Genomic DNA, 57,671 nt, shown 5'->3' with positions numbered 1-57,671 from the left:
ACGACGTCATAGGGGCGTTGCGCCCGGTTCTGCCTGTTCACGAGTGCCTCCACAGGGGCCGGTGGCGATGCCGCAGGCAGAGGGTAGCGGAGGGATTCGTGGCGGTGTGCGGCCGGGCGGCGCTCGTGGGGGAGGATCCCGGAGAAGGAACTAAGCGCTTGCTCGGCCAAAGGGGTTGTGCGGAGTGCGGTGCGTTCTTAGCATCATCGATGTTACATCAGTTGTGTCATACCGCTGGGGGCTTGATGGCAACGACGGAGCACGGCCCGCTGGCAGGCGTGCGCGTGGTCGAACTGGCAGGCATCGGACCCGGTCCCTTCGCGGCGATGCTCCTCGCGGACCTCGGCGCCGACGTCGTCAGGGTCGACCGGCCCGGAGGCTCGGGGCTCGGCATCGACCCCGCGTACGACCTCACCAATCGCAACAAACGCTCCGTGCTCATCGACCTCAAGGCCGCGGACGGGGCCGCCAAGGTGCTCGATCTGGCCGAGCGCGCCGACATCCTGATCGAGGGCTACCGGCCGGGAGTCGCCGAACGCCTCGGCGTCGGCCCCGAGGCCGCGCTGGCCCGCAATCCGCGGCTCGTCTACGGACGGATGACCGGCTGGGGCCAGGACGGACCGCTCGCCGAACGAGCCGGCCACGACATCGCCTACATCGCCCTCACCGGCACTCTCTCCATGATCGGCAGGCCGGGAGAGCCGCCCACCGTACCGGCCAATCTGGTCGGCGACTACGCGGGCGGCTCGCTCTACCTCGTTGTCGGTGTCCTCGCCGCCCTTCAGCACGCCCGCACCCCCGGCGGCCGGGGCCAGGTCGTGGACGCGGCGATCGTCGACGGCGCCGCCCATCTCGCCACGATGATCCACGGAATGCTGGCGGCAGGCGGCTGGCAGGACCGGCGCGGCTCCAACCTCCTGGACGGTGGCTGCCCGTTCTACGGCTCGTACGAGACCGCCGACGGCCAGTACATGGCGGTCGGCCCGCTGGAGCAGCGGTTCTACGACGAGTTCAGCACCCTCCTCGGCATCGAGGACCAAGCACCGGACCGGGGGGACATCGCCCGCTGGGAGGAGCTGCGCAGGGTCGTCGCCGACCGGTTCAGGACCCGTACGCGCGCGGAATGGACCGAGGTGTTCGAGGGCACGGACGCCTGCGTCGCCCCTGTCCTCTCGCTCCGTGAGGCGCCCCGCCATCCGCACATCGCCGCCCGCGCCACCTTCGTCGAGCACGGCGGACTCACCCAGCCGGCCCCCGCGCCCCGCTTCTCCGCCACTCCCGTCTCCGTACGCAGCGGGCCGGCGCGGCCCGGCGCGGACACCGAGGCCGTCGCCGCCGACTGGGGCGTTCCCGGCATCGCGGGGCCCGGGAAGGACCCCGCCGACTGAGGGGACCCTCCCCGCCGCCGGGCCGCGCGGGCGACCCGCGCGCGGCGTGCGACCGGGCCGCGACCGTGCGGCCGGCCCCGACGCGAACTCCCGCCCCCCGCCCTCGTCGCCCGGACCGGCGAGGGACCCGACGCCAAGAACCGGCTCCAGGAGGCCCCGCAGTGCAGCGGCAGATCTTCACAGCAGAGCACGACGCGTTCCGAGAGACCGTCCGCACCTTCCTCACCAAGGAGGTCGTCCCCACCTACGAGCAGTGGGAGAAGGACGGCATCGTCTCCCGCGAGGCGTGGCTCGCCGCGGGCCGACAGGGGCTGCTCGGCCTCGCCGTACCCGAGGAGTACGGGGGCGGCGGCACCACCGACTACCGCTACAGCGCCGTCCTCGCCGAGGAGTTCACCCGGGCCGGTGCCCCCGGACTGGCCATCGGGCTGCACAACGACGTCATCGGCCCCTACCTCACCGGCCTCGGCATCGAGGAGCAGAAGCGGCGCTGGCTGCCCGGCTTCTGCAGTGGCGAGACCATCACCGCCATCGCCATGACCGAACCCGGCGCCGGCTCCGACCTCCAGGGCATCCGCACCACCGCCGAGGACAGGGGCGACCACTGGCTGCTCAACGGCTCCAAGACGTTCATCTCCAACGGCATCCTCGCCGACCTGGTGGTCGTGGTCGCCAGGACCACCCCGGAGGGCGGCGCCAAGGGGCTCTCGCTGATCGTCGTCGAACGCGGCGCGGAGGGTTTCGAACGGGGCCGCAACCTCGACAAGATCGGGCAGAAGTCCCAGGACACCGCCGAGCTGTTCTTCGACGACGTCCGCGTCCCCAAGGAGAACCTGCTCGGCGAGCGGGACGGCGCCTTCGTCCATCTGATGACCAATCTCGCGCAGGAACGCCTGGGCATAGCGGTCGCGGGCATCGCCGCCGCCGAACATCTGCTGGAGATCACCACGAGTTACGTCAAGGAGCGCGAGGCGTTCGGGCGTCCGCTCTCCAAGCTCCAGCACATCCGGTTCGAGATCGCGGAGATGGCCACCGAGTGCACCGTCACCCGCACCTTCATCGACCGCTGCATCGCCGACCACTGCGACGGGAAGACCGACGCCGTACACGCCTCGATGGCCAAGTGGTGGGCCACCGAACTGCAGAAGCGCGTCGCCGACCGCTGCCTCCAACTCCACGGCGGATACGGCTACATGGCGGAATACCCGGTGGCCAAGGCATTCACCGACGGCCGTATTCAGACCATCTACGGCGGCACGACCGAGATCATGAAGGAGATCATCGGCCGCTCGCTGCTCGCCTGACCCCTGTCGCACAACCACCCTCGAAAGGCTGCTGACTTGAGTACCGAAGCGTTTGTCTACGACGCGATCCGCACCCCGCGCGGCCGCGGCAAGGCCAATGGCGCCCTGCACGGCACCAAGCCGATCGACCTCGTCGTCGGCCTCATCCACGAGATCCGCAGGCGCTTCCCCGGCCTGGACCCGGCGGCCGTCGACGACATCGTCCTCGGCGTGGTCAGCCCGCTCGGCGACCAGGGTTCCGACATCGCCCGGATCGCCGCCATCGCGGCCGGCCTCCCGGACTCCGTCGCGGGTGTCCAGGAGAACCGCTTCTGTGCCTCGGGCCTGGAAGCCGTCAACCTGGCCGCCGCCAAGGTCCGTTCGGGCTGGGAGGACCTCGTCCTCGCGGGCGGCGTCGAGTCGATGTCCCGCGTCCCGATGGGCTCCGACGGCGGCGCCTGGGCGATGGACCCGATGACCAACTTCGACACCGGCTTCGCCCCGCAGGGCATCGGCGCCGACCTGATCGCCACCATCGAGGGCTTCTCCCGCCGCGATGTCGACGAGTTCGCCGCGCTCTCCCAGGAGCGCGCGGCCGAAGCGTGGAAGGAAGGCCGCTTCGCGCGTTCCGTCGTCCCGGTCAAGGACCGCAACGGCCTCGTCGTCCTCGACCGCGACGAGCATCTGCGGCCCGGCACCACCGCCGACACGCTCGCCGCCCTCAAGCCGTCCTTCGCCGCGATCGGCGAGATGGGCGGCTTCGACGCGGTGGCGCTGCAGAAGTACCACTGGGTCGAGAAGATCGACCACGTCCACCACGCGGGCAACTCCTCCGGCATCGTCGACGGCGCCGCGCTCGTCGCGATCGGCAACCAGGAGATCGGCGAGAGGTACGGACTCACGCCGCGCGCCCGGATCGTCTCCGCCGCCGTCTCCGGCTCCGAACCCACCATCATGCTGACCGGCCCCGCGCCCGCCACCCGCAAGGCCCTCGCCAAGGCCGGGCTGACCATCGACGACATCGACCTCGTCGAGATCAACGAGGCGTTCGCCGGAGTCGTGCTGCGCTTCGCCAGGGACATGGAGCTCTCCCTCGACAAGATCAATGTCAACGGCGGCGCCATCGCGCTCGGCCACCCGCTCGGCGCCACCGGAGCGATGATCCTCGGCACGCTCATCGACGAACTGGAACGCCGGGACAAGCGGTACGGCCTCGCCACCCTCTGCGTCGGCGGCGGCATGGGCATCGCCACCGTCATCGAGCGCCTCTGACCGTCCCCCGGCCCCCGGGAGGGGCCGGCGGCGGGTGGCGTGGCGTCGCAGGACCGGGGCGCGCCTCGCGGCGTTGTCGTCCCTCACCACGGCTCCGCCACGGATCGGTCCTCCGCCTTGCGATCCACGCACCCCGGCCCCGCTCCTTCACCCACGCCACCCACCGCCGGCCCCTCACTTACAGAGAAGAAGAGCAATGACCGAGAGCACGACCATCCGCTGGGAACAGGACGAGACCGGCGTCGTCACCCTCGTACTCGACGACCCCGGCCAGTCCGCCAACACGATGAACCAGGCATTCAAGGACTCCATCGCGGCCGTCGCCGACCGGGCCGAGGCCGAGAAGGACTCCATCCGCGGCATCATCTACACCTCCGCGAAGAAGACCTTCTTCGCGGGCGGCGACCTCAAGGACATGATCAAGGTCGGTCCCGAGAACGCCCAGCAGGCCTTCGACACCGGCACCGCCATCAAGAACTCGCTGCGCCGCATCGAGACCCTCGGCATCCCCGTGGTCGCCGCCATCAACGGCGCGGCGCTCGGCGGCGGCTACGAGATCGCCCTCGCCTCCCACCACCGCGTCGCCCTCGACGCGCCCCGCTCCCGGATCGGCCTGCCTGAGGTCACCCTCGGCCTGCTGCCCGCGGGCGGCGGCGTCACCCGCACCGTACGCCTCATGGGCATCGCCGACGCGCTGCTGAAGGTCCTCCTCCAGGGCACCCAGTACACCCCCGTGCGCGCCCTGGAGAACGGCCTCGTCCACGAGGTCGCCGCCACCCGGGAGGAGATGCTCGAAAAGGCCCGCGCCTTCATCGACGCGAACCCCGAGTCCCGGCAGCCCTGGGACGTCAAGGGATACAAGATCCCCGGCGGCACCCCGGCCCATCCGAAGTTCGCCGCCAACCTGCCCGCCTTCCCGGCCAATCTGAAGAAGCAGATCGCGGGCGCCCCGATGCCCGCGCCGCGCAACATCCTGGCCGCCGCCGTCGAGGGCTCGCAGGTCGACTTCGAGACCGCGCTGACCATCGAGGCCCGCTACTTCACCGAACTGGTCACCGGCCAGGTCGCGAAGAACATGATCCAGGCGTTCTTCTTCGACCTCCAGGCGGTCAACTCCGGTGCGAGCCGCCCCAAGGGCATCGAGGAGCGCCAGGTCCGCAGGGTCGCCGTCCTCGGCGCCGGGATGATGGGCGCGGGCATCGCGTACTCCTGCGCCCGCGCGGGCATCGACGTGGTCCTCAAGGACATCTCCGCGGAGGCCGCCGCCAAGGGCAAGGCGTACAGCGAGAACCTCCTCGACAAGGCGCTCTCCCGGGGCCGCACCACCGAGGCGGCGCGCGACGAACTGCTGGCCCGCATCACCCCGACCGGCGACCCGGCCGATCTGGCGGGCTGCGATGCCGTCATCGAGGCGGTCTTCGAGGACACCGCGCTCAAGCACAAGGTGTTCCAGGAGATCCAGGACATCATCGAGCCGGACGCCCTGCTCTGCTCCAACACCTCGACCCTGCCCATCACCGTCCTCGCCGAGGGCGTCTCGCGCCCCGCCGACTTCATCGGGCTGCACTTCTTCTCGCCCGTGGACAAGATGCCGCTGGTCGAGATCATCAAGGGCGAGCAGACCGGCGACGAGGCCCTGGCCCGCGCCTTCGACCTGGTCCGCCGGATCAGGAAGACCCCGATCGTCGTCAACGACTCCCGCGGCTTCTTCACCTCGCGCGTCATCGGCCGGTTCATCAACGAGGGCGTCGCCATGGTGGGAGAGGGCGCCGAGCCCGCCTCGGTCGAACAGGCCGCGGCGCAGTCCGGCTACCCGGCCAAGGTGCTCTCGCTGATGGACGAGTTGACCCTCACCCTCCCCCGCAAGATCCGCAACGAGACCAGGCGGGCCGTCGAGGAGGCCGGCGGCACCTGGGCCGGACACCCGGCGGACACGGTCATCGACCGGATGGTCGACGAGTTCGGCCGCCCGGGACGCAGCGGCGGCGCGGGCTTCTACGAGTACGACGAAGCCGGCAGGCGCACCCGTCTCTGGCCGGGCCTGCGCGAGCACTTCGCGAAGCCCGGCACCGGCATCCCCTTCGTCGACATGAAGGAGCGGATGCTGTTCTCCGAGGCGCTGGACAGTGTCCGCTGCCTGGAGGAGAACGTCCTGGTCTCCGTCGCCGACGCCAACATCGGCTCCGTCATGGGCATCGGCTTCCCGCCGTGGACCGGCGGCGTGCTCCAGTACATCAACGGCTACGAGGGCGGCCTGCCCGGCTTCGTAGCCCGCGCCCGGGAGCTCGCCGAGCGCTACGGCGACCGCTTCCTGCCACCCGCGCTGCTCGTGGAGAAGGCCGAGAAGGGCGAGACCTTCCACGACTGACGCCCACCCCGCGGGCCGCGCTCACTCCGCCGTGAACGCGGCCCGCAGCTCCTCCTTCAACGACCGCTGGAAGGCGGTCACCAGTGCCTGCAGCACCATCGGCTGCATATGGGCCGACAGCGACTTCATGGCCGCCACGTGCTCCGGATCCGACTCCCGCTCCCGGTAAGGACTCCACACCTCGTCCCGGAACAGCCGGGTCAGCTCCTGCGCCGCGGACCGGGAGTGCTCCAGCAGAACCGTGCGCGCGGCCAGAATCGTCTCGTGCGCGATGGGTACGCCGAGCAGCTCGACCCCGAGCCGCAGCAGCCCCGGATCCACCCGGTACCAGCCGTCGACCGGCTCCGCGCGCTCCAGCACGCCCATCGCGGCCAGCCGCGCCATGTCCTGCTCGGTCAGCGCCCGGCCCGCACGCCGCTCCAGCTCCGCCCGTGTCGCGTCCTCCGCCGTGTCCGGTGCCCAGGACGCCACCAGCGCCCGGTGGATCGCCAGGTCGTGCGCGCTCAGATCCGGCGGCAGCTGCTCCAGATAGCGTTCGATCGCGGCCAGCGTCATGCCCTGATGCTGAAGTTCCTCGATGAGCGCGAGCCGGGAGAGATGCTCGTGCCCGTAGTGCCCGACGCGACGCGCCCCGATCACCGGCGGTGGCAGCAGGCCCCGGGTGCTGTAGAAACGCACGGTGCGCACGGTCACCCCGGCGCGTGCCGCCAGCTCGTCGACGGTGAGCGTCGGGTCCTCGGTCCCGGTCGCCATGCCTGCTCCTCGCGTTCCGGCCCGGCGGCGAACCGCCGCGCCTGCACCGATCAGGTGCAACAGTATTGCTGTCTCACCACTGTTGTGAAAGTGTCCGGCGGAATCCCGGCGCAGGCCCGCCGCGATACGGACCCGCACGGTCCGGCCGATCGCGGCAGGAGGCGGTCGTGACCACGCTCCCGACTCCCCGCGGGTCCCGGGCAACTCACCCTGGCCGTCCCGTTGTACGGGGAGGACGGCGGACGGGACCGACGGCGTCCGGCCGCCGTTGTCAGTGGTGGCTCCTACGCTGGCGCCATGACAGGGATCACGTACGTACGGGGAGACGCGACCGCCCCCCAGGGCAAGGGCGTCAAGCTGATCGCGCATGTCTGCAACGACCTGGGCGGCTGGGGCAAGGGCTTCGTCCTGGCCGTCTCGCGCCGCTGGCCCGAGCCGGAGGCGGCCTACCGCCACTGGCACCGGAAGCGCGCGAGCAACGACTTCGCCCTGGGCGCCGCGCAGTTCGTCCAGGTGAGCCCGTACCTCTGGGTGGCGAACATGGTGGGTCAGCGGGGGATACGCACGGGCAGCAAAGGGGTACCGGTGCGCTACGAGGCGATCGACACCGCCCTGGGAGCCGTGGCCGACCGGGCCGCAGAGCTGGGGGCTTCGGTCCATATGCCGCGGATCGGTTGCGGGCTGGCGGGAGGCACATGGTCGAGGATCGAGCCGCTCATAGAGAAGCGGCTGCTGAGCCGGGGGACGGCGGTGACGGTGTACGACTACGAGTAGGGGGCTGCCCGCCGATCGCTTCACCGCCGATCGCTCGCTCACGGGGCAGGCGCCGTCCATGGGGGAGACGGTGTGCCGTCACCCCCCGGGGCCGGTCAGACGCGTCAGGCCGCGGAAGCTCTCCAGCTTCTCCAGCAACCGCCGCATACCCTCCCGGTCGGCGGGCAGCCGCACGGCGTCCGCGGGCCCGTCCGTTCCCGCCGGCCGGAAGCCCGCCAGCAGATCGGCCACGGCGACCGGTTTCCCGGACAGGAGCGGATCCAGCAGCCGGAGCAGGTCACGGGGGCCCGCGGCGGTCGCCACGTCGTGACCGTTGGCGGCACAGATCGTGCCCGCGGCGTCCGCGGTCCCGAGCGGGGCCCACCGGACGGGGTATCTCGGATCGGCCTCGACCACCGCGTCGTCCGCCAGCCGTCGCGGGCCTGCCGGACCGGGCACCGGTTCGAAGCCGCCGGCCGTCCAGCGGCGCAGCGAGACGGTGGTGACACGGTCCCCGACCAGGCGCGGGTCACCGAACCGCCGGAAGGCGTCCGCCGAACGCCGCAGCCCCTCGGGCAGCACGGGGGACAGCAGCCCGTCCGGGCCGAGGGGCGGGGCGAGCACCGGTGCGTCGACGGGCACCAGGCGGCTGCCGCGGCTCGGGCGGCCGGTCAGCCCCGCCGGGTCGAGATCGACCAGCAAATCTTCCAGCTCGTATCCGGCCCGGTGCTCCTCGCGCGGCACTCCGACGTTCACGCTGGTGGCGGGCGCGGAGCCGGCGCTCTCCCCGACGTGGTAGTAGCCCGACGGCCAGTACAGCAGGTCACCGGGGCCGACCTCGGCCTCGAAGGAACTGCCCCGGTAGCGGGCGTAGTCCAGCACCGTGGACACCGGCTCCTGCCAGGGGCGGTGCCGCCAGAAACGCATCCGCTTGCGGCCCTTGAGCCCGAACATGAAGGTGGCGAAGCGGTCTTTGTGGACGCCGACCGGGCTGTGCTCGTACGTGCCGTGGAAGAGCGTGGTGATCGCCCCGGTGAGCGGCAGTCCGACTCTCTCCCACAGCCCTGCGTAGAACTCCCGCTCCCGGGCCCACAGCGGGAAGTCGAAGGCGTGGAAGCCGCTGATGACGAGGGCGTGGCGGCGTCCGGCCAACTCCGCGGACAGCCGTTCCCGGTAGCCGTCGAAGGAGCCGTCGGCCAACCGCGGCAGCAGCGGTCCCGGGCGGGTCCGCTGCACCCTTTCGACGGTGAAGCCCGCGTTCGGCGGCGGCGCGGCCGCCGGATCGCCGCCGGTCCGGCAGGCGGCGGCCGCCGCCGCGAACACGTCGGGTTCGGTGAAGGGGGACGGGGCCACCGACCGGTACAGGACAGGGTTCCGGTCCCAGTGCCGCTCGGTGAAGGCCTGCCAGTCGAAGCCGCCGTTCACCACGGTCAACGGCTCGGTCATGGTGTCCGCTCCTTTCCCGGCCGCGGCGATCCGCCGACCGCCGATGCCGGCTCGCGCACGGCGGACGGCCGCTCCACCGCGTCCTCCCGCTCCTTCGGCGGACCGTCCGCCGGCGCGTCCGTCAGCTCGACGGCGCGCAGAGCGTGCAGCTTCCGCACCAGCGCCAGCGCCCCGGCGTGCGCGGACACCGGCAGCCGCCGGCACAGCTCGTCGACGGTCGGTGCGCCGGCGGCGTCCTCCCGCAGCCGCTCCAGCAGGAGTTCTCCCAACTGCCCGCGCACGGCGAAGGCATGGCCGTTGGCGGCCCACACCCAGCCGTCGCCGTCCGGCATCCGCAGCACCGGGGCGGTGACCCGTACCCGCAGGCCCGCCTCGGGAGGCGGACCCTGCCGCGGCGGCGGTACGGGTTCGAGCGCGCCGGCGCTGACCCGCCGAGCCCAGAGGATGCGCAGCACCCGCTCCAGCCGCGGGCCCGCGCACTCCGCACCCAGCGCGACCGCGGTGGCCGCCAGCGGTCGCAGGTCCGACGCGGCGTCCCGCCGGCCCCGGGGAGGCGGACACGGCAGATACGGCACGGCGTCGTCCGCTCCGTACCGGTGCTCCTGCAGCAGGCCCGACACCACGTCCTCCACGGCCCGGTGCAGCAACCGGGGGTCGACCGGGATCCGCAGCCGCAGGACCAGGGTGCGCGGCCGATAGCCGACGTCGTCGCGGCAGCCGGCCGGGCGGTAGACCACGTCGCCGGCTGTCGCGCGGAAGGTGCGCACGTCGCCGTCGCCCGCGCCGGCCGCTCGCAGACGTGCGGTGAGGCCACCGTCCAGCACGAAGGAGAGCGTCGCGTGGGTGGCCTCGACAGCCGGGTCGGCGGGTACGGTGATCCCGCCCCCCGCCAGCAGTTCGGTGACCACCGGCAGAACCGGACAGCCGATCCGCTGCCACAACGGGGCGATCAGATCGCGGGTCCGGGACCAGAGGCCGAAGTCCAGCAGCAATGGCTGCTCCACGGAGAGCAGCCGGCCCCGGTCCGGCAGCCGGGCGTCCAGCCGCCGGTCGTACTCCTGGGCACTCGAATCCTCCGGGCCGGGCAGCAGGTCACCGGGCGCCCCGATCCAGCCGTCCTCGACCAGGAAGCGGACATCGGGCAGGGCCCGGAAGCGCGTGCCGGCCCGGAACGGCGCCGCGGCGGCGGCCATCGTCCGGTACACGAGCCGGTTGTCGAAGGGGGGTTCGCCCGTCTTCGCGTCCCACACCCGCAGTCGCGCGGGGGAACCCTCCCGGTGGTGCGCGGCGAGGCGGTCCCAGACGGTCGTGTTCATACATCCTCCGGGACGGGTACCGGGAAGCGGCGGCGCAGCCGGACGGCGTAGCGGGCCAGCGGCTCCATCCCCAGCCGGCGCCGGCGCTCGTCCACCGCCCCGGGGTCTTCGATCGGGCAGGGTTCGAGTCCTCCCGCCCCTCGCCGGAATTTGGTTCCGTACAGTTGCGGGCTTCCTTCGCCCAGCCGGATCGCGTCGGTGGTGTAGGCCACGTGACGCCAGGGGATGTCGCCCTCGGCGGCTGCCTGTTCCATCCGGGCCAGACACTCGCGCAGCAGGTCGGCGGGGCCCTCGGCGTGCTGTACGAGCCGGCAGGCGGCCTCGGCGGCGCGCTCGCCCACCAGCGCGTGGCCCGGCCAGCCGTGCTCGCGGATCACATCCGTCAGCCAGGCCATCGCGGTGCCGGTGATCTTCCGCAGCCGCTCCTCGGTCCCGGCGTCGGTGAATGCGCCGGCCGTCCACCGCTCGCGCAGTACGGCGTCCACCCGGTCCAGCCGCAGCAGCCGGTTCCCGATCGCCGGGTTGCGGGCCGCCACGCGCAGAGGATCGATCCGCAGCCGCACGGTCGTGCGGTCCCAGCTGTACGTGATCCGGCGGCCTGCCTGGCGCCAGTCGAAGGCGACCCGGCCCTCACAGGCACTGGTCAGCCGGATCCGGGTGCCCCTCGCGGAGTCGTCGAAATCGCCGGGGCCCAGTTGGCCGAAGACGTACTCCACGGCGTCGCGCAGGGCCACGCCGAGACCGGCGAGGTCCAGCCGTACGGTCTCCGGGGGGAGAGCCGCCGGTGTCCCGTCGCCCGCCGCCGGACCCGGATCCGGAACGGTGGCGAAGCCGGCCGCCCGCGGCGGCGGTTCCATCGACAGCGGTGGGCCCCCGGCCTGGGTCCGGAAGAAGTACGGGACGTCGCCGCGTTCCAACTGCTCGCGCTCGGCCGGTGTGAATCCGTCATGACCGCGCGTTCCGGTCAGCAGTTCGCCGTCGAGTGCGTCGGTGTACACCGCTGTCGGGTGCGGCAGTACGCGGACGAACCGCTGTCCGGCGCCGTCGGCGACGACTTCGTTCAGACGCCGCTGGTTCCGGCACATCAAGGTCCAGGCGTCGAACATGCCCCGCAGGAAGGCCGGGAGATGCGGCCCGTATCCGGTGCGGCCGGTGGTTTCGGCGACGACGTTGCGGGTGTCGGACCGGGCGCAGGGCGTGTGCCGGGGATGCAGCTCCAGTCCCCCCTCGCCGCCGGACGTGAAGTACGCCGCCGGGCCGTCCACGGTGCACCAGCGGGCGGAGTCCTCCATGCCCGGGTGATGGTGGCCGGTGCCGTCCGGATCCGCGATCAGTCCGGTGTCGTGGAGCCGCCGCACGGGCGAGAGGAAGATCTCCAGGTCGACGGGGTAGAGGAGCGCGGCGGTCGCGCCCGGCCGGGTGCCGGCCAGCAGATTGCCCTCGCCGAGGTCCGCGATCCCGAAGCCGAAGCAGGCGGCGGCGAGGGAACCGGCCCGGTGCCAGAACCGCGCGGCCTCCCGCGGACCGAGCCGGGTGCCGAGCAGCCGGAGCCGGGGCGAACGGCGAAGGGTGCCCCACTGCGCGGGGGGCTCGATCCATTCCTGCCAGGAATAGGAGTGCCGGTCGCGGCCGCGTCCGCTGCGATGGCGCAGGACCGGCAGCTGCACCGGACCCGAGGCCGGCGGCAGGGAGTTGAGGAGCCCGAAGACCGATCGCGGTGTGCCGGGGGTGCCTTCGGCGAGAAACAGTGCCTCACCGCCGGCCGGTCGTGGCTTGTACGCCACACATCCGCCCCCGGCCATCCGCAGGCGCAGCACCCGTTGGCCGCCGTTGTGGCTCTCGGCGCCGTGCGCCCGCAGTCCCGCCAGGGGCGGGTGCAGGGACGCGTCGTCGAACCACGAGGAGTGCAGGTCGCGGCGGAGCCGTCGCAGGAAGAGGTCGAGGAAGTCCAGGTACTGGCGGCCGCGCCGCTCCCAGCGCCGCTCGCGGCCGTCCCGCTCACCGTCTGCGATACCGGTGGTCCCGCCGTCGCCGCAGGGGCCGGCGGGCGGTCGTGCGCCGGGTGCCGCGGCGCAGCCGGTGAAGACTTCGGTGATCAGGGGCCCGAACAGCTCGGCGTTGCCGACCGTGAGGACGTCCGGTGCGACGTGGGAGCGGTGGCGGCGCCGGGCGGCACGGCACCACGTGTCCAGGTCGGTGAGGAGAGCGAGCAGCGGCGTGAAGCGCGGCTGGGTGAGGGCCTGGGCGATCAGCCGGGCGTCGCTGTCCCCGGCGAGCGGCCGGGCGGGGGCCAGGACCCCTTCCGGAGTGTTCCGCAGGATCGGCGGGAACAGGCCGCCCGCCGTGCCGGAGCGGACCGCGTCCACGACTTCTCGGGCCGCGGGCGGGAGCTGCCGGGCGGAGTCCGGTGTCGCGGCCACGGGTTCGGCCTGCCAGAGCACGTTCGTCATACGGCGTCTGTTCTCCGGGGGCGAGCGGCGCGAGACTCCGCCGGCGGACCGGACGACGTCTCGCGCCGAATGGTCAGAGCGAACAGTAGACCCTGACGCAGGTGCTGGTCTCGGAAGAGGCGCGGGCCGGAATCTCCTGCTCCAGCTCGCCGATGACCAGGTCGAGTTCCGCCTCGTTGTCCAGGTTCTCGGACAGTACGTGCTGGGGGTTGGTGGACATGCTGTGCTTCACGACAGGCCTCCTGTGGGAAACGTGCGGTCGATCAACTCGCGCAATACTAGGAAGGGTTGGCGGCCCGCGATAGAGGTCGTCGGGACCTCTGCCGGGTCTTTCGCAGCCCCCGGGCCCACTCGGGGGCGGATCGCCGCTCCCCCTGCGACCGGCCGCGGCGCGGTGCGACCGTGCGCAGCGTCGTCGAACGGGAGTGGCTGGAGCGGCCGGGGACGACGTCCGTACTGACCGCCTGCGTTGCCCAGGGCCAGCACATCTCCGTCACGGACCGGCTGCCGATCAAGCTCGTCGTCGTGGACCGCCGTATCGCCCTGCTGCCCCTGGACCCGGAGCGCGAGACCGAACCGGTGGCGCTCGTCGTGCACCGGACGGGCCTGCTCACCGCTCTCGGCTCGCTCTTCGACGAGCACTTCGAGAAGGGGTGGCGGCTGAACGCCTCCGGCGGCGTGGACAAGGACGAGTCCCCGGGCGCGGCGGTCGACCGGGAGATCGTCGCCCTCCTCCACGTCGGACTGACCGACGCGGCCATCGCCCGCCAGCTGGGCATGGGCCACCGCACCGTGCAGCGGCGCCTGCACGCCCTGATGGACGAGGTGGGCGCCGCGACCCGGTTCCAGCTCGGCTGGTACGCGGCCCGCGCGGGCTGGCTGGACGGGGAGACGGGCAACCCGGTTCCACCCCAGGGCCCCTGAGGCGTATTTACGCCACGGCAAGTTCACGCCAGCACCATCTCTTGTTGGCGGAACCCCGCGTACCGAAACATCTACCCCGTCAACCGGACGGGGCGTGCGCGCTCCACGGACAGATGTGTGATGGGGAGGGTTCTGTGAGAAGAACGAGGATTCGGCGGATGATCGCGACCGGTGTGGTCGTCACCGCCACGGGGTCGGCACTGCTGGCCGCGCCCGCCTGGGCGGACGACACCCCGGCCCCGGCCCCGGCCGCCACGGCGGCGAACGCGGTGCCGGTCGCGCCCGCGATGACGCAGGGTCTGGACGAGTCCGCCCGCGCGGGTACGCCCGCCGAGGCCGCCCGAGCCCACCTGAAGGCTCACAAGGACATGTACCAGGTGCCCGTCTCCGACCTGAGGACGGTGCGGACCACCAAGGACGGCAAGCAGTCCTCGGTGCGCTTCCAGCAGAAGCACGACGGCGTCCCGGTCTTCGGCGCCGAGTACGCGGTGCAGACCGTGGCGGCCGACGGCGGCCAGCAGGTCACGTCCGCGACCGGCACGCTCTACACCGGCCTCACGGTCTCCACCACGCCGAAGGTGGCCGAAGCCACCGCGAAGCAGCGCATGTTCACGCTCGATCGCGGCCTGTCCGGCATACGGGGTGCGAGGACCGAGGCGCACGGCCTCTCCGTGCTGCCCGATGCCCAGGGCGGCAGGCTGGCCTGGCACTTCACCGTCACCGGCGGCAGGGCGGACGGCAGCCCGGTGCGCCAGGAGGTGTACGTCGACGCGCGGGTGGGCGGCGTCGCGCTCTCGTACAACAACATCGACGCGGCCGACGCGTCGCCCGCGCAGGGGACGGGCGTACGCGTCGACGGCTCCGTGGCGAAGCTGGACGTCGACAAGGAGGCGGACGGCTCGTACACGCTCGTCGACTCCACGCGTTCCATGTACGAGCAGACCGGCGGTCAGATCCGTACGTACGACGCGCAGCGCAAGGACTACACGCTCGTCGCGGGCGGTCCGGTCACCGACGACATCCCGCTGGGCACGTCGGCGAGCGACCGCTTCGACGGCGCGAACACCTCGTCCGGCGCCGTCGACGCGCACCTGAACGCGGCGAAGGTCTACGAGTACTACAAGAACCAGATCGGCCGCGACGGTGTCGACGGCAAGGGCGGCACGATCACTTCCGTCGTGAACGTCGCCGCCAACGGCAAGGACTACGCCAACGCCTTCTGGGACGGCTCCAAGATGGTCTACGGCCACATGGACGGCGTGCCGCTGTCCGTGGGCCTGGACGTCGTCGGCCACGAGATGACGCACGGTGTCACCGAGCACTCCGCCGGGCTCGTCTACCTCAACCAGTCGGGCGCGCTCAACGAGGCGATATCCGACTACTTCGGCAACGCCATGGAGACCGCCGACAAGGGCATCGCGATGAGCGACCCGACGTCCGGCCTCATCGGCGAGTACCTCTGCAACGGCACGAAGCCGCTGGAGGAGTGCGCCCTGCGCGACCTGAACGACGGACGCGACGCGCAGAAGGACTACCAGCCCATCACGCTCGACATCGACAACGGCGGAGTGCACTACAACTCCACGATCGTCGGCGGCGCGCTGTGGGACATCCGCAAGAACCTCGACAGCAAGCTCGCGGACCGGATCATCTACCGGTCCGCGCAGAACTACCTCACACCGCTGTCCGGCTTCACGGACATGCGCAACGCGGTCACCCTCGCCGCCAAGTCCCTGAACGTCTCCAAGAGCGACCTCGCCACCATCGGCAAGGCCTTCGACGACCACGGCATCGAGCGGGGCTGGGAGCAGAAGGGCGGCACGCACGACGGCACCACCATCGGCGCGGACATCCTGCCCGCGTACGAGGTCTACAGCGGGGTCGACGAGCAGGCCGCGCAGATCAACGGCGACGTCTACGCGATCAGCCACGGCGACGCCATCGCCTGGGGCCAGGGCAGTGCCGCCTTCGGCATCACCGTGGGCCGCTTCGACAAGAAGCCGAAGCACGAACTGGCCCAGAAGGACGCCTACCTGCTCGACCCCTCGCTGGACGACGACCGCATCGTCTTCACCCGCATCACCGCCGACGGCATCGGCGTCTACGGGGCCGGCGACAAGGGGCAGGGCGCGATCAAGAAGCTGGTCGACCTGCCGGGCGCGGACGAGACCGAGCCGGTGACCGACCACGGCGCGCTGGCCTACATCAGCACCACCGCCGACGGTGAGCAGGACGTCATGCTGCGCGACCGTAGCGGCAGGACCGTCAACGTGACCCCGGAGGCGGGCACCAAGGCCGCCCACCTCACGATGAAGCACGGCAAGATCGCCTGGGCGGGCGGCGACGGCACGTACGTCCATGTCTACGACATCGCGAAGGGCACCACGCAGACGAAGCGGATCAGCGGCTTCCTCTTCAACTACGTCTCGGACCTCCAGATCACCTCGGACCGCGTCTTCTGGCGCGAGACGGGCGGTTTCCTGATCCCGAGCACGACGTTCATGTCGGCACCGCTCGACGACCTGTCCGAGGCCGCGAAGCTGCGCTACCCGTCGAGCACCTACGTCGCCCAGTTCTCGGTCAACGACGACTACTTCGCCTACTCCACGTACGACCTGTGGGGCGCGCTCGGCTCCTGGAGCGGACCGGGCAAGGTGAAGGTCGCCAAGACCGCGGACGTGCTCGCCGGCCTCGACAACTACAGCCGCGTCTCCTGCTCCTCCGGCGCCCAGCTGGCCCCCTCCCTCGGTGACGGCCGGCGCGTCGCGTGGCTCGACACGACCGCCGCGGCCACCGATGTGGTGACCCGCGAGACCTTCGCCGGGACCTGCGAGTAGCACCCCGGCCCGCATCGCACCGCGGAGCGGGGCGCGCACCGGACTCCGGTGGGTGCCCCGCCCGTGGCGTGCACCGGAGTCCCGCACGGCGGGCGCCCGGCCGGACACGGTTCCCGGACCGGCTTCTATGGTGGGGTGGTACCGGCGGAACGGGGAGGGCCCATGGCGGCACGGAGCACGGACGAGACACTGCTGGCCCGGGCGCTCGGGGAGACACCGCCCTCCGACGCGCTGAGCGAGCAGATCCTCGACGCCGCGCGTGAGCAGTTCATGACCTTCGGGCTGCGCCGTTCGACCGTCGACGACGTCGCCAAGCGCGCACGGGTCTCGCGGGTCACCGTGTACCGGCGCATCGGCAACAAGGACAGCCTGGTCTCCGCCTGCCTGCTGCGCGAGTACCGGCGCTTCGTCGTGGAGGTGGACGACGCGGTGGCCGCCCTGCCCACGACGGAGGACCGGCTCGTCGAGGGATTCGCCGCCGTCCTCCGGCACATCCGCGAACACCCGCTCATCGGCGGCCTGCTGAGGCTGGAGCCCGAGACCATGCTGCCCTTTCTGACCCTGGAGAGCGGGCCCGCCTTCCTCGCCATCCGCGAGTACCTGGCCGACCGGCTGCGGCACGCCCGGCGTGCGGAGGGACGGCCGGACAGCGATCCGGCACCCGTCGCCGAGCTCATGGTGCGGATCACGGTCTCCTTCCTCCTCAACCCCGTCAGCTGCTTCCGACTGGACGACGACGCCCAGGTGCGGGCGTTCGCCCGCCGGTACCTGGTGCCGCTGCTCGCCGCGGGGTAGGGCCGTCCGTTTCCGGAGCGCGACCGGGACCGGCCGGTCACATGCGGGGCATGGAGCCGGACCCGGCGGCCGGTTCACCGCTCGGGCGGGAGCCCGAGCAGCATCGGCCGGCCGTCGGCGAGCACGTCGTCGAGCGTGCGGTCCGGGCCCGCGGTGAACACCGCGGTCGCGGGTGCCGCCCGCGCGTACAGCTCCGGGTCCACCGCGGTCTCCGCGCGAAGCACCAGCGCCGCCTCCGGGTCGACCGCCGAGCGGCCGGGGAACGCCGCGGCGTCCGCACCGACCTGTCCCAGCGCGAACGGGTACACGGCGATGTCGATGACCAGGCGGCCGTCGTCGAGGGTGTGCTCGCCCCAGCCGTCGGTCCCCAGCAGGTAGAAGACTCCGTCGCCCTCCATGCAGTAGTCGCCGAGCCGCGCGACGGCACGCTCGCCGGGCGGGCCGCCGGGGTCGACGACCAGCGTCATGACGGGCACGTCCGGCTCGTCGGGGTGGACGCCGGTACGGAGCTGGAGACGGGCCACGGGCGGACCTCCGGTGAGGGGCGGGGCACCAGTGGAGCACGGGCGCTCCGGGGCACCCACTGCGGCTTCACGCGTCCGCCGGCGGCCGGACCTCCGCTCGGTCCACCGGCCCCGCCTCGTCGGGCAGGGGCTCCAGAGGACGGCTGCGCGCCCATTGCGGGCCGAGGTCGTCGAGCCGCCAGCCGAAGGGGTACGAACGGGGCTGCGGGCGCGAGGGCAGCCAGTCCGGCCGGGCCGGCAGCCACCGTACGCAACGCGCCCGCAACCGCAGCGCTCCCGCGGCCGACGACCGCGCCCAGCGCGGTTGCCGCCGGAAGCCCAGCGCCAGGAGCAGCGGCTCGTCCAGCAGGGCGAGCGAGAACCGCGCCACGAGGGGGCGCAGCGGCCGCGGATACCAGCTCGCCATGATCCGGAACGTGGCGTTCGCGACCCGCCGGTTGGCCGGGTCGTACGCGAACATCCGCTCCTCGTAGGAGTCGAGGAGCCGCTCGAACCCCTCGTATGTCTCAGGGGCCCCCTCGATGTCCATCATCGCGGCCATCTTGCGGCCGGCCTCCGCCAGTGCCTGGACCTCCTGCGCGCACAGCGGGCGCCAGCCGTACCGGTCGATCCAGCGCTTCGGGCCCACGACCGTGGTGGCGAGAACATAGCGGAAGTCCTCGTTCGGGATCCGGTACTTTCCATGGATCCGATTGAGATGACGCGCCGCGGCCCGGCCGCGCTCCGAGTCGAAGCCGTCCGCGGCCATCTCGTACCCGAACAGCACCGTGTCGTCGTACCGCTTCTGTCCGGACCGCTCGAACTCCTGAGTACGGTCGAGGAGCACCGAGATCCGGGGGACGCCGTAGTCGCGGAGGAACGCCACGCCCACGCCCTGCCGGTAGTCCCAGGGGAACTCGTACTGCGAGATCAGCCGGAGGATCTCGGCGTAATCGCGCGCGGGATCCATCCGGCGGATCTCGCGCAGGCGGCTGTATCGGCCCATGGTGCGCCCTCCTGTCCGTGTACCGACTCCGTACGGACCCGCTCTCCTGCCTCTTCCGGTTGGTCGATTCCCGCCGTGCACAGGAATTTTGACGGTCCGTCGGATGGGATGAGTCAAAGATACAAATACCTTCTACTTGTTTCATCAGTCGCGTCAACACCGGCGACGCGCATGTGCGGCGGGAGGCGCCGGGGGGCCCGTACGCGCCGGAGCGGAAGCGATCGCATACTGGATCACAGAAGGGTCGGGCACCGAACCGCAGGCCCCGCCGACCGCCGGGAGCACCGCATGAGTACCGAAGCAGTCAGAGGCGGCATCCCCGTACCGCCGCCGCCCGGCGGCGTGCTCTGGAGCCTCTCCGGCGACATCCGGGCCCTGCTGATGCTGCCCGCCGCCCTCACTCTCCAGGTCGCCCACCCGGCGGTCGGCGCGGGCGTCGACGAGTACTCCGTCTTCCGCACGGACCCGTGGGGGCGCGGAGAGAGGTCCCTGCGCTCGCTCCAGCTCTGGGTGTACGGGGGTGACGCGGCCGCCGAGGAGGGGCGCCGCCTCCGCGAGCTGCACCGCACCATCCAGGGCACCGACACCCGGGGGCGCCGCTACCATGCGCTGTCGCCCGCGAACTATGCGTGGGTGCACGCCACGGGCTTCCCCGTCTATCAGCACGCCGCGCGCTATCTCGTCCGGCCGCTCTCCGACGCGCAGGAACGGGCCCTCTACCGGGAATGGCTCCAGGTCGGCCGGGTGCTCGGCATCCGCGACCGGGACATGCCGCAGACGATCGAGGAGTTCTGGCCGTACTTCCGCAAGGTGCTCGCCGACGAGATCGGGCCGACCGTCGTGGTCGAGGACCTGACCGCCACCGACCGCCCCGTGCCGCCGCCGGACCGCGGACCGCTGCCCGTGCGGCTGCTGCTGAAGGCGCTGTGGCCGCTGCTCCTTCCGCCGCTGGCCCGGTTCCGCCGCTTCGTCACCATCGGGCTGATGCCGCCGGAGGCGCGGGAGGCGATCGGGCTGGAGTGGACGGACGCGCAGGAGCGGAAGCTGCGGCGGTTCTGCGCGGTGGTGCGGCGCGTCGTACCCGTGCTCCCCGAGCGGCTGCGCTACCTGCCGTACGCGCGCAGGGCGCGGGCGGCGCATCGCGAGGACGCCCGGGGAGCCGGGAGGCTCAGGCGGAGGCCCGGCGCACCAACTGCGTCGGCGTGATCACCGATTCGGGTCCGTCGCCCTCGTCCGTGAGCTCGCCGTTCAGCCGCCGCATCAGCATCCGCACCATCAACCGCCCCATGCCCGCCACGTCCTGACGGACCGTCGTCAGCGGGGGGTCGGTGGCCTCGGCTACCGACACCATGTCGTCGAAGCCGACCAGGGCCACCTCCTCCGGCACCCGGTGACCGCGCTCGCGCAGTACCCGCAGGGCGCCCGAGGCCATCAGGTCGTTCGCGGCGAAGACCGCGTCGGGGACCGGGTGCCGATCGAGGAGCCGGGTCATGGCCCGTGCTCCGCCCTCGACGGTGAAATCACCTTCCACGAGCAGTGCCGGATCGCCGTCGGGCAGCACATCGCGATAGCCGTCGATCCGGTCGAGTGCCGACGTCTGGTCGCGCGGCCCGGCGATGTGCGCGATCCTCCGCCGGCCGAGGGAGACGAGATGGCGTACGGCCTCGGCCGCGCCGCCCCGGTTGTCGCAGTCGACGTACGGGACGGCCAGTTCGGACGCCGCGCCCGGCCGGCCGGGGCGGCCGCCGTAGACCGTGGGTACCCGGAACCGCCGGATGATCGCGGGGAGTTCGTCGTCCGTGTGCAGCGAGAAGGCCAGCGCACCGTCCACATGGCCACCGGCCAGATAGCGGGCGACCCGGTCGAAGTCCCCGCTGCCCTCCACCAGGAGCAACACCAACTGGGCGTCGTACACGTTCAGTTCACGGCTGATGCCGCGGATCTGCTGGGAGAAGAACGGATCGGAGAAGATCCGGAACTCCGGCTCGTCGATGATCACGGCGACCGCGCCGTTGCGCCGGGTGACCAGGGTCCGGGCGGCGTGGTTCGGCACATAGCCCAGCTCGTCGACCGCCTTGCGCACCTGTTCCACGAGCGGCTGCCGCACCCCCGCCCCGCCGTTCACCACCCGGGAGGCCGTCGCCCGTGAGACCCCGGCGAGGGCCGCCACGGCCTCCAGCGTGGGCCGGGCATCTCCAGGGGGACCGGGGGTCGGACCGGGCAAGGGACGCTCCTCGTACGCGCGGGACCGGGCCTGGAACGGCCGGGGTCGGCCGGACGGCACCGACGCCATCAGCGTAACCGGCGCCCCCGGCCGTCCGCCGGGCACCGCCGCCCCACCGGCGAGAGGGGGCGACGGAGCCCGGAACCGATCCGACGGCCCGTCAGCGGTGGTCGTGAATCGTGTTCGTCGCCGCGATCTGCTTCCATGACGCGGGCCGCGCCGGGTGCGCGGGCGCGCGCAGCGAGCGCGCCCCGGCCGCCGCCGGGGACCCGGGCCGGGTCGGCCGGTACAGCCAGGTGTCGAAGAAGCCGGCGAGCGGCTTGCCCGAGACCCGCTCCGCGTACGCCACGAAGTCCCCCACGCTCGCGTTCCCGTAGGCGTGCTCGGCCGGCCAGCCCTTCAGCAGCGCGAAGAACGTCTCGTCGCCCAACTCGTTGCGCAGCGCCTGGAGCGCCAGCGCCCCCCGGTCGTAGACGGCCGCGTCGAACTGGTTGTCCGGGCCGGGGTCGCCGGGCTTCACCGTCCAGAAGGCGTCGTCCGCCGGATGCTGGGCGTACGTGTAGTCCGCCAGCTCCTGTGCGGTGCCCTCGCCCTCCTTCTCCGACCACAGCCACTGGCTGTAGCGGGCGAAGCCCTCGTTGATCCAGATGTCCTTCCAGCCCTTGAGGGACACGCTGTCGCCGTACCACTGATGTGCCAGCTCATGGACGACGACGGAGACGTTCGCACCGTTCGCGAACTGCTTCGGGCTGTAGAAGGGCCTGGTCTGGGTCTCCAGCGCGAACGAGCTCTTCACGTGGGGGGAGTAGCCGCCGAGCGCGTCGAAGGGGTACGGCCCGAAGACCCCCGTCAGCCACTCGGCGACCTCGGTGGTCCGCTCGATGCTGGCGCGTGCCGCACCGCTTTCGGCGCCGAGGTCCTTGCTGTACGCGTTGACGACCGGCAGCCCGTCCGACGTGGTGTCCGTGGTGATGTCGAACCGGCCGATCGCCAAGGTCGTCAGATACGTCGCCTGCGGCTTCGCGGAGCGCCAGTTGTAGCGGGTCCAGCCGAGCTTCGAACTCTGGGACTGGAGCGTGCCGTTGCTGATCGCCTGGGTGCCGTCCGGCACGGACACCGAGATGTCGTACGTCGCCTTGTCCAGCGGGTGGTCGTTGCTGGGGAACCACCACGCGGCCGACTCCGGCTCCTGCGCGGCCACGGCGCCGTCCGGGGTGCGGACCCAGGAGGTCCAGCCGTTGATCTCCACCTCGGACGGCTTCCCGGCGTACCGCACGACCACCGAGACGTCCCGGCCCTTCGCCAGCGGCGCCGACGGGGTGATCTCCAGCTCCTGCTCGCCGCTCCTGGCGAAACCCGCCTTCTTGCCGTTCACCCGCACCTCGGAGACGTCCAGCCCGAAGTCGAGGTCGAAGCGGGAGAGTTCCTGGGTGGTCGTGGCGAGGATCGTCGCCGTGCCCTCCAGCAGATCGGTCGCGGGCTGGTACTTCAGCCGCAGGTCGTAGTGGGAGACGTCGTAGCCGCCGTTGCCGCTGGCCGGGTAGTAGGGATCGCCGATGCCCGGGGCGCCCGCGGTGCCTTCGGCGGCCGAGGCCGGGATCGCCAGCAGCAGGGAGGCCGCGAGTGCGCTCGGGACGATGAGTCTGCGGTGCACGAATGCTCCAAGTCGTCGGGGCGAATGATCTTTCGAACCGTCATGCCGAGACTATTCGGCGACTGCCGCGTTGGTCGTGTACATGGCCGCATCTGTCACACGATCGCCATTCGGCCGACATGGCACGCGGCCTCCGAGCGGCACGCGCATCGGTGATCGCTCCCAGTCGATCGCCCCCTGTCGCACAGGAGTTGGCCGGGGTACCTTCCGCCCATGCCGACACGTGCGCGGGGTACCCGCTTGACGTACAGATCGCTGATGGTGGCGGCCGTCGCCGCCCTGATGGCCGTCCTGCTCCCACCGGCGGGCGCACAGGGCGCGAGCCCCCTGAAGAGCGGGCCTCCGGAGAGCCGGCCCGTCCACTCGTACGAGAATGCCGTCCGCGAATCCGTCTGGGTCGACACCGGGCTGGACGGCGACGGGAACGGCAGGAGCGATCGCGTCGCCGTCGACATCGTCAGGCCGCGCGAACCCGCCCTGCGGGGCCGGAAGGTCCCCGTGATCATGGACGCCAGCCCGTACTACTCCTGCTGCGGCCGCGGCAACGAGAGCCAGCTCAAGACGTACGACGCCGACGGCCGGCCGGTCCAGTTCCCCCTGTACTACGACAACTACTTCGTGCCGCGCGGTTACGCCTTCGTCGCCGTCGATCTGGCCGGAACCAATCGCTCCGACGGCTGTGTCGACGTCGGCGGACGCTCCGACGTGCAGTCCGCCAAGGCCGTCGTCGACTGGCTGAACGGCCGCGCCCGCGGCTACACCACCCGCACCGGCGCCGGGCGCGCCACGGCCGGCTGGTCCAACGGCCGCACCGGAATGATCGGCAAGAGCTACGACGGCACCGTCGCCAACGGCGTCGCGGCGACCGGCGTGGACGGGCTGCGGACCATCGTGCCGATCGGCGCCATCTCCTCCTGGTACGACTACTACTTCGCCCAGGGCGCGCCCCTTTACGACGGCGGCCCCGACGGGCTCTCCGACTACGTGGAGAGCCCCGAGGCGCGCGACCGCTGCGCCGCCGTCCAGCGGCAACTCGCCGACGGGGCGCCGCGCACCGGAGACTGGACGAAGCCGTGGAGCGAGCGGGACTACGTGAAGGACGCCGGTAAGGTGCGGGCCAGCGTCTTCGCCGTACACGGCATGCAGGACCTCAACGTCCGCACCAAGCACCTCGGCCAGTGGTGGGACGCCCTCGCGGACCGGGGCGTGGAGCGGAAGATCTGGCTCTCGCAGACCGGACACGTCGACCCGTTCGACTACCGGCGCGCCGAGTGGGTCGACACGCTGCACCGCTGGTTCGACCACTACCTCCTCGGCTACGACAACGGCATCGACCGCGAACCGATGGCCGACATCGAACGCCACCCCGGCCAGTGGTCCACCGACAGGGTCTGGCCGCCCCGCACCACGCACACCACCACCGTGCGCCCCGGCCCCGGCAGCGCGCCCGGCGTCGGCACCCTCGGCCTGCGGCCCGCCCGCCCCGGCGCCACCGAGACGTTCACCGACGATCCGTCGCAGGGCGAGACGCGGTGGGCCGCCGACCTGGACCGGACCACGGGCGCCAAGGCCGGATTCCGCACCGCGCCGCTCACCCGGGACCTGCGGCTCTCCGGATCGTCCACGGTGACCGTCACCGCGACCCCGACCACGTCGACCGCCCATCTCTCCGCGGTCCTCGTGGACATCGGCCCCGACACCATCCGCGACTACGGCTCGCCCGGCGAAGGCATCACCACCCTCACCGACCGCACCTGCTGGGGCGCGAGCACGGCGGGGGACAGCTCCTGCTTCAAGGAGACCCGGGCCGCCACGGCCGCGGTCGACCGGACCGTCCTCAGCCGCGGCTGGGCCGACCTCGGCACGTACGCCTCCGCCGGAAAGGGCCGCCCCCTCACCCCCGGCAGGGCCTACACGCTCACCATCCAGCTGGCGGCCACCGACCATGTCGTCCCGGCCGGACACCGGCTCGCCCTGATCGTCGCCGGCACCGACCGGGACCTCATCGACCCGCCGGACTCCACGCCGACGCTCACCCTCGACCTGGCCCGTACGTCCGCGAAGCTGCCGTTCACCGGCGGTGCCGGAGCCTTCGTACGAGCCACCGCGGGTTCCGCACCCGCGACAGCCCGCGCCGTCCACTCCGAGGGCGTGACGCCACCGCGTCCCGCCCCCCGCATCCCGGGAGGCAGCCGCTCATGACACCCCGCACACCGGCCGCACGCGGGCCCGTCCGCCGCGGAATCGTCCTGTCGGCAGCCGCGGCCGTCCTGGCCGTCCCGCTGGTCACCGCGCCCGCCGAGGCCGCGCACACCCGGCCCCAGCCCCGTACCGGCTTCGAGATCAGCGAGGGGGCCCGCTGGACCGGCCAGGCGGAGGAGCAGTCCTTCCTGGCCGCCGTCGACCGGGGCAGCGACCGGGTCTCCGTCGACCGGATCGGCACGACGAAGCAGGGGCGTCCGCTCCAGCTCGTCCGGATCGGCAGCCACCGCCCCGCCGCCGACACGGTGCTGCTGATCTGCAGTCAGCACGGCGACGAACCGTCCGGCCGCGAAGCGTGTCTGACGACCATTCGCGATCTGGCCTCTGCCCGCGACCGGGCGACCCGCGCCTTCCTCTCCCGCACCCGTGTCCTCGTCGTGCCCACCGCCAACCCCGACGGGCGCGCCGCCGATACCCGGGGCAACTCCGACGGCGTGGACATCAACCGCGACCACATCGCGCTGCAGACCGCCGAGGCCCGCGCCATGGCGGCGGTCATCCGCGACCGGAAACCCGATGTGATCTACGACCTGCACGAGTACGGGGCCACCCCGCCCTACTACGACAAGGACCTCTTCGTCCTGTGGCCCCGCAACCTCAACGTCTCCGACCGGGTGCACGGCGAATCGCGGACCCTCGCCGAGAGCTATGTGCGGCCCGCCGCCGCAAAGGCCGGTTATAGCAGCGGCCTCTACGGCATCTGGACCGACCCCGTCACCGGCGATCCGATCAAGCAGACCGCCGGAGACGGGCAGGAACGCATCCTGCGCAACACCTCGGGCATCAAGCATGCCGTCGGCCTGCTCATCGAATCCCGCGTCGATGCGCTCAGCGACGCCGAGAAGGCCGACCCGGCGCTCAACAGCCGACGCCGCGTCCACTCCCAACTCACCGCGCTCGACGGTCTGTTGACCTTCACCGACGAAAACCGCGGCCGGATCGCGGCCGCCACCGCCGCATCCCGCGCCGCGGGATTCGACGACCGCGGCCCCGTCCGTCTCGGCGGCGCCGACAACGAGGCGCCCGAGGCCGGTCGCGTACTCCAGGACCCGCCGTGCGGATACCGGCTCACCAGGGCCCAGTTCGACGACGTCAAGGACGAACTGGCCCTGCACGGCGTCGCCTCCCGGCGCGACGGTGACGGAGCGTACGTACCGCTGCGGCAGTCGGCCCGCAATCTGATTCCGCTCCTCCTGGACGGGCGTGCGACTTATCACCTCACAAGCGGGCAAGCCGATACCTCTTGTTGATCCCGTGAGATGAGCACCGCGTGTGGTACGGCCTACGGAGAGCGAAAAAGCGGCCTCCGGGAAAGGTGCCATCCGTGCCGCACGACGAACAGGGAACGGGCGGCCGGGGGGATCTGCCGGTGACGGCGGACCTCCCCGGTGACCCGACGCAGGACCGGCACCCCACGACGGACCGGGTGGTGTTCGGGGTCACCGCCGTCCTCACCCTCGCCTTCGTGGTCTGGGGCGCCACGGCCACCGACTCGCTGGAGGCCGTCTCCAGCTCCATGCTCAACGGCCTGATCCACAACGGTGGCTGGGCCTTCATGCTCGCGGCGTCCGGCTTCGTGGTCTTCGCCCTGTGGCTCGCCGTCAGCCGCTACGGGAGGATCACCCTCGGCCAGGAGGGGGAGGAGCCCGAGTTCCACACCGTGTCCTGGGTCGCCATGATGTTCAGCGCCGGTATGGGCATCGGCCTGATGTTCTACGGAGTCGGCGAGCCGCTCGCCCACTTCACGAACCCGCCGCCCGGCACCCACCCCGCCGACGCCGCCGACGCGATGCAGACGGCGGTGGCCACCACCCTGTTCCACTGGACGCTCCACCCCTGGGCGATCTACGCCGTGGTCGGCCTGGCCATCGCGTACAGCACCTTCCGGCGCCGCAGAAGGCAGACGATCAGTGCCGTCTTCGAGCCGCTCATCGGCAGCCGGCGCGCCCACGGCGGTCTCGGCCGGCTGATCGACATCCTCGCCATCTTCGCCACCCTCTTCGGCTCCGCCGCGTCACTGGGCCTCGGTGCCCTCCAGATCGGCAGCGGCTTCCACGAACTGCACTGGAAGGAGGAGACCGGCACGGGGCTGCTGGTCCTGATCATCGAGGCCCTGACCGTCGCCTTCGTCGCCTCGGCGGTCTCCGGAGTCGAGAAGGGCATCCAGTGGCTCTCCAACACCAACATGGTGCTGGCCCTGATCCTCGCCGTCTTCGTCTCGGGCGCGGACGCCGCCTCCATCGTGATGGGCACACTCTCCCAGAAGGGCATCCTCGAACCCGCCAGGTGGGTCGTCGTCTTCTGGGGCGTGGTGACCGGAGCGGTGACGGCGATCATGCTGCTCATCGGCAACGGAGAGGGGGATGCGCTCGCCGGGCTCCAGAACCTGACGATCCTGGTGGCCGCGCCGTTCACCCTCGTGATGATCGGCATGTGCGTGGCACTGATACGGGACCTGCGCCAGGACCCGCTGATCGTACGGCGCGAGTCCGGCGTGGAGGCGGTCGAATCCGCGGTCGTCGCCGGGCACGCGAAGTACGCGGGCGACTTCGAGATCCGGATCGGTCCGGGCGGCGGCCGGATCACCACGGGGCTCCCCGAGGGCCCTGGCCCGTCCGGCCCGCCGAGCCCGTCCGGCCCGCCGGACCATTGACGCCGCGCGCCCCCGCCGCGCACCCCCGCCGTTCGCCGCTCCCGGACCGGGACCGGCCGGGCTGCTCCGCGCTCCCCGGCCGGCGATTAGGATCGGCACCCTGATGACTGCCACTCTCGTCGCCAAGGACCTCGCCGCCGGACACGGCGACCGCACACTCTTCGCCGGGCTCGACCTCGTCGTCGCGCCCGGGGACGTGATCGGTCTCGTCGGAGTCAACGGCGCCGGTAAATCGTCCCTGCTCCGGCTGCTCGCCGGGCTCGACCGCCCGGAGGAGGGCGAGCTGCGGCTCTCCCCGCCCACCGCCACCGTCGGCCACCTCCCGCAGGAGCCGGAGCGGCGTCCGCAGGAGACGGTGCGGGAGTTCCTGGCCCGCCGCACCGGCGTCGCCGACGCCCAGACGGCCATGGACACCGCCACGCAGGCCCTCGTCGACGGGGCGCCGGGCGCCGACGACGCCTACTCCGAGACACTGGAGCGCTGGCTGGCGCTCGGCGGCGCGGACCTGGACGAGCGCGCCGAGGAGGTCGCCGCCGAACTCGGACTGACCGTCGGCCTCGACCTGTCGATGACCGCGCTCTCCGGCGGCCAGGCGGCCCGCGCGGGCCTGGCCTCCCTCCTGCTCTCCCGCTACGACGTCTTCCTGCTCGACGAGCCCACCAACGACCTCGACCTGGACGGCCTGGAGCGGCTGGAGCGCTACGTCTCCGGGCTGCGCGCGGGCACGGTCGTCATCAGCCACGACCGCGAATTCCTGATGCGCACGGTCACCAAGGTCCTCGAACTGGACCTGGCCCAGCAGCAGATCAACCTGTACGGCGGTGGGTACGCCGCCTACCTGGAGGAGCGCGACAGGGCCCGCAGGCACGCCCGTGAGGAGTTCGAGGAGTACGCGGACAAGCGCGCCGCTCTCGAAGGGCGCGCCCAGATGCAGCGCTCCTGGATGGACAAGGGCGTGAAGAACGCCCGCCGCAAGGCGACCGACAACGACAAGACCGGCCGCAAGTTCCGGAGCGAGTCGAGCGAGAAGCAGGCCGCGAAGGCCCGGCAGACCCAGCGCATGATCGAGCGGCTGGACGTCGTCGACGAGCCGCGCAAGGAGTGGGAACTGCGGATGGAGATCGCCGCCGCGCCCCGCTCCGGATCGGTCGTCGCGACCCTGCGCGAGGCCCGAGCCGTACGCGGCGACTTCAGCTTCGGGCCGGCGTCGCTGCAGATCGACTGGGCGGACCGGGTCGCCATCACCGGCGCCAACGGAGCGGGCAAGTCCACGCTCCTCGCCGCACTCCTGGGGCGCCTCCCCCTGGATGCCGGGCACGCGGTGCTCGGCTCCGGCGTCGTGGTCGGAGAGGTCGACCAGGCGCGCAGGCTGTTCCACGGTCCGGAGACGCTCCTGGAGGCGTTCTGTACGGCCGTCCCCGACACCGAACCGGCCGAAGTCCGCACCCTGCTCGCCAAGTTCGGCCTGCGCGCGGACCATGTGATGCGTCCCGCGACCACCCTCTCGCCCGGCGAGCGCACCAGGTCGGCGCTCGCCCTGCTCCAGGGCCGGGGCGTCAACCTCCTCGTCCTCGACGAGCCGACGAACCACCTCGATCTGCCCGCCATCGAACAGCTGGAATCGGCGCTGGACTCGTACACGGGAACATTGCTGCTGGTCACACACGACCGGCGCATGCTGGAAGCCGTACGGACGACGCGGCGCGTCGAAGTGGTGGACGGCAGGGTGAAGGAGCTGTGAGGATGCCGGGTCTTCGCCCGGCACCCTCACCGTGACTCAGGGCCGGCCTCGGACCCGCGTCCCAAGTCCGTCCGGCAGGTGGGGGCCGGGGCCCGGGGCAACCCCGGCCCCGGAAGGGCGGGGACGGGGCAGCTCCGCGCGGCGGACCGCACCGGGCTCCCCGCCCCGGCGTCAGCCCCTCTTGCCGCCCTGCTTCGGATCCGTCAGCCCGGCCCGGCGCAGCGCGTCCGCCATCGCGCTGTTCAGCGGCGCCGGCGCCGGACGCGCGGAGCCGCCTCCACCACCGCCGCGCCGGTCGCGGTCCTGACCGCCCTGGCCCTGACGCTGCCGCGGCGGCCGGCCGCCCTGGCCGCCCCGTTCGCCCCGCTCCCGCTTCGGCCCGCCGCCCTGGCCCCCCGTCGTCGCCGACGCCTCGTCGTCCAGCCGCAGAGTCAACGAGATCCGCTTCCGCGGAATGTCGACATCCATGACCTTGACCTTCACGATGTCGCCCGGCTTCACGACATCCCTCGGGTCCTTCACGAACGTGTGCGACATCGCCGACACATGCACCAGTCCGTCCTGGTGCACACCGATGTCCACGAACGCGCCGAACGCCGCGACATTCGTGACGACCCCCTCCAGCACCATCCCGGACGACAGATCACCGATCTTCTCGACGCCCTCCTTGAAGGTGGCCGTCTTGAACGCCGGACGAGGGTCGCGCCCCGGCTTCTCCAGCTCCTTCAGGATGTCGGTGACCGTCGGCAGACCGAACTTCTCGTCCACGAAGTCGTCGGCCCGCAGCGACCGCAGCACGCCCGTGTTGCCGATCAGCGACGCGACATCACTTCCGGTCCGCTTCACCATCGCCCGTACCACGGGGTAGGCCTCCGGGTGCACGCTCGACGCGTCCAGCGGGTCGTCGCCCCGGATACGCAGGAAGCCCGCGCACTGCTCGTACGCCTTCGGGCCCAGCCGCGCCACATCCTTGAGCGCCCTGCGCGACCGGAACGGCCCGTTCGCGTCGCGGTGCGCGACGATGTTCTCGGCGAGCCCCGAGCCGATCCCCGACACCCGTGAAAGCAGCGGCGCGGACGCGGTGTTGACGTCGACACCGACACCGTTCACACAGTCCTCGACGACCGCGTCCAGTGAACGCGACAGCTTCAACTCGGACAGATCGTGCTGGTACTGGCCGACACCGATCGACTTCGGGTCGATCTTCACCAGTTCCGCGAGGGGGTCCTGAAGGCGTCGCGCGATCGAGACGGCACCGCGCAACGACACGTCCATGTCGGGGAGTTCCTGCGACGCGAAGGCCGAAGCCGAGTACACCGAGGCGCCCGCCTCCGACACCATCACCTTGGTGAGCTTCAACTCGGGGTGCTTGTCGATGAGTTCACCGGCGAGCTTGTCGGTCTCGCGGGACGCCGTGCCGTTGCCGATCGCGATCAGGTCGACGTCGTGGGCCTTCGCCAGCCGCTCCAGCGCGGCCAGCGACCAGTCCCACTTGTTCGCCGGGACGTGCGGGTGGATGACGTCCGTCGCGACGACCTTGCCGGTCGCGTCGACGACGGCGACCTTCACACCCGTACGGAATCCGGGGTCGAGACCCAGCGTGGCCCGTGTCCCGGCCGGCGCGGCGAGCAGCAGGTCGCGCAGGTTCGACGCGAAGACCCGTACCGCCTCGTCCTCCGCCGCCGTACGCAGCCGCAGCCGCAGATCGATGCCGAGGTGCACCAGGATCCGGGTGCGCCAGGCCCAGCGCACCGTGTCGCCGAGCCACTTGTCGCCCGGACGGCCGCGGTCGGCCACCCCGAAACGCCGGGCGACCATGTTCTCGTACGCCGAAGGGCCGGGCGTCTCGGACGGTTCCTCCGGCTCCAGGGCCAGGTCGAGCACGTCCTCCTTCTCGCCCCGCAGCATCGCCAGCACCCGGTGCGAGGGCAGTGCGGTGAACGGCTCGGCGAAGTCGAAGTAGTCGGCGAACTTCGCCCCCGCCTCCTCCTTGCCGTCACGCACCTTGGCGGCGAGCCGGCCGCGCGACCACATGCGCTCGCGCAGTTCACCGATCAGATCGGCGTCCTCCGAGAACCGCTCGGCGAGAATGGCCCGAGCCCCTTCCAGCGCCGCCGCGGCGTCCGCGACGCCCTTGCCGGCGTCGACGAAGGCGGCGGCAGCGGCGAGCGGTTCCACCGCAGGGTCCCCGAGCAGGCCGTCCGCGAGCGGTCCGAGCCCCGCTTCCCTGGCGATCTGCGCCTTCGTGCGCCGCTTGGGCTTGAACGGCAGATAGATGTCCTCCAGGCGCGCCTTGGTGTCGGCGGCCCGGATCTGCGCCTCCAATGCCTCGTCCAGCTTGCCCTGCTCGCGCACGGAGTCGAGGATCGCCGTACGACGGTCCTCCAGCTCCCGCAGATACCGCAGCCGCTCCTCGAGCGTGCGCAGCTGCGCGTCGTCGAGCATCTCGGTCGCTTCCTTGCGGTAGCGCGCGATGAACGGCACGGTCGACCCGCCGTCGAGCAGCTCGACGGCCGCCTTCACCTGCCGCTCGCGTACGCCGAGCTCCTCGGCGATCCTGCCTTCGATGGACGTCGTCACGGTTCTACCGACTCGCCTTCTCGTACTGGCTGTGCTTACCGGGGCGGGGCCCCTCCGCCTGCATTGTGCCGGGTGGCCGGGCGCCGTGTCGCCCGACCACCCCAGTTGCCGCGAGTCGGCGTGCTCAGTCCCTGCCCATCAGATCGGCCGGGAACGCGCCCGCCGAGGCCGCCGTGAACAGGAAGCCGCGCCCCAGCTCGGTCAGCCGCGCCACGCCCTCCTCGCCCAGATGCTCGTACGGGGCCAGGTCCATCCGGTCCGTGGCCTCCTCCAGCCCCGCCCGCAGTGCGGTGCCCGCCTCCGTCAACTCGCCCTCGCCGTCCAGGAGTCCGCGCCCGCGCAGCCGCTCGGTCGCCTCCTCCCAGTCGGCGCGGCGCCAGCCGCGGGTGGTGAGGATCCAGCGCGAGTTCATCCCCTTGCCGGTCGCGGTGTGGCTGACCAGGGCCTCCACCGGGTCGAGACCGGCGGCGAGGAGAGCCGCTATGTGGGCGTCGCCGCGGTGCTCGCGCAGCAGTGTGCCGGCGTGCCAGTACGCCAGGTGCGGCTCCTCGGGCACCGGAAGGCCGGCGTGGGCGGCGTAGAGCGGCCGGGCGTGTCGCGTGCACGCCTCGGCGGCGCGCAGCGCCAGCCCGGCGGCCTCGGCCATCTCGGGGGAGGTGGCGATCTCCTCGCCCAGCAGCCGGCGCAGCGTGGAGTCGGCGGCGCGCAGCCGGGCGTCCAGGGCGGCCTGCGGTGAGGCGACGGACCACACGGCGGGCAGATGCCGGGCGACGAGGTCGTGGTTGAAGTTGTAGAAGGCCGCGGTGACCGTGCCGGGGCCGACGGCGCCCAGCGCCGCCGCGCGGGCGGCGAAGTACGCGGCGTTCGGGTCGTCGATGCCGAGCTCCCCGAACTCCTTGCCGAGGTCGGGGGAGAAGTAGACCGTCGAGTGCAACGGGTTGATGGCGTGGTGGCAGCGGCGTCCGGCGCGCGGCGGCAGAGTACTCATACGGGCACATTACCGACTGGTCGGTACGACCGGTAACCCCCGGACGGCCTCTGAATCACGGGGTTCCCCGCATGGCAGGAAAGGTGGGGTTTCTGTCATTGCAGCCATGTGACCGATTGTCCAGAATGGCAGTCATGACGCAGCGATCCGTACTCGTCGTCCTCTACGACGGCGTGCAGAGCCTCGATGTGAGCGGTCCGGTGGAGGTCTTCGCCGGGGCCTCCTACCTCGCCGGGGCCGGCTACGACCTGCACACCGCCTCCCTGCACGGCGCCCAGGTCCGTACGAGCAGCGGCCTGACGCTCGTTCCGGACGGCAGCCTCGCCGACGCCGCGCCGCCGCACACCCTCCTCGTCCCGGGCGGACAGGGCACCCGTGCCCCCGACCCGGCACTCATCGACTGGCTGGCCGCGCACGCCCCGCACGCCGAGCGGCTCGTCTCCGTCTGCACGGGGGCGCTGCTGCTCGCCGCGGCCGGGCTGCTGGACGGGCACCGGGTGACCACGCACTGGACGGTCTGCGACCACCTCGCCCGCACCTACCCGGCCGTCGAGGTCGACCCCGACCCGATCTTCGTACGCGACGGCAGACTGGCCACCTCCGCCGGGGTCACCGCCGGTATCGACCTCGCCCTCGCCCTCGTCGAGGAGGACCACGGCCGGGACATCGCGCTGACGATCGCCCGCCACCTCGTGGTCTTTCTGCGCAGGCCCGGGAACCAGGCCCAGTTCAGCGCCCAGCTCACCGCGCAGACCGCCCGGCGCGAACCTCTGCGCGCGGTCCAGCACTGGATCACCGAGCACCCCGGCGACGATCTCACCGTCGAGGCGCTCGCCGCCCGCGCGCGGCTCTCGCCCCGTCATTTCGCCCGCGCTTTCCAGGCCGAGACGGGCCTCACGCCGGGCCGCTACGTCGACCGCGTACGCCTCGAACACGCCCGCCGGCTGCTGGAGGACACCACCGACGGCATCTCCGGCATCTCGCGCGCCTGCGGCTACGGCACTCCGGAGGCCATGCGCCGCGCGTTCGTCAAGGCCCTCGGCACGGCACCCGCCGAATACCGCCGACGCTTCCACGGCCGGCCGGCCGCCCCATGACCGGCCGGCCCGCCACCCACCACGACCGACCGGAAGGCAACGCCATGCAGATCGCCATCGTGCTCTTCGACCGCTTCACCTCACTCGACGCCGTGGGCCCCTACGAGATGCTCTCCCGCACCCCCGGCGCGGAGACCGTGTTCGTCGCCGAACGGACCGGACCCGTGCGCAACGACAACGGCAGCCTCGCGCTGGTCGCCGACAGGACCTTCGCCGACGTGCCGGCGCCCGACGTGGTGGTCGTCCCCGGCGGCCCCGGCCAGACCGACCAGATGGAGAACGAGGCACTGCTCGGCTGGCTCCGCTCCGTCGACGCCACCAGCACCTGGACCACCTCCGTCTGCACCGGGTCTTTGCTGCTGGCCGCGGCCGGGCTGCTGACGGACCGCCGCGCCACCTCGCACTGGCTCGCGCTGGACGCCCTGAAGGACTTCGGCGCCGAGCCGACCGGCGAACGCGTCGTCGTCGACGGCAAGTACGTCACGGCGGCGGGCGTCTCCTCCGGCATCGACATGGGGCTCACCCTGCTCGGCCGGATCGCGGGCGACGAGCACGCCATGTCCGTACAGCTGCTGTCCGAGTACGACCCGCAGCCGCCCTACGACGCGGGCTCACCGGCCAAGGCCCCGGCGGCACTGGTCGAGGAGTTCCGCGCCAAGAGCCGCTTCATCCTCCAGTAGCCGCAGGGGGTGTCACAGCCCTGCCGGCCAGGTGAAGCGCGGCGCGCGCCGCTCCAGAAAGGCGGCGACACCCTCCCCGGTGTCGCCGCTGCGACGTGCCTGCTCCGCCCAGTACGCGTCCCGGTCCTCCCGCCCGTCGGCGAACTCCTTCGCGGCCGCCTGCGTCAGCCGGGAGCGCGCCGCCAGCGTGCGGACGTACGCCTCGACCCGCTTGTCCAGCTCACCGGCCGGCAGCACCTCGTCCACCAGACCGGTCCGCAGGGCCCGCGCGGTGCCGATCAGCTCGCCGGAGAACAGCAGATGCTTCGCCGTCGCCGGGCCGGTCAGTGCCACCAGCCGCCGGGTCGACGACGCGGCGTACACGATCCCGAGCTTGGCCGGTGTGACACCGAACGACGCCCCCTCCTCGGCGAACCGCAGATCGCAGGCGGCCGCGAGCTGGCTGCCGCCGCCCACACAGTGGCCGCGGATCGCCGCGAGCGTGGGCCGGGGGAACGCTGCGAGGGCCTCCTCGGCGGCCACGGCGAGTGCCTGCGGATCGCCCGCCGGGTCCCGGAGCGAGGAGATGTCCGCACCGGCGCAGAACGTGTTCCCGGCGCCCGTCAGCACCAGCACCCGGACCGAGGGGTCGGCGGCCAGCCGCTCCAGCAGGCCGGGCAGCGCGCCCCACATCGCGGCCGTCATCGCATTGCGCTTGGCGGGATTGCTGATCACGACCGTCGCGACACCGTCCGCGACGGTGTGCTCCAGCCGGGGTTCCGTACGGTCCATGCGCCGGATGCTATCCGGACGGTTCGAACCTATGATCAAGAAGGGGTCGCCGAACCGGCACGCACCCGAGGAGCTTCCCGTGGCCGATCCCGCAGTCGAGGGCAAGAAGCTGAGCCGCAGATTTGGCTGGCTGGCGCTGCTCGGCACCCTTCTCGTCGTGGCCGGTCTGGTCGGCCTCGTCTACACCGGCGTCGCGACGCTCACCTCGATGATCCTGTTCGGCTGGCTGCTGCTGATCGGCGGCATCGTCGGGCTGCTCCACGCCGTCGAGTCCCGCGGCACCAACTTCTTCTGGCTGGGCGTCGTGGTCGCCGCGCTGAACATCGCCGCCGGAGTCGTCGTCATCCACCATCCGCACGGCACGGCCGAGGCGCTGACCATGTTCGCCGCCCTGCTCTTCCTGACCGGTGGGCTGTTCCGGCTGGTCGGCAGCGCCGTGGTGCGTGGCCCGCAGTTCGGCTGGACGCTCCTGCAAGGAGCCTTCGGCCTGCTCCTGGGGCTGCTGGTGCTCTTCGACTGGCCGCACAGCAGCCTCTACGTACTCGGCCTGTTCTTCTCGCTGGCGCTGCTCTTCGACGGGCTCGGCCTGATTGCGATCGGGGTCGGCGGCCGCCGTGTGGTCTCCATGGTCTCGGATCAGCGGGCGGGCGGAGAGCTGCCGGGCGCACCCACCGGAGAGCATCAGAAACGCTCCAAGAGCTGATGCATTTGTGCGCGTCCGGTCAAATCCCGTCGATAGAAGTCGACTTTTTGGCAGCAGCACGATCCGGGCCGACTACGCACCGCACTCTGTACTCGACGTGCAGTAACCACCGAGTCGAGAGCGGGTACCGGACCATGGAGAGCCGCGGGAGTGTCCCCGCCCGGCCCGTGTCGTACGAGGGAGTCTGGCGGTTCACCGCCCCGGCCGTGGACGTCTCCGTACCGCAGGCCAGGCACGCCGTACGCGACCTGCTGCGCCGCCAGGGAGTGCCGCTGGACGAGGATGTCGCCGAGGGACTGCTGCTCATCGTCTCCGAGCTGGTCACCAATGCGGTGAAGCACGCAGCCCTGCTCTCGCCGGAGCTCGCCGTCGAGGTGGCCGTCGGCGCGGAATGGGTCAGGGTGTCCGTCGAGGACAACCATCCCTACCGGCCGACGGCCCTGGAGACGGATTACGCGCAGACCGGCGGCCGCGGCCTGCTGCTGGTCCGGGAGATCGCCCGGGAAGCGGGCGGGACCTGCGACGTGGAGCACACCGCGGGGGGCGGGAAGATCATCTGGGCGGTGCTGCCGCTGACCCCGCGGCCCTGACCGCCCCGTCCGTCGCGGCTTCCCGGTGCCGTCGGCCCGCTACCAGCCCGCCGACGGTCCGGTCAGTTCCCTGATCGCCGGCCGTGCGGCATCCAGCACCGTCATGAACCAGGCGGAGAACGGCGCCTGCGCATGCCGCTCGGCCAGCTCCTCGGCCGTCACGAACGCGGTCCCGCCGACCTCCTCCGGATCCGGGTGCAGCCGGTCCTGTGCCATTCCCACGAAGAGATGGTTGAACTCCTGCTCCACCAGGCCGGAGGCCGGGTCGGGGTGGTTGTAGCGGACCGTGCCCGCCTCGGCCAGCAGCGAGGGCGAGACGCCCAGCTCCTCGTACGTACGACGGGCGGCGGCGGCGAAGGGGGCCTCGCCCGGATAGGGGTGGCCGCAGCAGGTGTTCGACCAGACGCCGGGGGAGTGGTACTTGCCGAGCGCGCGGCGCTGCAGCAGCAGCCTGCCCTGCTCGTCGAAGAGGAACACCGAGAAGGCCCGGTGCAGTTGACCGGGCGGCTGATGGGCGGCGAGCTTCTCCGCCGTACCGATGGTGGTGCCGTTCTCGTCGACCAGTTCGAGCATGATCGCTTCTGCTGTGCCGTTCGACGAGCTGTTCGCCGCGGTGGCTGGTGTGGTCGGCATACCCATCCTTCGCTATGGTCCCGGCCCCGTGCGCCGGTCCCGTCGAGTCCGCTCAAGTCTGCCGTACAAAAGCCGCTTGTCCGCACTTCGGGTCCTGCATGTCCGGCCCCGCCGCGCCCCGGGGCGCGGCGGGGCCGGACGGCACGTCAGACGCCGAAGGCCGCCGGGTACCGGATCGTCCCGTGCGGGACCGGCACGGAGTCGTCGAGCACCAGGGCCATCATCGCTTCGTCCGGGACGTCGAAGCCCGGCCGGATGCCGTGGCGGGACGCCGGCACGAAGCCGAACCTCGCGTAGTACCCGGGATGGCCGAGCACCAGGACGAGTGACTCGCCCCGCAGCCGGGCCGCGTCGAGCACGGCCCGTACCACGGCCTGTCCGGCACCCTGCCCCTGATGCTCCGGGGCCGTCGCCACCGGGGCCAGCGCGAGTGCCGGTGCGTTCCCGACCCGGCACCGGGTCAGCAGCGCGTACGCCGCGACGTCGCCGTCCGGGCCGTCCAGCGCGACCTGACCGAGGCCGGGCAGCCAGGCCGCCGGATCGGTCCGCAGTGCGTCGACGAGAGCGGCTTCGTCCGGTGTCGGGAACGCGGCGGTGTTGACCGCGTGCACGGCCGCCCCGTCCGCCGCGGTCTCCGGCCGGGTGGTCCAGCGGGGGTCCGCGGGACGCAGCACGTAGCCGGCGTAGCCGTACTCCGCACCGTGCGCGCGCCGCACGGCCAGCTCCTCGCGGGTCGCCGCGAGCGCCCACGCCATGCCGGGAGCCGTCGCGTCGGCGGCCGCCACGCGTTCGGCGAGCGGGCCGTAGTACTCGTCCCAGTCGCTGTCGGGCTGCACCCGCACCCCGAGGACGTGGTATCCGGCCGCCACGGCCGCCGCCGTGTTCGCCGCCACGGGGCGCAGCGAAGCCTCCCGCTCCCAGAAGGCGCGGGCCTCGGCCGTCGGCGCGTCCGTCGTCCAGACGCACTCGCTGACGACGAGGGAGCCGCCCGGGGCGAGCAGCCGCTTCCAGTCACGCAGGGCCGTGTCGAAACCGATGATGTACGCGGAACCCTCGGCCCAGACGAGGTCGAACGACCCGTCCGGGAAGTCGGCACCGGAGAGCTCGGCCATGTCGGCCCGGACCGTACGGACGCGGTCGCCGAGTCCACGAGCGGCGGCCGCCTCGCGCAGTTCGCCGAGGAACGGCTCGTGGAGATCGACGGCGGTCACCTCGGCGCCGGCCTCGGCGGCGAGCAGCAGCGCGGCGCGGCCGGGCCCGCAGCCCAGATCCAGGACACGAGGACGGCGCGGCAGCGGGCCGGCGAGCCCCAGCAGCTGCCGGGTGGTGGCATCGGAGCCGGGACTCTGCCGGGGCAGCCGGTGGTGCAGGGAGAAGAACGCCTCGGAACGGACGGCGTGATCGTTGTCGGTCAACGGGAAAACCCTTGTGTACGAGGGCTCCGGCCACCATGTCGACCCGGTATGAGCCGGGGTGCTAGCCGAGGGCCCGGGAGATGAGGACGGACCGGATGCTGCGCCGGGCGGGCGCCGTCGCGACGGCCATCAACCTCAGCTCCTCTCTCGACACGGGGAGGCTTCCACGCCTCGCCGGACACCCTACACGGCTGCTGAACGGCAGTTCAGTGGCAGAGTCTGGCCTCGTGCTCGGCGTGGCCGCTCGGCTCCAACTGGAAGGTGCAGTGCTCCACATCGAAGTGGACGCCCAGGCAGCCCTGCAGTTCGTGGAGCAGCTTCTCGTGACCGATCGAGTCCAGTACGTCCTGGCGCACCACCACGTGGGCGGAGAGCACCGGCATCCCCGACGTGATCGTCCAGGCGTGCAGGTCATGGACGTCCAGCACCCCGGGCAGGGCGGTGATGTGGGCCCGCACCTCACCCATGTCGACCCCCTTGGGCGCCGCCTCCAGCAGCACATTGAGCGTCTCCCGGAGCAGCTTCACCGTGCGGGGAACGATCATCAGGCCGATCACCAGCGAGGCGATCGGGTCGGCGACCTGCCACCCGGTGGCCAGGATGATCCCCGCCGAGATCAGCACGGCGAAGGAACCGAGCGTGTCCGCGAGCACCTCCAGATAGGCGCCGCGCACATTGAGGCTGTCCTTCTGCCCGCGGAGCAGCAGCGACAGGGAGACCATGTTGGCGACCAGGCCGACCAGGGCGAAGGCGATCGTCAGCCCGCCCCTCGTCTCGGCCGGAGTGATGAAGCGCTGGATCGCCTCGAAGAGCAGATAGCCGCCCACGCCGAGCAGCAGCAGGCAGTTGGCCAGGGCGGCGAGGATCTCGGCGCGGGCGAAGCCGAAGGTGCGGTTGAGCCCGGCCGGCCGGTTGGCGAAGTGGATCGCCAGCAGCGCCATGCCCAGGCCCAGGGCGTCGGTCGCCATGTGGGCCGCGTCGGCGATGAGGGCGAGGGAGCCGGAGAGCAGTCCGCCGACGATCTCCATGACCGTCACGGTGAGCGTGATGCACAGCGCGATCCGTAGCCGTCCCTTGTACGCGGCGGCTGCCGTGCCGGTGGGCGGCGGCCCGCCGTGTGTGTGCCCGTGGTCGTGCCCTGCCCCCATGGGGACGCCTCCCGGTCGTCTCGCGGACTCGGACGCGGTCGGCCCGAGCACTGCCAGTCAACTACGGGTGGGGGGTATCGGGCAACACGGTACTGAACACCGTTGTCATATGCCCTGACCTGCGGAAATGGTCGCAGGTCAGGGCTGTGGAGCGATTGCCGACGGCTCAGTCGCCGCGCGCCTCGGGGTGGTGCAGGCACCAGCCCTCCCAGGCCGACTCGACTATCTCGCGCACCCCGCGCCGGGCCGTCCAGCCCAGTTCCCCGGACACCCGGACGGCGGACGCGACAGCCTTCGCCGCGTCGCCGGGGCGGCGTGCGTGGACCTCCGGCTTCTCGGGCCGGCCGCTGACCTCGGCCACCAGATCGGCGAGCTCGCGCACCGAGACGCCCTCGCCGCGGCCGATGTTCAACGTGAGGTCGCCGGTGCCCTGCCCGGCCAGCCGCCGGGCGACGGCGAGATGCGCGTCGGCGAGGTCGGCGACGTGGACGTAGTCGCGGATGCAGGTGCCGTCGGGCGTGGGGTAGTCGGCGCCGAAGATCTGGGGGGCCCCGCCGTGGGTGAGCCGGTCGAAGAACATCGGGATCACATTGAAGACACCGGTGTCGGACAGCTCCGGTGCGGCCGCTCCGGCCACGTTGAAGTAGCGCAGGCAGGCCGTGGACAGGGAATGCGCCCGCCCCGTCGCCCGGACCAGCCACTCCCCGGCGAGTTTCGTCTCACCGTACGGATTGATCGGAGCACAGGGAGTGTCCTCGGTGATCAGCTCCACATCCGGTACGCCGTACACCGCCGCCGAGGACGAGAACAGGAAGCGCTGCACCCCCGCGGCGACCACGGCCTCCAGGAGGACGGTCAGCCCGGCCACGTTCTCCCGGTAGTACAGCAGCGGCTTCTCGACGGACTCGCCGACCTGCTTCCTCCCTGCGAGATGCACCACACCGGTCACGGCGTGCTCGGCCAGTGCCCGGTCGAGCAGCGCGCGGTCGGCCACCGGGCCCCGGATCAGCGGTACGCCCGCCGGAAGCCGCTCGACGACGCCGGTCGAAAGGTCGTCGAGGACGACCACCCGCTCCCCGGCATCCACCATGGACCGCACCACGTGTGCACCGATATATCCCGCTCCGCCTGTGATCAGCCATGTCATGCGGATCAGCCTAAGGGCTGTTCCACCAGGGGTTACGGGCCAGTCCTCGGGTGCAGGCCATCGCGTTTTGTCAGGTGAGGCGGGGATCGACGATGATGATCGCGGACCGCGTCGCATCATGCCGGTCCGCCCCGAACGGAGCACAAACGGGCAGTGAACTCCCGCTTCCGTTCATCCGATAGCCTCTGCCGACGTGTCGCCGGCCCGCTCCCGGGCCGCACTGCCGCGCCGACCCCACCTGTACCAAGGAGTGAGTTCGTCTGTCGACCGCCATCCTCACCGGTGCACCGGTACCCGGATCGTCGCTCGCGGACGATCTGCGGTCGCTCGGCTTCGACGTACAGGTCGCCGCCGATGTGACCGAGGCCGCACGGCTGCTCTCGGCCGTCCCCGCCGACCGCCGCGTCGCACTGGTCGACCCCCGTTTCGTCGGCCATGTCCATGCCCTCCGGCTCGGACTGACCGACCCGCGCTTCCCCGCCGCCGCCGTGCCCGGCGCGCTCACCGCGCAGCCCGAGGCGCGCCCCGCGCTCGTCCGCGCCATGGCCACCGCCGCCGCGGCGGTCGGCGCGGGCGTACCCACCGGCCCGGGTGCCACGGCGACGGTCGCCGACCGCACCGTGCCGGGCCGCCTCGCCGTCGCCATGGACGCCGAAGGCACCCCGGTCCAGCACCCCGAGCTCGGCTCGCTGGTCGCCGCCGTACCGGTCGACGACTCCTCGCGCGCGGCAGCGGAGGGCGCCCTCGCCGAGGTCGACGACGAGGCGGTACGGCTGCGCAGCGCCGTGAAGGCCCACGACGGCTTCTTCACCACGTTCTTCATCAGCCCGTACTCCCGCTACCTCGCGCGCTGGTGCGCCCGCCGCGGCCTCACCCCGAACCAGGTCACCACCGCATCCCTGCTCACCGCGCTGATCGCGGCGGGCAGCGCGGCGACCGGCACCCGCGGCGGCTACATCGCCGCCGGGCTGCTGCTGCTCTTCTCCTTCGTCCTGGACTGCACCGACGGACAGCTCGCCCGTTACTCGCTGCAGTACTCGACGATGGGCGCCTGGCTGGACGCCACCTTCGACCGGGCCAAGGAGTACGCGTACTACGCGGGCCTCGCACTCGGCGCCGCCCGCGGTGGCGACGACGTGTGGGCACTGGCCCTCGGGGCGATGGTGCTCCAGGCCTGCCGCCATGTCATCGACTTCTCGTTCAACGAGGCGAACCACGACGCGGTGGCCAATTCGAGCCCCACGGCGGCCCTCTCCGACCGGCTCGACAGCGTCGGCTGGACGGTCTGGCTGCGCCGGATGATAGTGCTGCCGATCGGCGAGCGCTGGGCGATGATCGCGGTACTGACCGCGGTGACCACGCCCCGGATCGTCTTCTACGCGCTGCTCATCGGCTGCGCCTTCGCCGCCTGCTACACCACCGCGGGGCGCCTGCTGCGCTCGCTGACCCGGAAGGCGGAGCGCACCGACCGCGCCGCCCGGGCGCTCGCCGACCTGGCCGACTCCGGTTTCGTCGCCCAGATCGTGGCGGCACGCGGCCCCCGGATCCCGGGTGCCTGGAGCGCCCCGGTGATCGCCTTCGTCGGTGCGGGGGCGCTGATCGCCGCCGCTCTCCAGCAGCCGTTCGGCAGCAAGCAGATGATCTTCGCCGCGGTCTTCTACGCGATCTGCTCGGGCACAGCCGTGGCCCGCCCCCTCAAGGGCGCGCTGGACTGGCTCGTACCCCCGATATTCAGGGCGGCGGAGTACTGCACCATCCTCGTTCTCGCCGCCCGCAGCGATGTCCAGGGTGCCCTTCCCGCAGCCTTCGGGCTGGTCTCGGCCGTCGCCTACCATCACTACGACACCGTGTACCGCATCCGCGGCGGCACCGGCGCGCCGCCCCAGTGGCTGGTACGCGCGATCGGCGGGCACGAGGGCCGCACCCTGGTGGTGGCCGTACTCGCCGCCGTACTCACTCAGCATCCGGCGTTCACCGTGGCACTCACCGCTCTAGCGGTGGCCGTGGCCCTGGTGGTGCTCGTGGAGTCCATCCGCTTCTGGGTGTCCTCCGGAGCACCCGCCGTTCACGACGAAGGAGAACCCGCATGATCGGCCTCGTACTGGCAGCCGGTGCCGGACGGCGTCTGCGCCCCTACACCGACACCCTCCCGAAGGCCCTCGTGCCTGTCGACGGCGAGAAGACGGTTCTGGACCTCACGCTGGCCAACTTCGCGGAGATCGGCCTCACCGAGGTCGCCGTCGTCGTCGGCTACCGGAAGGAAGCCGTGTACGACCGCAAGGCCGAGCTGGAGGCGAAGTACGGCGTCACCCTCACCCTGATCGACAACGACAAGGCCGAGGAGTGGAACAACGCCTACTCCCTGTGGTGCGCCCGTGACGTCCTGACGCGCGGCGTCATCCTGGCCAACGGCGACACCGTCCACCCGGTCTCCGTCGAGAAGACGCTCCTCGCCGCCCGCGGCAACGGCCGGAAGATCATCCTCGCCCTCGACACGGTGAAGCAGCTCGCCGACGAGGAGATGAAGGTCGTCACCGAGGGCGACAAGGGCGTGCGGCGCATCACCAAGCTGATGGACCCGGCCACCGCGACCGGTGAGTACATCGGCGTCACCCTCATCGAGCCGGAGGCCGCCGCGGAGCTCGCCGACGCGCTGAGGACGACCTTCGAGCGCGACCCCGACCTCTACTACGAGGACGGCTACCAGGAGCTCGTGAACCGGGGCTTCACCGTCGACGTGGCCCCCATCGGCGAAGTGACGTGGGTCGAGATCGACAACCACGACGACCTCGCGAAGGGCCGTGAGATCGCGTGCCAGTACTGACCCGGCTCATTCCGTCCCCGGTCGTCGTCGACATCAGCCGCGGTGCCCTGGACGATCTGGCCGGCCTCCTCGCCGACCAGCGGATCTCCGCCTCCGGCAAGCTCGCCGTCGCGATCAGCGAAGGTTCGGGGCGCGCCCTGCGCGAGCGGCTGGCCCCCGCGCTGCCCGGCGCCCACTGGTACCCGGTCACCGACGGCACCCTCGACTCGGCCGTCAAGCTGGCCGACGACATCAAGGGCAACCGGTACGACGCCGTGGTCGGCCTCGGCGGCGGCAAGATCGTCGACGTGGCGAAGTACGCCGCGGCCCGCGTCGGCCTGCCCATGGTCGCGGTGGCGACGAACCTTGCGCACGACGGTCTCTGCTCGCCCGTCGCGACACTGGACAACGACAACGGCCGGGGCTCCTACGGGGTGCCCACCCCGATCGCCGTCGTCATCGACCTCGACATCGTCCGCGAGGCGCCGGCCCGCTTCGTGCGCTCCGGCATCGGCGACGCGGTCTCCAACATCTCCTGCGTGGCCGACTGGGAACTCGCGCACGAGGTGCGGGGCGAGGAGATCGACGGACTCGCCGCGGCCATGGCGCGGCAGGCAGGCGAGGCCGTGCTGCGCCACCCCGGCGGGATCGGCGACGACGCCTTCCTCAAGGTGCTGGCCGAGGGCCTCGTGCTGACCGGCATCTCCATGTCGGTCGCCGGGGACTCCCGGCCGGCCTCCGGCGCCTGCCACGAGATCAACCACGCCTTCGACCTGCTGTACCCCAAGCGTGCCGCGAGCCACGGCGAGCAGGTCGGCCTCGGCGCCTGCTTCGCCATGCATCTGCGCGGTGCGCGCGAGGAGTCGCTGCTCATGGCGGTCACTCTGCGCCGCCACGGTCTGCCCGTCCTGCCCGAAGAGATCGGCTTCACCGCCGACGAGTTCGTCCAGGCCGTCGACTACGCCCCGCAGACCCGTCCGGGACGCTTCACGATCCTGGAACACCTCAACCTGTCCACCGACCAGATCAGGGACGCGTACGCCGACTATGCAAAAGCCATCCATAGCTGAACTCCGTCCGGTCGTGCACCCTCCGGGTGTGAAGGACCGGCGCAGTGGTGAGCACTGGGCGGGTCGGCTCTACATGCGCGAGCTCTCGCTCCGCATCGACCGGCACCTGGTGAACACCAGGGTCACGCCGAACCAGCTGACCTATGTGATGACCGTCGCGGGCGTGCTCTCCGCGCCGGCCCTGCTCGTCCCGGGCATTCCCGGAGCGCTGCTCGGGGTTCTCATGGTCCAGCTCTACCTCCTGCTCGACTGCGTGGACGGCGAGGTCGCCCGCTGGAAGAAGCAGTTCTCGCTGGGCGGGGTCTACCTGGACCGGGTCGGCGCGTATCTCTGCGACGCGGCCGTGCTGGTCGGCTTCGGCCTGCGCGCCGCCGATCTGTGGGGCTCCGGACGGATCGACTGGCTCTGGGCCTTCCTGGGCACGCTCGCGGCCCTCGGCGCCATTCTGATCAAGGCCGAGACCGACCTTGTCGGCGTCGCCCGCCACCAGGGCGGGCTGCCCCCGGTCAAGGAGGCCGCCTCCGAGCCGCGCTCGTCCGGCATGGCGCTCGCGCGCCGGGCCGCCGCCGCGCTCAACTTCCACCGGCTGATCCTCGGTGTCGAGGCGTCGCTGGTCGTGCTGGCGGCCGCGGTCCTCGACGCGGTCAGGGACGATCTGTTCTTCAGCCGTCTCATGGTCGCGGTCCTGGCCGGCATCGCCATCGTCCAGACCCTCCTGCACCTCGTGTCGATCCTGGCGTCGAGCAGGCTGAAGTGAGCACACCCATGAAGCTCGGCGCGGTCGTCATCACGATGGGGAACCGCCCCGAGGAGCTGCGCGCCCTCCTCGACTCGGTCGCCGACCAGGACGGCGACCGGATCGAGGTGGTGGTCGTCGGCAACGGCGCCCCCGTACCGGACGTCCCGGCCGGCGTACGCACCGTCGAGCTGCCCGAGAACCTGGGCATCCCCGGCGGCCGCAACGTCGGGATCGAGGCCTTCGGTCCGTCCGGCGCCGATGTGGACGCCCTGCTCTTCCTCGACGACGACGGACTGCTGCCGCTCACCGACACCGCCGAGCTCTGCCGCCAGGCGTTCGAGGCCGACCCCGGGCTGGGCATCATCAGCTTCCGCATCGCCGACCCCGACACGGGCGCCACCCAGCGCCGCCACGTGCCGCGGCTGCGGGCCTCCGACCCGATGCGCTCCTCGCGGGTGACGACCTTCCTCGGCGGCGCCAACGCCGTACGCACCAAGGTCATCGCCGACGTCGGTCCGCTGCCGGGCCAGTTCTTCTACGCGCACGAGGAGACCGACCTCGCCTGGCGGGCACTGGACGCCGGGTGGATGATCGACTACCGCGCGGACATGGTCCTCAACCACCCGACCACCGCCCCGTCCCGGCACGCGGTGTACCACCGCATGGTGGCCCGCAACCGGGTCTGGCTGGCCCGGCGCAATCTGCCCGCGCCGCTGGTCCCCGTCTACCTCGGCGTGTGGCTGCTGCTGACCCTGCTGCGCAAGCCTTCCGGCCCGGCCCTGAAGGCATGGTTCGGCGGCTTCCGGGAAGGCTGGTCCACGCCCTGCGGCACCCGCCGTCCGATGAAGTGGCGCACGGTCTGGCGGCTGACCAGACTGGGCCGACCTCCCGTGATCTGAGAGGCTCTCCTCTGAGAGCATGGGACGTACTTCTTCTTCACGGGACCTGTCCGCTCCGAGCCGCGCCCGCGACTGGCTGCGCATCTTGAATACGAGAGTTTCATCTGGTGAGTGACACAACCCATGATGGTGCGGTCGCACTGAGCACCCCACCATCCGCCGACGACGGCCTGAGCGCGGCCGAGACGGCCGCCAAGTACGGCCTGACGGTGAGCGGCGCCCGGCCAGGGCTCTTCGAGTACATCCGGCAGCTCTGGGGCCGCCGCCACTTCATCCTGGCGTTCTCCAGGGCGAAGCTGACCGCCCAGTACAGCCAGGCGAAGCTCGGCCAGCTGTGGCAGGTGGCCACTCCGCTGCTCAACGCTCTGGTCTACTACCTGATCTTCGGACTGATCCTGGGGACCCGGAGGGGAATGACCCTGGAGGTCTTCATCCCGTTCCTGGTGACCGGTGTCTTCGTCTTCACCTTCACCCAGAGCTCGGTGATGGCGGGCGTACGGGCCATCTCCGGGAACCTGGGGCTGGTCCGGGCGCTGCACTTCCCGCGCGCCTCGCTGCCCGTCTCGTTCTCGCTGCAACAGCTCCAGCAGCTGCTGTACTCCATGATCGTGCTCGCGGTCGTGGCCATCGCCTTCGGCAGCTACCCGGGGCTCTCCTGGCTGCTGATCGTTCCCGCGCTGGCCATGCAGTTCTTCTTCAACACCGGTCTGGCGCTGATCATGGCCCGGCTCGGCAGCAAGACCCCGGACCTCGCCCAGCTGATGCCGTTCGTGATGCGGACCTGGATGTACGCGTCGGGCGTCATGTTCTCCATTCCGGTGATGCTCAAGGACAAGCCGGGCTGGATCGCCGATGTGCTGCAGTACAACCCGGCGGCCGTCTACATGGACCTGATCCGCTTCGCCCTGATCGACGGCTACGGCTCGGAGAACCTTCCGGCCCACGTCTGGGTCGTGGCGTTCGCCTGGGCGGTCCTCATGGGCGTGGTGGGCTTCGTGTACTTCTGGAAGGCAGAGGAACGGTACGGCCGTGGCTGACGACAACACTTCGGGGCGCGTCCCCACCGTCATCGCCGACGACGTGCACATCGTGTACCGGGTCAATGGCGGCGGGGGCGGCAGGGGCAGCGCCACCGCGGCGCTGAGCCGGATACTGCGCCGCGGCAAGGGCGAGTCGAGCGGAGTGCGGAAGGTGCACGCCGTCCGCGGTGTCTCCTTCACCGCCTACCGCGGCGAGGCGATCGGTCTCATCGGGACCAACGGCTCCGGCAAGTCGACCCTGCTGCGGGCCATCGCCGGTCTGCTGCCGACCGAGCACGGCAAGGTGTACACGGACGGCCAGCCGTCGCTGCTCGGGGTGAACGCGGCGCTGATGAGCGATCTGACCGGCGAGCGCAACGTCGTGCTCGGCGGCCTCGCGATGGGCATGTCGCGCGAGGAGATCCGCGAGCGCTACCAGGGGATCGTGGACTTCTCCGGCATCAACGAGAAGGGCGACTTCATCACCCTGCCGATGCGGACGTACTCCTCCGGCATGGCCGCGCGGCTGCGCTTCTCCATCGCCGCCGCGAAGAACCACGACGTCCTCATGATCGACGAGGCGCTGGCCACCGGCGACCGCAAGTTCCAGATCCGCTCCGAGAAGCGCATCAGGGAACTCCGCAAGGAGGCGGGCACCGTCTTCCTGGTCAGCCACAGCAACAAGTCCATCAGGGACACCTGCGACCGGGTGCTCTGGCTGGAAAAGGGTGAGCTGCTGATGGACGGTCCGACGGACGAGGTGCTCAAGGCGTACGAGCGCGAGACCGGCAAGTAGCAGGTATTCCGGTCCCGTGGCACCGAGGCGGCCTCCGCCGGAACACTCCGGCGGAGGCCGCCTCGGTGTCCGGATCACGGACCCCGAGCGGCGGTCTGCACGCCCGGCGGTACGCCCCGGACAAGATCTCCTCCCGTCGGATGACGTCAATTTCCTTGCGCACGGGGAAGGTTGGCGGGGCAGGACGCGTTGTTCCGCTGCGCGTGACACCCCGGCGTATCGATGAGCGTTGTACAACGTAAGCTGTACCGGTGCTGATTCGTTGCAAGTGGGGCGATACCGCCTGGCCACACGGCCCGGAGGGGTGCTCCGCACTCGACAGAGCGGGCGGCGTGTCCGGAATGGGATGTTTTGGGTCAGCAGTGTAGAACGGGAGATGTGACGGCTATGACGGAAGATCTCCAGCTCCGAGGTGCTCACGCCGTCCCAGCGCCGGGCGGTCGGTGGTGACGCCCACCCGGCAGGCGCACCCAGATGCCGCCGTGCCCAGCACCCTCGACAAGGCCGCTGACGAGAATTTCCCGGTGGCTCCCTTCTTCCTGCCGCGCGCCTGGCGCGACGACCTGATGGCCGTCTACGGCTACGCCCGCCTCGTCGACGACATCGGCGACGGCGATCTCGCCCCCGGCGGCGCGGACGCCCGGCACCTCGGCCTCGAACCCGGGCAGAGCGACGACCGGCTCGCCATGCTCGATGCCTTCGAGGCCGATCTGCACCGGGTCTTCGACAGCGCGGGCGAGGGCCCGCACCACCCCCTGCTGCGCGCGCTGCGCCCCACCGTGCGGCGCTGCGCGCTCACCCCCGAGCCCTTCCTCGGCCTCGTCGAGGCGAATCGGCAGGACCAGAAGGTCCGCCGCTACGGGACGTACGAGGAACTCGCCGCCTACTGCGAGCTCTCCGCCAATCCCGTGGGCCGGCTGGTCCTGCAGATCACCGGGACCGCCAGCCCCGAACGGATCCGCCGCTCCGACGCCGTCTGTACGGCCCTGCAGATCGTCGAGCACCTCCAGGACGTCACCGAGGACCTGGGCCGCGACCGGATCTACCTGCCCGCGGACGACATGGCCCGGTTCCACGTCCGCGAAACCGACCTGGCCGCCCCCTCGGGGGGCGCATCGGTGCGTTCGCTGGTTGCGTACGAAGCGGAGCGCGCTCGGGAACTGCTGAATGAAGGCACCCCCTTGGTGGGTAGCGTCCACGGCAGGCTCAAGCTGCTTCTCGCCGGATTCGTGGGAGGGGGGCGCGCCGCCCTCACCGCGATCGCGGCCGCCGGGTTCGACGTACTGCCCGGCCCGCCCAAGCCCACCAAGCCCAGCCTGCTGCGCGAGGTGGGAGTTGTCTTGCGAAGAGCGCGTAGAGAGGGGTGATCCGGACCGTGGAGGGACAGACGACGTACATGTCGGCACCGGTACAGGCCGCATACAGTTACTGCGAGGCGGTCACCGGACAGCAGGCGCGTAACTTCGCGTACGGCATCAGGCTGCTGCCGGCCGAGAAGCGACAGGCCATGTCGGCGCTGTACGCCTTCTCCCGTCGTGTCGACGACATCGGTGACGGCGAGCTGGCACCGGAGACCAAACGGATCCGGCTGGAGAGCACCCGCACACTGCTGGACCGGATCCGCGACGGCGCGATCGACGAGGACGACACCGACCCGGTGGCCGTCGCACTCGCCGACGCCGCACGCAGATTCCCGCTCCCGCTCGGCGGGCTCGACGAACTCATCGACGGCGTGTTGATGGACGTGCGCGGTGCGACGTACGAGACCTGGGACGACCTCAAGGCGTACTGCCGCTGTGTCGCGGGCGCCATCGGCCGCCTCAGCCTGGGCGTCTTCGGCACGGAGCCGGGCGCTCCGGGCGCCGACCGGGCCGCGGAGTACGCCGACACGCTCGGCCTCGCGCTCCAGCTGACGAACATCCTGCGCGACGTCCGCGAGGACGCCGGCAACGGGCGCACCTATCTGCCCGCCGACGACCTCGCCAAGTTCGGCTGCTCGGCCGGCTTCCACCGGGCCACGCCGCCGCCCGGCGCCGATTTCGCGGGCCTGGTCCACTTCGAGGTCCGGCGCGCCCGCACCCTGTTCGCCGAGGGATACCGGCTGCTGCCCATGCTGGACCGGCGCAGCGGCGCGTGTGTCGCGGCCATGGCAGGCATCTACCGCCGGCTGCTCGACCGGATCGAGCGCGACCCCGAGGCGGTGCTGCGCGGCCGGGTGTCGCTGCCGGGACACGAGAAGGCGTATGTCGCGGTGCGCGGACTCTCGGGCCTCGACGCGCGATATATCTCACGGCGGACGGCCAGGGGGCGTGTCTGATGCGCCGCACGGGCATCTCGCGCACCATGTGCTGCACGGAAACACGTTTCCACCGGAGGTCAACCCTCTGGTGTACTGACGCGTCCCTGACTGAAGTGGCCCGGCGAAAGGAGGACGCATGACACACGACGCCCTGGGTACCTCCCGTGCGGTCGTGATCGGCGGCGGCCTCGCCGGAACCACGGCGGCTCTGCGACTCGCCGATGCCGGGCTTGACGTGACCCTGCTCGAAGGGCGCCCCAGGCTCGGCGGACTCGCCTTCTCGTTCCGGCGCGGCGCACTGACGGTCGACAACGGACAGCATGTCTACCTGCGTTGCTGCACCGCCTACCGCTGGTTCCTCGACCGTGTGGACGGGACGCGCCTGGCGCCCCTGCAAAACCGTTTGGACGTGCCCGTTCTCGACGTCGGGCGCCTCTCGGGCCCCCGGTTGGGACGGTTGCGCCGCAACGCACTGCCGGTGCCCTTCCATCTCGCCGCCGGACTCGCCGGCTATCCGCATCTCTCGCTCACCGAGCGGGCGAGCGTCGGACGTGCCGCACTGGCGCTGGGCCGCCTGGACCCGGACGACCCCGCACTCGACGCCGTCGACTTCGGCAGCTGGCTCGCCCGGCACGGCCAGTCGCCGCGCACCATCGAGGCCCTCTGGGACCTGGTCGGCGTCGCCACGCTCAACGCCACCGCGCCGAACTCCTCGCTGGCCCTCGCCGCGAAGGTCTTCAAGACCGGACTCCTCTCCGAGCCCGGCGCCGCCGACATCGGCTGGGCGAGCGTGCCGCTCGGCGACGTCCACGACACGCTGGCCCGCAAGGCACTCGACACCGCCGGGGTACGCACGGAGCTGCGCACCAAGGCGTCCTCCGTCACCCGTGCGGAGGACGGCCGCTGGATCGTCGACACCGGCGGCGAACGGATCGAGGCGGACGCCGTCGTCCTGGCCGTCCCGCAGCGCGAGACCCACGACCTGCTGCCCGCGGGCGCGCTCGACGCGCCGGAGCGGCTGCTCGACATCGGCACCTCGCCGATCCTCAACGTGCACGTCGTCTACGACCGCAAGGTGCTGCGCCGCCCCTTCTTCGCCGCGCTCGGCTCCCCGGTCCAGTGGGTCTTCGACCGCACGCACTCCTCGGGCCTCACCGGCCCCGGGCAGTACCTCGCCGTGTCCCAGTCCGCCGCGGACGAGGAGATCGACCTCCCCGTCGCCGAGCTGCGCAAGCGCTACCTGCCCGAGCTGGAGCGGCTCCTTCCGGCCGCCCGCGGGGCCGGGATCAGAGACTTCTTCGTCACCCGGGAGCGTGCGGCGACCTTCGCCCCCGCCCCCGGCGTCGGGCGACTGCGGCCCGGAGCCCGCACCCGGGCCCCTGGCCTCAGCCTGGCCGGGGCTTGGACGGCCACCGGCTGGCCCGCGACGATGGAGGGTGCCGTCCGCAGCGGGTTCAGCGCGGCGGACGCCGCGCTCCGGGCGCTCGGCCGCTCCCATGAACATCCGCTGCAGGAGGCGGCATGAGCAGTACCACCGGAACAAGAGGAGAGTCAGTGACCCCGGCGAATCCGGCTTTCGACACCGTGGCCGACACCACGGACGTCACCGCGCTTCTGGAGCGCGGACGGGCCCTTTCCGCGCCGGTGCTCCGGGCTGCCGTTGACCGGCTCGCACCGCCCATGGACACCGTCGCCGCCTACCACTTCGGCTGGATCGACGCCCAGGGACAGCCCTCCGACGGCGACGGCGGCAAGGCCGTCCGCCCGGCGCTCGCCCTGCTGTCCGCGGAGGCGGCCGGCGCCGCCGCCGAGGCGGGCGTCCCCGGCGCCGTGGCCGTCGAGCTCGTGCACAACTTCTCGTTGCTGCACGACGACCTGATGGACGGCGACGAACAGCGCCGCCACCGCGACACCGTCTGGAAGGTGCATGGCCCCGCCCAGGCGATCCTCGTCGGCGACGCGCTCTTCGCGCTCGCCAACGAGATCCTGCTGGAGCTCGGCACGGTCGAGGCGGGCCGCGCGGCGCGCCGACTGACCGTCGCCACCCGCAAGCTCATCGACGGGCAGGCCCAGGACATCTCCTACGAGCACCGCGAGCGGGTCACCGTCGAGGAGTGCCTGGAGATGGAGGGCAACAAGACCGGCGCCCTGCTCGCCTGCGCCTGCTCCATCGGCGCGGTCCTCGGCGGTGCCGACGACCGGACCGCCGACACCCTGGAGGCGTACGGCTACCACCTCGGCCTCGCCTTCCAGGCCGTCGACGATCTGCTCGGCATCTGGGGCGACCCCGAGTCCACCGGCAAGCAGACCTGGAGCGATCTGCGCCAGCGCAAGAAGTCCCTGCCGGTCGTCGCCGCGCTCGCCGCGGGCGGACCGGCCTCGGAGCGCCTCGGTGAACTCCTCGCCGCCGACGCCAAGAGCAGTGATTTCGACAGCTTCTCCGAAGAGGAGTTCGCCGCTCGAGCGGCGCTCATCGAGGAGGCGGGCGGCCGCGAATGGACCGCTCAGGAGGCCCGTCGACAGCATGCGGTCGCCATCGAGGCACTGCACCGCGTCGACATGCCGCACACCGTGCGGGCCCAGCTCACAGCGCTCGCCGACTTCGTCGTCGTACGAAAGAGATGATCACCATCTGCTCCATATGACTCGCAGTCGCCGGCCGGTGCCCCTCCGGGCACCGGCCGACGGAGACCCCAGCACAGCAGAGGACCAAACTGCAAGAAGGGGAAGCCATGACAGCGACGACCGACGGAAGCACCGGGGCTGTGAACCCCCGCGCAGCCTCGGCCAGCAATCCGACCGACACAACCATCGCCGCGGACGACGTACTGGCCGCCGCGCGGCGGGCCGCGGAACGCTCGGTGGAGCATCTCCTCGGCAGGCAGGACGAGCAGGGCTGGTGGAAGGGGGACCTCGCCACCAACGTCACCATGGACGCCGAAGACCTGATGCTCCGGCAGTTCCTCGGTATTCAGGACCAGGCCGTCGTCAGCGCGGCCGGCCGCTTCATCCGCGGCGAACAGCTCGGGGACGGCACCTGGACCACCTTCCACGGCGGCGCCGGCGAGCTCTCCACCACCATCGAGGCGTACGTCGCACTGCGCCTGGCCGGAGACCGGCCGGATGAACCGCACATGGCCCGGGCCGCGGGATGGATCAGGGAGCAGGGCGGAATCGCGGCGAGCCGCGTCTTCACCCGGATCTGGCTGGCCCTCTTCGGCTGGTGGAAGTGGGAGGACCTGCCCGAACTCCCGCCCGAGCTGATGTTCTTCCCCAAATGGGCCCCCCTCAACATCTACGACTTCGGCTGCTGGGCCCGCCAGACCATCGTGCCCCTCACCATCGTCTCGGCGAAGCGGCCGGTACGCCCGGCCCCCTTCGCACTCGACGAGCTGCACACGGACCCGCTGCGCCCGAACCCGCCCCGGCGCGCCGCTCCGGCTGCGAGCTGGGACGGAGTCTTCCAGCGCCTGGACAAGGCGCTGCACCTCTACCACCGGATCGCACCGCGCAGGCTGCGCCGGACCGCGATGAACGCGGCCGCCCGCTGGATCATCGAACGCCAGGAGAACGACGGCTGCTGGGGTGGCATCCAGCCGCCCGCCGTGTACTCCGTCATCGCCCTGCACCTGCTCGGCTACGACCTGGACCACCCGGTGATGCGGGCCGGACTCGAATCGCTCGACCGGTTCGCCGTCTGGCGCGAGGACGGCGCCCGGATGATCGAGGCCTGCCAGTCCCCGGTCTGGGACACCTGCCTCGCCACCATCGCCCTCGCCGACGCCGGGGTCAGCCCCGACCACCCGGCACTCGTGAAGGCCGCGGACTGGATGCTCGCCGAGGAGATCGTCCGGCCCGGCGACTGGTCCGTACGCCGCCCCCGACTCGACCCGGGCGGCTGGGCGTTCGAGTTCCACAACGACAACTACCCGGACATCGACGACACCGCGGAGGTGGTCCTGGCGCTGCGCCGGGTCCGCCACCCGGACACGGCACGGGTCGAGGCCGCCATCAGGCGCGGAGTGCGCTGGAACCTCGGTATGCAGTCCCGCAACGGGGCCTGGGGCGCCTTCGACGCGGACAACACCAGCGGGTTCCCCAACCGGCTGCCCTTCTGCGACTTCGGCGAGGTCATCGACCCGCCGTCCGCCGATGTCACCGGCCACGTGGTGGAGATGCTCGCCGTCGAGGGGCGTTCCGCGCACCCGGCGACGCGGCGCGGAATCGAGTGGCTGCTCGCCGAACAGGACCCGAACGGCGGCTGGTTCGGCCGCTGGGGCGTCAACTACGTATACGGCACGGGGTCGGTGGTGCCCGCGCTGGTGGCAGCCGGACTGCCCGTCACCCATCCGGCGATCCGCCGGGCCGTCGGCTGGCTCGAGTCCGTGCAGAACGACGACGGCGGCTGGGGCGAGGATCTGCGCTCGTACCACGAGGACAAGTGGATCGGGCACGGGGCGTCGACCGCCTCCCAGACCGCGTGGGCGCTGCTCGCACTGCTCGCCGCGGGGCGGCGGGACAGCAGGGCCGTGCGGCGGGGAGTGTCCTGGCTCACCGACACCCAGCAGGCCGACGGCTCCTGGGACGAGCCGTACTTCACCGGCACCGGCTTTCCCTGGGACTTCTCCATCAACTACCACCTCTACCGGCAGGTCTTCCCGCTCACCGCACTCGGGCGGTACGTGCACGGCGAACCCTTCGCCGACCGCCTGGTCACCCGCAAGGGGGCCTGATGGGCGCCGGTCCGGGGCCGGCCGGCCCCGCAGCGCCGCTGCTGATCGCCTGTGCGCTCGGCATCGAGCAGTTCGCCCTGCGCAGCGGCAGAGGCAGGGCCGGTGAGGCTCCGGGCCCGGTGACCGTACTGCGTACGGGCATGGGCCCCAAGGCCGCCGAGGCGGCCGTGTCCCGAGTGCTCGGTCAGGACCGGGCACCCGGGACGGCGGTCCTCGCCTCCGGTTTCTGCGCCGGGCTGTCACCCGGTATGCACCCCGGGGACCTGGTGGTCGCCGACGAGACCCGGGGAGCCGGGGACTCGACGGCCTGCACCGGTACGGCCCTGCTCGCCGAGGCCCTTGCCCGGACGCTGCCCGGCCGCACCGTCCACACCGGTCCGCTGACCGGCTCCGCCCACGTCGTACGCGGACATGAGCGGGCCGAACTGCGGGCCACCGGAGCGGTCGCGGTGGACATGGAGTCCGCCGCCACTCTTCGCGCCGCCCTGCGGTCCGGGCCCCGCCCGGTTGCGGCCGTACGGGTGGTCGTGGACGCTCCGGAGCATGAGCTCGTCCGCATCGGCACGATACGCGGTGGAATATCGGCTTTCCGTGTTCTCCGTGCCGTCCTGCCGGCTTTCTATGAATGGCACCGATCTTTGCTGCTCCCCAGGAGGTGAGCCAGATGGCCATGCCGCTCCGTCAGTCCATCAAGGTTGCGACGTATCTCATCGAACAGAAGCTCCGCAGGCGGGACAAATTCCCGCTCATTGTGGAATTGGAGCCTCTGTTCGCCTGCAATCTCGCCTGCGAGGGATGCGGGAAGATCCAGCATCCGGCGGGAGTGCTCAAGCAGCGGATGCCGGTCGCCCAGGCCGTGGGCGCCGTGCTCGAATCGGGTGCCCCGATGGTCTCCATCGCGGGCGGAGAGCCGCTGATGCATCCGCAGATCGATGAAATCGTCCGTCAGCTGGTGGCGCGGAAGAAATACGTCTTCCTGTGCACCAACGCGATGCTGCTGCGGAAGAAGATCGAGAAATTCACGCCCTCGCCGTTCTTCGCCTTCGCCGTGCACATCGACGGGCTGCGGGAACGACACGACGAGTCGGTCGCCAAGGAAGGCGTGTTCGACGAGGCGGTGGCGGCGATCAAGGAGGCCAGGCGGCGCGGCTTCCGGGTCACGACCAACTCCACCTTCTTCAACACCGACACCCCGCAGACCGTCATCGAGGTCCTCAACTACCTCAACGACGAGCTGAAGGTCGACGAGATGATGATCTCGCCCGCGTACGCGTACGAGAAGGCACCCGACCAGGAGCACTTCCTCGGCGTCGAGCAGACCCGGGAACTCTTCAAGAAGTCGTTCGCCGGCGGCAACCGGGCCCGCTGGCGGCTGAACCACTCACCGCTGTTCCTGGACTTCCTGGAGGGCAAGGCGGACTTCCCGTGCACCGCGTGGGCGATCCCGAACTACTCGCTCTTCGGCTGGCAGCGGCCCTGCTACCTGATGAGCGACGGGTACGTCCCCACGTACCGCGAACTCATCGAGGAGACCGACTGGGACAAGTACGGCCGCGGCAAGGACCCGCGCTGCGCCAACTGCATGGCGCACTGCGGCTACGAGCCCACCGCCGTCCTCGCCACCATGGGATCGCTGAAGGAATCCCTGCGCGCCGCACGCGAGACCGTCTCCGGGAACCGGTGACGTCATGACCGCTGGAGAACCGGTCGCACTGGGTCTCCCCGAGCTGCCGGCCCGGCCGCTCGCGATGCGCCGCCACTCGCGGCGCATCCAGGTCGGGTCGGTTGCGGTGGGCGGGGATGCGCCGGTGTCGGTGCAGTCGATGACGACGACGCGTACGTCGGACGTCGGTGCGACGTTGCAGCAGATCGCGGAGCTGACGGCGTCGGGCTGTCAGATCGTGCGGGTGGCGTGTCCGACGCAGGACGATGC

Annotated in this window: 49 protein-coding genes (1 of these 49 running past the window's edge); 32 read left to right on the top strand and 17 right to left on the bottom strand. The window is 71.5% G+C overall.

Going from position 1 to position 57,671, the window contains the following annotated elements:
• A protein-coding gene (locus ACFVT1_RS21825) for a saccharopine dehydrogenase family protein (RefSeq protein WP_389797891.1) crosses the window boundary here: on the bottom strand, positions 1 to 41 show its beginning. It extends 1,150 nt beyond the left edge of the window; the window shows 41 of its 1,191 coding nt (coding positions 1-41); it begins with the start codon at positions 39 to 41; the stop codon falls past the left edge of the window.
• Between the two features lie 204 nt (positions 42 to 245).
• Here ACFVT1_RS21825 and ACFVT1_RS21820 point away from each other — a divergent pair, with 204 nt between their 5' ends.
• From ACFVT1_RS21820 to ACFVT1_RS21805, 4 genes are all read left to right on the top strand, one after another.
• Complete coding sequence (locus tag ACFVT1_RS21820; protein ID WP_389797889.1) at positions 246 to 1,388, top strand: CaiB/BaiF CoA transferase family protein; 1,143 nt, start codon at positions 246 to 248, stop codon at positions 1,386 to 1,388.
• Between the two features lie 161 nt (positions 1,389 to 1,549).
• Positions 1,550 to 2,692, top strand: coding sequence for an acyl-CoA dehydrogenase family protein (locus ACFVT1_RS21815; protein ID WP_389797886.1), 1,143 nt, complete (start codon positions 1,550 to 1,552; stop codon positions 2,690 to 2,692).
• A 36-nt stretch (positions 2,693 to 2,728) separates the two neighbouring features.
• Positions 2,729 to 3,943, top strand: a complete 1,215-nt coding sequence (locus ACFVT1_RS21810) for an acetyl-CoA C-acetyltransferase (protein ID WP_389797884.1) — start codon at positions 2,729 to 2,731, stop codon at positions 3,941 to 3,943.
• Positions 3,944 to 4,139: 196 nt separating this feature from the next.
• Positions 4,140 to 6,311: a 3-hydroxyacyl-CoA dehydrogenase NAD-binding domain-containing protein gene (locus ACFVT1_RS21805; RefSeq protein ID WP_389797881.1), complete on the top strand. Its 2,172-nt coding sequence runs from the start codon at positions 4,140 to 4,142 to the stop codon at positions 6,309 to 6,311.
• A 21-nt stretch (positions 6,312 to 6,332) separates the two neighbouring features.
• On the opposite strand, the gene ACFVT1_RS21800 is transcribed toward ACFVT1_RS21805, so the two are convergent.
• The gene (locus tag ACFVT1_RS21800) at positions 6,333 to 7,064 is read right to left on the bottom strand and encodes a MerR family transcriptional regulator (protein WP_389797879.1); all 732 of its coding nucleotides are present in this window, start codon (positions 7,062 to 7,064) and stop codon (positions 6,333 to 6,335) included.
• 297 nt (positions 7,065 to 7,361) lie between these two features.
• Between ACFVT1_RS21800 and ACFVT1_RS21795 the strand changes: the two genes are divergently transcribed.
• On the top strand, positions 7,362 to 7,838 hold the full coding sequence (locus ACFVT1_RS21795; RefSeq protein WP_362196192.1) for a macro domain-containing protein: 477 nt from the start codon (positions 7,362 to 7,364) through the stop codon (positions 7,836 to 7,838).
• 78 nt (positions 7,839 to 7,916) lie between these two features.
• On the opposite strand, the gene ACFVT1_RS21790 is transcribed toward ACFVT1_RS21795, so the two are convergent.
• The 4 genes from ACFVT1_RS21790 to ACFVT1_RS21775 all read right to left on the bottom strand — a co-directional run bounded on the left by ACFVT1_RS21790 (position 7,917) and on the right by ACFVT1_RS21775 (position 13,261).
• Positions 7,917 to 9,263, bottom strand: a complete 1,347-nt coding sequence (locus tag ACFVT1_RS21790; protein WP_389797876.1) for a JmjC domain-containing protein — start codon at positions 9,261 to 9,263, stop codon at positions 7,917 to 7,919.
• Complete coding sequence (locus ACFVT1_RS21785) at positions 9,260 to 10,579, bottom strand: hypothetical protein (RefSeq protein WP_389797873.1); 1,320 nt, start codon at positions 10,577 to 10,579, stop codon at positions 9,260 to 9,262. Before ACFVT1_RS21785 ends, ACFVT1_RS21790 begins: the two co-directional genes overlap by 4 nt.
• Positions 10,576 to 13,029, bottom strand: a complete 2,454-nt coding sequence (locus tag ACFVT1_RS21780; RefSeq protein ID WP_389797870.1) for a DUF4135 domain-containing protein — start codon at positions 13,027 to 13,029, stop codon at positions 10,576 to 10,578. Before ACFVT1_RS21780 ends, ACFVT1_RS21785 begins: the two co-directional genes overlap by 4 nt.
• A 73-nt stretch (positions 13,030 to 13,102) precedes the next feature.
• The gene (locus tag ACFVT1_RS21775) at positions 13,103 to 13,261 is read right to left on the bottom strand and encodes a hypothetical protein (RefSeq protein WP_389797867.1); all 159 of its coding nucleotides are present in this window, start codon (positions 13,259 to 13,261) and stop codon (positions 13,103 to 13,105) included.
• 170 nt (positions 13,262 to 13,431) lie between these two features.
• Here ACFVT1_RS21775 and ACFVT1_RS21770 point away from each other — a divergent pair, with 170 nt between their 5' ends.
• From ACFVT1_RS21770 to ACFVT1_RS21760, 3 genes are all read left to right on the top strand, one after another.
• Complete coding sequence (locus tag ACFVT1_RS21770; RefSeq protein WP_389797864.1) at positions 13,432 to 13,953, top strand: helix-turn-helix transcriptional regulator; 522 nt, start codon at positions 13,432 to 13,434, stop codon at positions 13,951 to 13,953.
• 158 nt (positions 13,954 to 14,111) lie between these two features.
• Positions 14,112 to 16,790 (top strand): M4 family metallopeptidase, encoded by a 2,679-nt coding sequence (locus tag ACFVT1_RS21765; RefSeq protein WP_389797861.1) that lies wholly within the window; start codon positions 14,112 to 14,114, stop codon positions 16,788 to 16,790.
• 162 nt (positions 16,791 to 16,952) lie between these two features.
• On the top strand, positions 16,953 to 17,585 hold the full coding sequence (locus ACFVT1_RS21760; protein ID WP_362196177.1) for a TetR/AcrR family transcriptional regulator: 633 nt from the start codon (positions 16,953 to 16,955) through the stop codon (positions 17,583 to 17,585).
• 74 nt (positions 17,586 to 17,659) lie between these two features.
• On the opposite strand, the gene ACFVT1_RS21755 is transcribed toward ACFVT1_RS21760, so the two are convergent.
• Both ACFVT1_RS21755 and ACFVT1_RS21750 read right to left on the bottom strand, forming a co-directional pair.
• Positions 17,660 to 18,109, bottom strand: a complete 450-nt coding sequence (locus tag ACFVT1_RS21755) for a hypothetical protein (protein ID WP_389797858.1) — start codon at positions 18,107 to 18,109, stop codon at positions 17,660 to 17,662.
• 67 nt (positions 18,110 to 18,176) lie between these two features.
• Positions 18,177 to 19,094 (bottom strand): oxygenase MpaB family protein, encoded by a 918-nt coding sequence (locus ACFVT1_RS21750; protein ID WP_389797855.1) that lies wholly within the window; start codon positions 19,092 to 19,094, stop codon positions 18,177 to 18,179.
• A 288-nt stretch (positions 19,095 to 19,382) separates the two neighbouring features.
• On the opposite strand from ACFVT1_RS21750, the gene ACFVT1_RS21745 reads away from it, so the two are divergent.
• A complete protein-coding gene (locus tag ACFVT1_RS21745; RefSeq protein WP_389797852.1) occupies positions 19,383 to 20,300 on the top strand; it encodes an oxygenase MpaB family protein in 918 nt (305 codons plus the stop codon).
• Here ACFVT1_RS21745 and ACFVT1_RS21740 read toward each other — a convergent pair.
• Both ACFVT1_RS21740 and ACFVT1_RS21735 read right to left on the bottom strand, forming a co-directional pair.
• Entirely contained in the window at positions 20,263 to 21,318 is a 1,056-nt protein-coding gene (locus ACFVT1_RS21740) for a LacI family DNA-binding transcriptional regulator (protein WP_389797850.1), read from the bottom strand. The genes ACFVT1_RS21745 and ACFVT1_RS21740 overlap by 38 nt on opposite strands.
• 160 nt (positions 21,319 to 21,478) lie before the next feature.
• On the bottom strand, positions 21,479 to 22,972 hold the full coding sequence (locus ACFVT1_RS21735; protein ID WP_389797847.1) for a M1 family metallopeptidase: 1,494 nt from the start codon (positions 22,970 to 22,972) through the stop codon (positions 21,479 to 21,481).
• A gap of 213 nt (positions 22,973 to 23,185) precedes the next feature.
• Between ACFVT1_RS21735 and ACFVT1_RS21730 the strand changes: the two genes are divergently transcribed.
• The 4 genes from ACFVT1_RS21730 (at position 23,186) to ACFVT1_RS21715 (ending at position 29,628) form a co-directional block, all read left to right on the top strand.
• On the top strand, positions 23,186 to 25,174 hold the full coding sequence (locus ACFVT1_RS21730) for a Xaa-Pro dipeptidyl-peptidase (RefSeq protein ID WP_389797845.1): 1,989 nt from the start codon (positions 23,186 to 23,188) through the stop codon (positions 25,172 to 25,174).
• Positions 25,171 to 26,484 (top strand): M14 family metallocarboxypeptidase, encoded by a 1,314-nt coding sequence (locus ACFVT1_RS21725; protein ID WP_389797842.1) that lies wholly within the window; start codon positions 25,171 to 25,173, stop codon positions 26,482 to 26,484. Before ACFVT1_RS21730 ends, ACFVT1_RS21725 begins: the two co-directional genes overlap by 4 nt.
• A 74-nt stretch (positions 26,485 to 26,558) precedes the next feature.
• On the top strand, positions 26,559 to 27,887 hold the full coding sequence (locus ACFVT1_RS21720; RefSeq protein WP_389797840.1) for a BCCT family transporter: 1,329 nt from the start codon (positions 26,559 to 26,561) through the stop codon (positions 27,885 to 27,887).
• A 103-nt stretch (positions 27,888 to 27,990) separates the two neighbouring features.
• A complete protein-coding gene (locus ACFVT1_RS21715) occupies positions 27,991 to 29,628 on the top strand; it encodes an ABC-F family ATP-binding cassette domain-containing protein (RefSeq protein ID WP_389797838.1) in 1,638 nt (545 codons plus the stop codon).
• Positions 29,629 to 29,799: 171 nt separating this feature from the next.
• Here the strand turns inward: ACFVT1_RS21715 and ACFVT1_RS21710 are convergent, their stop codons facing one another.
• Together ACFVT1_RS21710 and ACFVT1_RS21705 are read right to left on the bottom strand one after the other, a co-directional pair.
• Positions 29,800 to 32,208 (bottom strand): Tex family protein, encoded by a 2,409-nt coding sequence (locus tag ACFVT1_RS21710; RefSeq protein ID WP_389797835.1) that lies wholly within the window; start codon positions 32,206 to 32,208, stop codon positions 29,800 to 29,802.
• Positions 32,209 to 32,332: 124 nt separating this feature from the next.
• Positions 32,333 to 33,196 carry a hypothetical protein gene (locus tag ACFVT1_RS21705; protein WP_389797833.1) on the bottom strand — a complete coding sequence of 288 codons (864 nt, stop codon included), beginning with the start codon at positions 33,194 to 33,196 and terminating at the stop codon, positions 32,333 to 32,335.
• A 134-nt stretch (positions 33,197 to 33,330) separates the two neighbouring features.
• Here ACFVT1_RS21705 and ACFVT1_RS21700 point away from each other — a divergent pair, with 134 nt between their 5' ends.
• A complete protein-coding gene (locus tag ACFVT1_RS21700) occupies positions 33,331 to 34,293 on the top strand; it encodes a GlxA family transcriptional regulator (protein WP_389797830.1) in 963 nt (320 codons plus the stop codon).
• 44 nt (positions 34,294 to 34,337) lie between these two features.
• Positions 34,338 to 34,973, top strand: a complete 636-nt coding sequence (locus ACFVT1_RS21695) for a DJ-1/PfpI family protein (protein WP_389797829.1) — start codon at positions 34,338 to 34,340, stop codon at positions 34,971 to 34,973.
• 12 nt (positions 34,974 to 34,985) lie between these two features.
• Here ACFVT1_RS21695 and ACFVT1_RS21690 read toward each other — a convergent pair whose 3' ends face one another.
• Complete coding sequence (locus ACFVT1_RS21690; protein ID WP_389797826.1) at positions 34,986 to 35,744, bottom strand: enoyl-CoA hydratase/isomerase family protein; 759 nt, start codon at positions 35,742 to 35,744, stop codon at positions 34,986 to 34,988.
• Positions 35,745 to 35,775: 31 nt separating this feature from the next.
• Here ACFVT1_RS21690 and ACFVT1_RS21685 point away from each other — a divergent pair, with 31 nt between their 5' ends.
• Positions 35,776 to 36,447 (top strand): HdeD family acid-resistance protein, encoded by a 672-nt coding sequence (locus ACFVT1_RS21685; RefSeq protein WP_389797823.1) that lies wholly within the window; start codon positions 35,776 to 35,778, stop codon positions 36,445 to 36,447.
• 134 nt (positions 36,448 to 36,581) lie between these two features.
• Positions 36,582 to 37,037, top strand: a complete 456-nt coding sequence (locus tag ACFVT1_RS21680) for an ATP-binding protein (protein WP_389797821.1) — start codon at positions 36,582 to 36,584, stop codon at positions 37,035 to 37,037.
• 39 nt (positions 37,038 to 37,076) lie between these two features.
• Here the strand turns inward: ACFVT1_RS21680 and idi are convergent, their stop codons facing one another.
• The 4 genes from idi to galE form a co-directional block, all read right to left on the bottom strand.
• Positions 37,077 to 37,670: an isopentenyl-diphosphate Delta-isomerase gene (idi, locus tag ACFVT1_RS21675; RefSeq protein WP_389797819.1), complete on the bottom strand. Its 594-nt coding sequence runs from the start codon at positions 37,668 to 37,670 to the stop codon at positions 37,077 to 37,079.
• 146 nt (positions 37,671 to 37,816) lie between these two features.
• The gene (locus tag ACFVT1_RS21670) at positions 37,817 to 39,085 is read right to left on the bottom strand and encodes a bifunctional class I SAM-dependent methyltransferase/N-acetyltransferase (RefSeq protein WP_389797818.1); all 1,269 of its coding nucleotides are present in this window, start codon (positions 39,083 to 39,085) and stop codon (positions 37,817 to 37,819) included.
• A gap of 206 nt (positions 39,086 to 39,291) precedes the next feature.
• A complete protein-coding gene (locus ACFVT1_RS21665; RefSeq protein ID WP_389797815.1) occupies positions 39,292 to 40,233 on the bottom strand; it encodes a cation diffusion facilitator family transporter in 942 nt (313 codons plus the stop codon).
• Positions 40,234 to 40,399: 166 nt separating this feature from the next.
• Positions 40,400 to 41,380 (bottom strand): UDP-glucose 4-epimerase GalE, encoded by a 981-nt coding sequence (gene galE / locus ACFVT1_RS21660; protein WP_389797813.1) that lies wholly within the window; start codon positions 41,378 to 41,380, stop codon positions 40,400 to 40,402.
• Between the two features lie 260 nt (positions 41,381 to 41,640).
• On the opposite strand from galE, the gene ACFVT1_RS21655 reads away from it, so the two are divergent.
• The 15 genes from ACFVT1_RS21655 to ACFVT1_RS21585 form a co-directional block, all read left to right on the top strand.
• Positions 41,641 to 43,470, top strand: a complete 1,830-nt coding sequence (locus ACFVT1_RS21655; RefSeq protein ID WP_389798450.1) for a DUF5941 domain-containing protein — start codon at positions 41,641 to 41,643, stop codon at positions 43,468 to 43,470.
• Positions 43,467 to 44,204: a sugar phosphate nucleotidyltransferase gene (locus ACFVT1_RS21650; RefSeq protein ID WP_389797810.1), complete on the top strand. Its 738-nt coding sequence runs from the start codon at positions 43,467 to 43,469 to the stop codon at positions 44,202 to 44,204. Before ACFVT1_RS21655 ends, ACFVT1_RS21650 begins: the two co-directional genes overlap by 4 nt.
• Positions 44,192 to 45,253, top strand: a complete 1,062-nt coding sequence (locus tag ACFVT1_RS21645; protein ID WP_389797808.1) for an iron-containing alcohol dehydrogenase family protein — start codon at positions 44,192 to 44,194, stop codon at positions 45,251 to 45,253. The genes ACFVT1_RS21650 and ACFVT1_RS21645 overlap by 13 nt, the downstream gene beginning before the upstream one ends.
• Complete coding sequence (locus tag ACFVT1_RS21640; RefSeq protein ID WP_389797806.1) at positions 45,231 to 46,010, top strand: CDP-alcohol phosphatidyltransferase family protein; 780 nt, start codon at positions 45,231 to 45,233, stop codon at positions 46,008 to 46,010. Before ACFVT1_RS21645 ends, ACFVT1_RS21640 begins: the two co-directional genes overlap by 23 nt.
• Positions 46,011 to 46,018: 8 nt before the next feature.
• Entirely contained in the window at positions 46,019 to 46,891 is an 873-nt protein-coding gene (locus tag ACFVT1_RS21635) for a glycosyltransferase family 2 protein (RefSeq protein ID WP_389798448.1), read from the top strand.
• Between the two features lie 107 nt (positions 46,892 to 46,998).
• Complete coding sequence (locus ACFVT1_RS21630; protein WP_389797803.1) at positions 46,999 to 47,928, top strand: ABC transporter permease; 930 nt, start codon at positions 46,999 to 47,001, stop codon at positions 47,926 to 47,928.
• A complete protein-coding gene (locus ACFVT1_RS21625) occupies positions 47,921 to 48,706 on the top strand; it encodes an ABC transporter ATP-binding protein (protein ID WP_389797801.1) in 786 nt (261 codons plus the stop codon). The genes ACFVT1_RS21630 and ACFVT1_RS21625 overlap by 8 nt, the downstream gene beginning before the upstream one ends.
• 446 nt (positions 48,707 to 49,152) lie before the next feature.
• Positions 49,153 to 50,073 (top strand): squalene synthase HpnC, encoded by a 921-nt coding sequence (gene hpnC, locus ACFVT1_RS21620; protein ID WP_389797799.1) that lies wholly within the window; start codon positions 49,153 to 49,155, stop codon positions 50,071 to 50,073.
• Between the two features lie 29 nt (positions 50,074 to 50,102).
• On the top strand, positions 50,103 to 51,023 hold the full coding sequence (hpnD, locus tag ACFVT1_RS21615) for a presqualene diphosphate synthase HpnD (protein WP_389797797.1): 921 nt from the start codon (positions 50,103 to 50,105) through the stop codon (positions 51,021 to 51,023).
• Between the two features lie 118 nt (positions 51,024 to 51,141).
• A complete protein-coding gene (gene hpnE, locus ACFVT1_RS21610; RefSeq protein WP_389797794.1) occupies positions 51,142 to 52,530 on the top strand; it encodes a hydroxysqualene dehydroxylase HpnE in 1,389 nt (462 codons plus the stop codon).
• Entirely contained in the window at positions 52,527 to 53,630 is a 1,104-nt protein-coding gene (locus tag ACFVT1_RS21605; protein WP_389797792.1) for a polyprenyl synthetase family protein, read from the top strand. Before hpnE ends, ACFVT1_RS21605 begins: the two co-directional genes overlap by 4 nt.
• Positions 53,631 to 53,737: 107 nt before the next feature.
• Positions 53,738 to 55,738, top strand: coding sequence for a squalene--hopene cyclase (gene shc, locus ACFVT1_RS21600; protein ID WP_389797789.1), 2,001 nt, complete (start codon positions 53,738 to 53,740; stop codon positions 55,736 to 55,738).
• Positions 55,738 to 56,397: a 1-hydroxy-2-methyl-2-butenyl 4-diphosphate reductase gene (locus ACFVT1_RS21595; RefSeq protein WP_389797786.1), complete on the top strand. Its 660-nt coding sequence runs from the start codon at positions 55,738 to 55,740 to the stop codon at positions 56,395 to 56,397. Before shc ends, ACFVT1_RS21595 begins: the two co-directional genes overlap by 1 nt.
• A gap of 5 nt (positions 56,398 to 56,402) precedes the next feature.
• Positions 56,403 to 57,422 (top strand): adenosyl-hopene transferase HpnH, encoded by a 1,020-nt coding sequence (hpnH, locus tag ACFVT1_RS21590; protein ID WP_362196081.1) that lies wholly within the window; start codon positions 56,403 to 56,405, stop codon positions 57,420 to 57,422.
• A 4-nt stretch (positions 57,423 to 57,426) separates the two neighbouring features.
• The coding region (locus tag ACFVT1_RS21585) for a flavodoxin-dependent (E)-4-hydroxy-3-methylbut-2-enyl-diphosphate synthase (RefSeq protein ID WP_389797783.1) at positions 57,427 to 57,671 on the top strand (245 nt) is incomplete at its 3' end.

This window comes from Streptomyces sp. NPDC057963 (assembly GCF_042887155.1).
Lineage (GTDB): Bacteria > Actinomycetota > Actinomycetes > Streptomycetales > Streptomycetaceae > Streptomyces.
Note: the sequence above shows the minus strand (reverse complement) of the source record. Positions and strands in the feature narration are given on the sequence as shown.

Coding starts and splice junctions, on each gene's coding strand:
- ACFVT1_RS21690 (WP_389797826.1), bottom strand. CDS start 35,744: ATGGACCGTACGGAACCCCGGCTGGAGCACACCGTCGCGGACGGTGTC.
- ACFVT1_RS21700 (WP_389797830.1), top strand. CDS start 33,331: ATGACGCAGCGATCCGTACTCGTCGTCCTCTACGACGGCGTGCAGAGC.
- ACFVT1_RS21800 (WP_389797879.1), bottom strand. CDS start 7,064: ATGGCGACCGGGACCGAGGACCCGACGCTCACCGTCGACGAGCTGGCG.
- ACFVT1_RS21820 (WP_389797889.1), top strand. CDS start 246: ATGGCAACGACGGAGCACGGCCCGCTGGCAGGCGTGCGCGTGGTCGAA.
- idi (WP_389797819.1), bottom strand. CDS start 37,670: ATGCCGACCACACCAGCCACCGCGGCGAACAGCTCGTCGAACGGCACA.
- galE (WP_389797813.1), bottom strand. CDS start 41,380: ATGACATGGCTGATCACAGGCGGAGCGGGATATATCGGTGCACACGTG.
- hpnD (WP_389797797.1), top strand. CDS start 50,103: ATGTCGGCACCGGTACAGGCCGCATACAGTTACTGCGAGGCGGTCACC.
- ACFVT1_RS21665 (WP_389797815.1), bottom strand. CDS start 40,233: ATGGGGGCAGGGCACGACCACGGGCACACACACGGCGGGCCGCCGCCC.
- ACFVT1_RS21725 (WP_389797842.1), top strand. CDS start 25,171: ATGACACCCCGCACACCGGCCGCACGCGGGCCCGTCCGCCGCGGAATC.
- ACFVT1_RS21785 (WP_389797873.1), bottom strand. CDS start 10,579: ATGAACACGACCGTCTGGGACCGCCTCGCCGCGCACCACCGGGAGGGT.
- ACFVT1_RS21780 (WP_389797870.1), bottom strand. CDS start 13,029: ATGACGAACGTGCTCTGGCAGGCCGAACCCGTGGCCGCGACACCGGAC.
- hpnE (WP_389797794.1), top strand. CDS start 51,142: ATGACACACGACGCCCTGGGTACCTCCCGTGCGGTCGTGATCGGCGGC.
- ACFVT1_RS21765 (WP_389797861.1), top strand. CDS start 14,112: ATGATCGCGACCGGTGTGGTCGTCACCGCCACGGGGTCGGCACTGCTG.
- ACFVT1_RS21760 (WP_362196177.1), top strand. CDS start 16,953: ATGGCGGCACGGAGCACGGACGAGACACTGCTGGCCCGGGCGCTCGGG.
- ACFVT1_RS21805 (WP_389797881.1), top strand. CDS start 4,140: ATGACCGAGAGCACGACCATCCGCTGGGAACAGGACGAGACCGGCGTC.
- ACFVT1_RS21705 (WP_389797833.1), bottom strand. CDS start 33,196: ATGAGTACTCTGCCGCCGCGCGCCGGACGCCGCTGCCACCACGCCATC.
- ACFVT1_RS21680 (WP_389797821.1), top strand. CDS start 36,582: ATGGAGAGCCGCGGGAGTGTCCCCGCCCGGCCCGTGTCGTACGAGGGA.
- ACFVT1_RS21605 (WP_389797792.1), top strand. CDS start 52,527: ATGAGCAGTACCACCGGAACAAGAGGAGAGTCAGTGACCCCGGCGAAT.
- ACFVT1_RS21750 (WP_389797855.1), bottom strand. CDS start 19,094: ATGGGCCGATACAGCCGCCTGCGCGAGATCCGCCGGATGGATCCCGCG.
- ACFVT1_RS21795 (WP_362196192.1), top strand. CDS start 7,362: ATGACAGGGATCACGTACGTACGGGGAGACGCGACCGCCCCCCAGGGC.
- ACFVT1_RS21635 (WP_389798448.1), top strand. CDS start 46,019: ATGAAGCTCGGCGCGGTCGTCATCACGATGGGGAACCGCCCCGAGGAG.
- ACFVT1_RS21790 (WP_389797876.1), bottom strand. CDS start 9,263: ATGACCGAGCCGTTGACCGTGGTGAACGGCGGCTTCGACTGGCAGGCC.
- ACFVT1_RS21745 (WP_389797852.1), top strand. CDS start 19,383: ATGAGTACCGAAGCAGTCAGAGGCGGCATCCCCGTACCGCCGCCGCCC.
- ACFVT1_RS21640 (WP_389797806.1), top strand. CDS start 45,231: ATGCAAAAGCCATCCATAGCTGAACTCCGTCCGGTCGTGCACCCTCCG.
- hpnH (WP_362196081.1), top strand. CDS start 56,403: ATGGCCATGCCGCTCCGTCAGTCCATCAAGGTTGCGACGTATCTCATC.
- ACFVT1_RS21730 (WP_389797845.1), top strand. CDS start 23,186: ATGCCGACACGTGCGCGGGGTACCCGCTTGACGTACAGATCGCTGATG.
- ACFVT1_RS21685 (WP_389797823.1), top strand. CDS start 35,776: ATGATCAAGAAGGGGTCGCCGAACCGGCACGCACCCGAGGAGCTTCCC.
- shc (WP_389797789.1), top strand. CDS start 53,738: ATGACAGCGACGACCGACGGAAGCACCGGGGCTGTGAACCCCCGCGCA.
- ACFVT1_RS21595 (WP_389797786.1), top strand. CDS start 55,738: ATGGGCGCCGGTCCGGGGCCGGCCGGCCCCGCAGCGCCGCTGCTGATC.
- ACFVT1_RS21695 (WP_389797829.1), top strand. CDS start 34,338: ATGCAGATCGCCATCGTGCTCTTCGACCGCTTCACCTCACTCGACGCC.
- ACFVT1_RS21715 (WP_389797838.1), top strand. CDS start 27,991: ATGACTGCCACTCTCGTCGCCAAGGACCTCGCCGCCGGACACGGCGAC.
- ACFVT1_RS21650 (WP_389797810.1), top strand. CDS start 43,467: ATGATCGGCCTCGTACTGGCAGCCGGTGCCGGACGGCGTCTGCGCCCC.